At 60.8% G+C, this 57,671-nt stretch carries 39 protein-coding genes, 1 other RNA gene and 5 pseudogenes (1 of these 45 only partly in view); 18 read left to right on the forward strand and 27 right to left on the reverse strand.

Annotation, left to right across the window (positions count from 1 at the left end; translation table 11 throughout):
• Positions 1–173: 173 nt before the first annotated feature.
• From LOY42_RS03620 to LOY42_RS03630, 3 genes are all read right to left on the reverse strand, one after another.
• Entirely contained in the window at positions 174–977 is an 804-nt protein-coding gene (locus LOY42_RS03620; RefSeq protein ID WP_139668392.1) for a helix-turn-helix domain-containing protein, read from the reverse strand.
• Position 978: 1 nt separating this feature from the next.
• A complete protein-coding gene (locus tag LOY42_RS03625) occupies positions 979–1,197 on the reverse strand; it encodes a hypothetical protein (RefSeq protein WP_139668394.1) in 219 nt (72 codons plus the stop codon).
• Between the two features lie 80 nt (positions 1,198–1,277).
• Positions 1,278–2,351: an NAD(P)-dependent alcohol dehydrogenase gene (locus LOY42_RS03630; protein ID WP_139668396.1), complete on the reverse strand. Its 1,074-nt coding sequence runs from the start codon at positions 2,349–2,351 to the stop codon at positions 1,278–1,280.
• 718 nt (positions 2,352–3,069) lie between these two features.
• Between LOY42_RS03630 and LOY42_RS03635 the strand changes: the two are divergent.
• Positions 3,070–3,361, forward strand: a pseudogene (locus tag LOY42_RS03635) (integrase); the annotation flags it as partial.
• Between the two features lie 126 nt (positions 3,362–3,487).
• On the opposite strand, the gene LOY42_RS03640 reads toward LOY42_RS03635, so the two are convergent.
• The 5 genes and pseudogenes from LOY42_RS03640 to LOY42_RS03660 all read right to left on the reverse strand — a co-directional run bounded on the left by LOY42_RS03640 (position 3,488) and on the right by LOY42_RS03660 (position 16,052).
• Positions 3,488–3,718 carry a hypothetical protein gene (locus tag LOY42_RS03640; protein WP_139668398.1) on the reverse strand — a complete coding sequence of 77 codons (231 nt, stop codon included), beginning with the start codon at positions 3,716–3,718 and terminating at the stop codon, positions 3,488–3,490.
• Positions 3,719–4,079: 361 nt separating this feature from the next.
• Positions 4,080–4,340 (reverse strand): annotated as a pseudogene (locus tag LOY42_RS03645) (MerR family DNA-binding protein).
• A 290-nt stretch (positions 4,341–4,630) separates the two neighbouring features.
• On the reverse strand, positions 4,631–6,130 hold the full coding sequence (locus LOY42_RS03650; protein WP_258599801.1) for a sensor domain-containing diguanylate cyclase: 1,500 nt from the start codon (positions 6,128–6,130) through the stop codon (positions 4,631–4,633).
• A gap of 479 nt (positions 6,131–6,609) precedes the next feature.
• Positions 6,610–7,326 (reverse strand): Crp/Fnr family transcriptional regulator, encoded by a 717-nt coding sequence (locus LOY42_RS03655; RefSeq protein WP_139668402.1) that lies wholly within the window; start codon positions 7,324–7,326, stop codon positions 6,610–6,612.
• Between the two features lie 92 nt (positions 7,327–7,418).
• Positions 7,419–16,052, reverse strand: a complete 8,634-nt coding sequence (locus LOY42_RS03660) for a GH36-type glycosyl hydrolase domain-containing protein (protein ID WP_258599803.1) — start codon at positions 16,050–16,052, stop codon at positions 7,419–7,421.
• 196 nt (positions 16,053–16,248) lie between these two features.
• Between LOY42_RS03660 and LOY42_RS03665 the strand changes: the two genes are divergently transcribed.
• Positions 16,249–17,514 (forward strand): PAS domain-containing sensor histidine kinase, encoded by a 1,266-nt coding sequence (locus LOY42_RS03665; RefSeq protein WP_256659230.1) that lies wholly within the window; start codon positions 16,249–16,251, stop codon positions 17,512–17,514.
• A 510-nt stretch (positions 17,515–18,024) separates the two neighbouring features.
• Here LOY42_RS03665 and LOY42_RS03670 read toward each other — a convergent pair.
• The gene (locus tag LOY42_RS03670) at positions 18,025–18,900 is read right to left on the reverse strand and encodes a YafY family protein (RefSeq protein WP_098467398.1); all 876 of its coding nucleotides are present in this window, start codon (positions 18,898–18,900) and stop codon (positions 18,025–18,027) included.
• A 252-nt stretch (positions 18,901–19,152) separates the two neighbouring features.
• On the opposite strand from LOY42_RS03670, the gene LOY42_RS03675 reads away from it, so the two are divergent.
• From LOY42_RS03675 to LOY42_RS03690, 4 genes are read left to right on the forward strand one after another with little or no spacing between them, the layout of a single operon-like run.
• On the forward strand, positions 19,153–19,950 hold the full coding sequence (locus LOY42_RS03675) for a hypothetical protein (RefSeq protein WP_204919585.1): 798 nt from the start codon (positions 19,153–19,155) through the stop codon (positions 19,948–19,950).
• Between the two features lie 16 nt (positions 19,951–19,966).
• A complete protein-coding gene (locus LOY42_RS03680; protein ID WP_258599805.1) occupies positions 19,967–22,924 on the forward strand; it encodes a hypothetical protein in 2,958 nt (985 codons plus the stop codon).
• Between the two features lie 8 nt (positions 22,925–22,932).
• Positions 22,933–24,354 carry a hypothetical protein gene (locus tag LOY42_RS03685; protein WP_258599806.1) on the forward strand — a complete coding sequence of 474 codons (1,422 nt, stop codon included), beginning with the start codon at positions 22,933–22,935 and terminating at the stop codon, positions 24,352–24,354.
• Entirely contained in the window at positions 24,347–24,931 is a 585-nt protein-coding gene (locus tag LOY42_RS03690) for a condensin complex protein MksE (RefSeq protein WP_258599807.1), read from the forward strand. The genes LOY42_RS03685 and LOY42_RS03690 overlap by 8 nt, the downstream gene beginning before the upstream one ends.
• Positions 24,932–25,137: 206 nt before the next feature.
• On the opposite strand, the gene LOY42_RS03695 is transcribed toward LOY42_RS03690, so the two are convergent.
• The 13 genes and pseudogenes from LOY42_RS03695 to LOY42_RS03755 form a co-directional block, all read right to left on the reverse strand.
• The gene (locus LOY42_RS03695; protein WP_258599808.1) at positions 25,138–27,006 is read right to left on the reverse strand and encodes a DUF2075 domain-containing protein; all 1,869 of its coding nucleotides are present in this window, start codon (positions 27,004–27,006) and stop codon (positions 25,138–25,140) included.
• Positions 27,007–27,030: 24 nt separating this feature from the next.
• Positions 27,031–27,207: pseudogene (locus tag LOY42_RS03700) on the reverse strand (MazG-like family protein); the annotation flags it as partial.
• 56 nt (positions 27,208–27,263) lie between these two features.
• Positions 27,264–28,460 (reverse strand): IS256 family transposase, encoded by a 1,197-nt coding sequence (locus tag LOY42_RS03705; protein ID WP_258599809.1) that lies wholly within the window; start codon positions 28,458–28,460, stop codon positions 27,264–27,266.
• Between the two features lie 129 nt (positions 28,461–28,589).
• Positions 28,590–28,796 (reverse strand): annotated as a pseudogene (locus LOY42_RS03710) (integrase); the annotation flags it as partial.
• A 948-nt stretch (positions 28,797–29,744) separates the two neighbouring features.
• Positions 29,745–31,001 (reverse strand): integrase domain-containing protein, encoded by a 1,257-nt coding sequence (locus tag LOY42_RS03715; RefSeq protein ID WP_258599810.1) that lies wholly within the window; start codon positions 30,999–31,001, stop codon positions 29,745–29,747.
• Between the two features lie 187 nt (positions 31,002–31,188).
• Positions 31,189–31,589: a transfer-messenger RNA gene (gene ssrA, locus LOY42_RS03720) on the reverse strand.
• A 105-nt stretch (positions 31,590–31,694) separates the two neighbouring features.
• A complete protein-coding gene (locus LOY42_RS03725; protein WP_139668406.1) occupies positions 31,695–31,988 on the reverse strand; it encodes a hypothetical protein in 294 nt (97 codons plus the stop codon).
• Positions 31,989–32,200: 212 nt separating this feature from the next.
• Positions 32,201–33,556 (reverse strand): acetyl-CoA carboxylase biotin carboxylase subunit, encoded by a 1,356-nt coding sequence (accC, locus tag LOY42_RS03730; RefSeq protein WP_258599811.1) that lies wholly within the window; start codon positions 33,554–33,556, stop codon positions 32,201–32,203.
• Positions 33,557–33,573: 17 nt separating this feature from the next.
• A complete protein-coding gene (accB, locus tag LOY42_RS03735) occupies positions 33,574–34,038 on the reverse strand; it encodes an acetyl-CoA carboxylase biotin carboxyl carrier protein (RefSeq protein WP_139668408.1) in 465 nt (154 codons plus the stop codon).
• A 100-nt stretch (positions 34,039–34,138) separates the two neighbouring features.
• Entirely contained in the window at positions 34,139–34,591 is a 453-nt protein-coding gene (aroQ, locus tag LOY42_RS03740; protein ID WP_011535870.1) for a type II 3-dehydroquinate dehydratase, read from the reverse strand.
• 177 nt (positions 34,592–34,768) lie between these two features.
• On the reverse strand, positions 34,769–36,526 hold the full coding sequence (locus tag LOY42_RS03745; protein WP_139668410.1) for a protein-disulfide reductase DsbD: 1,758 nt from the start codon (positions 36,524–36,526) through the stop codon (positions 34,769–34,771).
• 167 nt (positions 36,527–36,693) lie between these two features.
• Entirely contained in the window at positions 36,694–38,655 is a 1,962-nt protein-coding gene (locus LOY42_RS03750) for a methyl-accepting chemotaxis protein (protein WP_258599813.1), read from the reverse strand.
• A 284-nt stretch (positions 38,656–38,939) separates the two neighbouring features.
• A complete protein-coding gene (locus tag LOY42_RS03755; RefSeq protein WP_102684475.1) occupies positions 38,940–40,556 on the reverse strand; it encodes a diguanylate cyclase in 1,617 nt (538 codons plus the stop codon).
• Between the two features lie 249 nt (positions 40,557–40,805).
• Here LOY42_RS03755 and LOY42_RS03760 point away from each other — a divergent pair, with 249 nt between their 5' ends.
• From LOY42_RS03760 to speA, 4 genes are all read left to right on the forward strand, one after another.
• Entirely contained in the window at positions 40,806–41,873 is a 1,068-nt protein-coding gene (locus LOY42_RS03760; protein WP_102684474.1) for a DUF2333 family protein, read from the forward strand.
• Between the two features lies 1 nt (position 41,874).
• Positions 41,875–42,411 carry an NUDIX hydrolase gene (locus tag LOY42_RS03765; RefSeq protein WP_258599815.1) on the forward strand — a complete coding sequence of 179 codons (537 nt, stop codon included), beginning with the start codon at positions 41,875–41,877 and terminating at the stop codon, positions 42,409–42,411.
• A gap of 342 nt (positions 42,412–42,753) precedes the next feature.
• The gene (locus tag LOY42_RS03770; protein ID WP_023631654.1) at positions 42,754–43,125 is read left to right on the forward strand and encodes a translation initiation factor Sui1; all 372 of its coding nucleotides are present in this window, start codon (positions 42,754–42,756) and stop codon (positions 43,123–43,125) included.
• A gap of 152 nt (positions 43,126–43,277) precedes the next feature.
• Complete coding sequence (speA, locus tag LOY42_RS03775) at positions 43,278–45,191, forward strand: arginine decarboxylase (protein WP_023631655.1); 1,914 nt, start codon at positions 43,278–43,280, stop codon at positions 45,189–45,191.
• Between the two features lie 123 nt (positions 45,192–45,314).
• Here speA and LOY42_RS03780 read toward each other — a convergent pair whose 3' ends face one another.
• On the reverse strand, positions 45,315–46,202 hold the full coding sequence (locus LOY42_RS03780; protein ID WP_102684472.1) for a LysR substrate-binding domain-containing protein: 888 nt from the start codon (positions 46,200–46,202) through the stop codon (positions 45,315–45,317).
• Positions 46,203–46,280: 78 nt separating this feature from the next.
• Between LOY42_RS03780 and LOY42_RS03785 the strand changes: the two genes are divergently transcribed.
• Entirely contained in the window at positions 46,281–47,045 is a 765-nt protein-coding gene (locus LOY42_RS03785; protein ID WP_258599817.1) for a sulfite exporter TauE/SafE family protein, read from the forward strand.
• Here LOY42_RS03785 and LOY42_RS03790 read toward each other — a convergent pair.
• Positions 47,035–47,349, reverse strand: a complete 315-nt coding sequence (locus LOY42_RS03790; protein WP_102684470.1) for a putative quinol monooxygenase — start codon at positions 47,347–47,349, stop codon at positions 47,035–47,037. The genes LOY42_RS03785 and LOY42_RS03790 overlap by 11 nt on opposite strands.
• Positions 47,350–47,507: 158 nt before the next feature.
• Between LOY42_RS03790 and LOY42_RS03795 the strand changes: the two genes are divergently transcribed.
• The 3 genes from LOY42_RS03795 (at position 47,508) to ggt (ending at position 50,980) form a co-directional block, all read left to right on the forward strand.
• Complete coding sequence (locus LOY42_RS03795) at positions 47,508–48,098, forward strand: NAD(P)H-dependent oxidoreductase (RefSeq protein ID WP_046854124.1); 591 nt, start codon at positions 47,508–47,510, stop codon at positions 48,096–48,098.
• Positions 48,099–48,297: 199 nt separating this feature from the next.
• Positions 48,298–49,194 (forward strand): LysR family transcriptional regulator, encoded by an 897-nt coding sequence (locus LOY42_RS03800; protein ID WP_046854125.1) that lies wholly within the window; start codon positions 48,298–48,300, stop codon positions 49,192–49,194.
• 118 nt (positions 49,195–49,312) lie between these two features.
• The gene (ggt, locus tag LOY42_RS03805) at positions 49,313–50,980 is read left to right on the forward strand and encodes a gamma-glutamyltransferase (protein ID WP_258599818.1); all 1,668 of its coding nucleotides are present in this window, start codon (positions 49,313–49,315) and stop codon (positions 50,978–50,980) included.
• Positions 50,981–51,134: 154 nt separating this feature from the next.
• Here ggt and LOY42_RS26535 read toward each other — a convergent pair whose 3' ends face one another.
• From LOY42_RS26535 to LOY42_RS03815, 3 genes and pseudogenes are all read right to left on the reverse strand, one after another.
• Entirely contained in the window at positions 51,135–51,998 is an 864-nt protein-coding gene (locus LOY42_RS26535) for a methyl-accepting chemotaxis protein (protein WP_371041621.1), read from the reverse strand.
• A 39-nt stretch (positions 51,999–52,037) separates the two neighbouring features.
• Positions 52,038–52,919: pseudogene (locus LOY42_RS26540) on the reverse strand (methyl-accepting chemotaxis protein); the annotation flags it as partial.
• A gap of 360 nt (positions 52,920–53,279) precedes the next feature.
• Positions 53,280–54,164 (reverse strand): neutral zinc metallopeptidase, encoded by an 885-nt coding sequence (locus LOY42_RS03815; RefSeq protein WP_111533347.1) that lies wholly within the window; start codon positions 54,162–54,164, stop codon positions 53,280–53,282.
• A 199-nt stretch (positions 54,165–54,363) separates the two neighbouring features.
• Here LOY42_RS03815 and pcaH point away from each other — a divergent pair, with 199 nt between their 5' ends.
• The 4 genes from pcaH to LOY42_RS03835 all read left to right on the forward strand — a co-directional run.
• The gene (gene pcaH, locus LOY42_RS03820) at positions 54,364–55,083 is read left to right on the forward strand and encodes a protocatechuate 3,4-dioxygenase subunit beta (protein ID WP_139668422.1); all 720 of its coding nucleotides are present in this window, start codon (positions 54,364–54,366) and stop codon (positions 55,081–55,083) included.
• Positions 55,084–55,094: 11 nt separating this feature from the next.
• Positions 55,095–55,700 carry a protocatechuate 3,4-dioxygenase subunit alpha gene (pcaG, locus tag LOY42_RS03825; protein ID WP_102684466.1) on the forward strand — a complete coding sequence of 202 codons (606 nt, stop codon included), beginning with the start codon at positions 55,095–55,097 and terminating at the stop codon, positions 55,698–55,700.
• Between the two features lie 242 nt (positions 55,701–55,942).
• On the forward strand, positions 55,943–57,502 hold the full coding sequence (locus LOY42_RS03830; protein ID WP_258599819.1) for a collagen-like triple helix repeat-containing protein: 1,560 nt from the start codon (positions 55,943–55,945) through the stop codon (positions 57,500–57,502).
• Positions 57,503–57,593: 91 nt separating this feature from the next.
• Positions 57,594–57,671 carry the beginning of a ShlB/FhaC/HecB family hemolysin secretion/activation protein gene (locus tag LOY42_RS03835; protein ID WP_111533354.1) on the forward strand. Its footprint extends 1,593 nt past the window's final position, so only the first 78 of its 1,671 coding nucleotides appear in the window; its start codon is at positions 57,594–57,596; its stop codon lies off the right edge, out of view.

A 57,671-nucleotide genomic window follows, 5' to 3' on the forward strand; every position in this document is an offset into this window, starting at 1 on the left:
TCTGGTGAAGGTTAAGTCCGCAAACTCAACGTTAGCCAAGAACCACGATGACCATCCTCTTTCGCCCGCAGGGCGCCTTCGGCTGGTTCAGTTACACCACTTCCCGGGACACGATCTTCAAGATCGACCAGCAAGTGACACTTTGCCGTGAGTCAAGCTCAACAGGTAGAACATCACGCCGGCACTGGCGCGATGGAATGCCTGCCCGGGGAGCCCAGCCCGAGCGCGATTAACGCTGGCATGTCGAGGATCTCCACCACACGGCCTTGCAAGGTGACTATACGCAGGGCGCGTAAGCGAGCGACCGAGCGGCATATCGTTTCCAGGCGTAGTCCCATGTAGGACGCCATGTCCTCACGCGACATGCGTAGCATAAACCCATGAGAGGAGTAGCCACGGCTGACGAAGCGCATGGACAATCCCAGTAGGAAACTGGCCACTCGTTGCTCGGCTGAGAAGTTGCATAGCATCAGGACGCGCTCATGCTCGCGAATGATTTCCCTGCTCATCAGGCAGTTCAAGCTCTGTTGCAGAATGGGAAAGTCGCGGGCCAAGGTCAGCAGTGGGTGGTATGGAATGGGGCAGACTAAACAGTCTTCCAAGGCGATTGCGTCGCAGACATGGTGTTCGGTAGCGATGGCATCCAACCCCAGTACATCACCCGGCATCCAGAAGTTGATGACCACACCTTGGCCCTCGGCATTATTCAGGTTAGTTTTGAAACTTCCGGAATGTACGGCATAGAGGGACGTTAGCGGCACGTTGGCGTTGAACAGTGCTGCGCCTTTCCTGATGCGAATGCGCGGTGAGATTAGCGCACTGAGGCAACTATCGTTGCGTGGCAAACCTGTTGGTAAGCACAAACCGTTCACTCGGCATTCATTGCACAGGGGCCTCAATGGTTTTGAATGAACGGGCGGCAGTTCGCACAGTTGTACAGACTGCATGAGCCGCAGGACGTCGATGAGGCCCGACATCTCAAGCCTCCTTCGCTGGCAGGTGTGCACTGCCTGCCGGTCGACCGTCCTCTGCGCTACAGCCCGTGATGACGTCCAGTGAGTGAGGTGCGTTGAGCCGCATATTCAAACGCTCGACAAACCGATCAGCTTCACCGGAGGTGTAGAAGCTAACCCGCCATTGGTCCATGTGGACCCACCAGCAATTCTGTTCGATGTTGCTCACTACGTAGACGTTCATCGGAATCTCCAGAGCATGAGCAAGGAGTCGCTTTTGAGCTGGCAGCATGATGGCGTCCCTGTCCGAAATTTCGGTGAAGCTCAGGGCGTGATCGCCACTTTCATTACGCCGTCGCGCTGGTTTGCGAACAATTCGTAGGCAGTCTCGATGTCATCAAGGCGGAATCGGTGAGTGACCAGAGTAGCGACGTCAATTCGGTCGCTGGCGACGACTTCCATCAGTCGGCGCATCCGCTCTTTTCCGCCCGGGCAAAGCGTACTCACGATGCGGTAATCGCCCAATCCAGCTGCGAAGGCATCCAGCGGTATGCGCAGTTCGTTGCTGTAGACGCCCAGACTGGACAATGTGCCTCCTGGGCGAAGGACGCGAAGCGCCCATTCAAAGGTGGCCTGGGTGCCAAGCGCTTCGATAGAAACATCTACGCCCCGGCCATTGGTCAGCGCCATGATCTGATTCACTACATTGCCTTCCCGGAAGTCGACTATGTGAGAAGCACCCATTTTGCGTGCCATGCTGATGCGGGCAGGAACTGTGTCCACCCCAATGATGGTGGTGGCGCCGAGCATCCTGGCGCCGGCGACGGCACAAAGTCCGATCGGGCCCAGGGCGAATACGGCGACCGTGTCACCGATCGCCACTCCACCGCGTTCCGCGCCGGAAAAGCCGGTGGACATGATGTCTGGACACATCAGCACCTGCTCGTCGCTGAGCTTAGCCGGGATGGGAGAGAGGTTGGCCATGGCGTCCGGCACTCGAACGTATTCGGCTTGGCAACCATCGATGATGTTGCCGAACTTCCAGCCACCGCTGGCCTTGAAACCATGGACCGTACCTGTGCCGTCCTGCGAACCACAGCCGCATAGACAAGCATTGCTGTGGCCGCTGGGCGTGATGGCGCCGGCAATGACACGCTGCCCTTCCTCAAAACCCATGACTTGCGAGCCCAGCTTTTCGATCACCCCTACGGGCTCGTGACCGATGGTGAGCCCCTTAGCCACGGGATATTCGCCACGCAGGATGTGCACATCGGTGCCACAAATTGTGGTGGTAGTGATCTTCACCAGAGCATCCAGCGGACCTATTTTAGGTATAGGTTTGTCATCGAGCACGATGCGGTTTTTTTCGACGAAGATAGCCGCCTTCATGAGTGACATGGTACGCCTCCGGAGCTTTCAGAATTATTGTTTGCCAGTTACAGAGTGCGCCCAAAAAGCTACTATGTGTTGATCTACGGCAGTTACACCGCCAGCCGGTATACCCGTTGGTCAGTGCGCACGGGCATCTAATAAACATCAAGCTTGGAAGGCGCCGCTGACAAATAATCGGTTTACTTGCAGGCATTGCAGATTTTGCGCTATGTCTAGCTCGTAAATACTTCTAATGGTTGCTTGGCCCATGATGCGCAAGCGCCGGTCCATGACCGGGTCGCTGCGCTACCAGGGCCCAGATATGTCTGTCACATCGTTTTTTTTACTACCTTGAGGGCTTGGCCACTGTCGGCCTAGACAAGGATTAGGTTTGGGCACTGATGCGTGAAATACATGTGCAAAAATATTGTCAGTCGCAGGAAACTCAGGTGCGGCCCATCGATGTCATGTGCAGCATCAAGTCGATGCTTTAAAGCGGCAACTTTAAAGCTGCCTGACAAGGTAATCTGGAAAAATAGAGCGGTGAAAGTCCGCTTTGGGTCGGTTAGCGCCTCTGGGGCGAGCTGACCATCCTTGTTCTCCAACACCTGGAAGACAACGAACACCATTACGACCAGCAGCCATCAGCCTTAGGACAAAGTAATATTGGTCGGGCAGAAAGCTCCGAATCAAATATATCTGCGCCATTCGGGTAAGTCTCCAAATCGCGGGGTGACCCAAGTAATTTAAGATTACAGAGCAAGCGCGGCTGGTCCTGTAGGCTTGGATAGATTAAAGTTAATTTGCATAGCAAAGATTACCTTGCTCGCCGCCGACTACAAGCGGCAATGTATTTATCCATCCGGTAATACGCCCCGTTCGTCAAAGCGTGGGTAAAGCAATTTGCCTTAATCCTGCTATGTATGGCCCCACACGATGAGACGTACGAAGGCATCGCTGATCTATCGCAGGATAAGAGTCTTAGAGCAGTTAAACTCCTACTCGGTCATACGAAGCTAGAGAGCACGGTGCGATAACTATGCATTAAAATCGATGGCACTTTGGAGATGGCAGAGCAGACGGAGGTATGAAAGCGCGCAGCGACGGTCGGCTATGACCGTCGCTATCCGACCCAATGCTGTAACTTGCAGTGTAGCGAATTTTCAGTTTGCACTCTGCACCGTTACCCTCACTCCGGTTGCCGTTATTTCGTAAACAGTTTCCGATATTTTTCTCACATCGCCGCCAAACTGTAATTCATAATGTTTTAAGCCTTCATGCCGAATCATTCCATCTGAAGAGCGCTCGATGCTCTCGTCTTGATAGACATAAATCACATACTCCTTGTTATCTGTTCCAGTACCAGTGATTTCCCCAAAATATTTGTCTGTCATTTTGAATCTCCTAAAATTAAGCTTGAAGTTAGCTTAGATCGACAGATCAGTCCAGAGCCTTATGCAGTCAGGCGTGGAGCTAGCTATGAACTCAAAAAAGTGCCTTTTCAGCACCATCGGCGATGCAGAAGCGGAAATTCAAGCTTCCGGAGAGTGCCGCAGTTTTTCCCAGCCATACGACTCGGCTCACACCAAAATCGGTTAATCCACTCATCTCTGATTGGCACGGGCTTCCATGAGCTTCCCCCGATACGATGGATCATCCTATCAATTTCAATCACAAGCAGCCCTTCGCAGTTCGCGGTTAATTGCTCCGAAGGGCCGCTACCAAGCTTTCCAGCTTTGCCGGAACGCTACAGCGTCAAGCTACGCCCATGGCAAGAGGTTGAGTAACAGTCTGCCCGAGGGCAATGGCGCTGGCTTCAAGCTTCGCACGCTCCCCGTCCAGAAAAACATACGTGGCTTACAGGTTGGAGATCTTCGTTTGGATTTCGGCCATCTTGCTTGCGGCCAAGGCTGCGCCTTGCGCGCAATTGATCGTATTGCCCCGCTTCGTCGCGAGGATATTCCCGATCTCAGTGAGTGGAAAACTCACGTCGCAGGCACTCTGAATGAACTCCAAATCGGCAACGGTCTGATCGCTGTAGGAGCGCTAGTTGTGGGCCTGCCGATGTGGCGTGATAAGCCAGAGCTGTTCTTAATTGCGTCACTGTTGAACACTGCTGGGGCGGTGCGCCTGTAGTCAGTTACAACTGGGGATTAGCCCTGATTTCGAAGTCTTTGGTACCTGAAATCTGACCAAAGTGAGTCAAGACGCCGATTACTGCAGGCTGCTGAGGGGCTTGCTCGGAGTGCAGTCAGGGTTCCGCAATTCACCCATAAGTACCGCGGACACGCCTTCGCTCACCGGCTTCAGATGATATGCAGGCGGTTACGGCCTGCGTTTTTCGCGATGTACAGTGCCCGGTCGGCGCGCTCAACCAGTGCCTGCGCGCTCTCCAAGTCGCTGCCGCTGGCAGAGGCGATGCCGATGCTCACGGACACCTGTGTGAAAGGGCTGTCACGGTGGTCGATAGGGTCATGGTCTAGGTATTCAAGTATCGTCCGAGCAACGCTGGCAGCTCCAGCACAATCAGTGTCGGGAAGAATCGCCGCAAACTCTTCGCCGCCGTAACGTGCCAGAAGGTCGGGCGGTCGGCGCATGCAGGCCGAAAGTCGGCTTGCCACTTGTTGCAGGCAGGCATCACCGGCCAAGTGGCCATAGCTGTCATTGTAGCGCTTGAAGTGATCTATATCGATCATCAGCAGCGATAGAGCATTGCCGCTGTGCCGAGCCCTGCAGGTCTCTTGGGTGAGGGTGTCATCAAAATTGCGACGATTGGCTAGCCCTGTCAGTGCATCGTGCATGGCTAGGCGCTCAAGCTGCTCGTTGCTGGCGAGCAATTGTTGCTGAGCCACTCGCAGTTCATCTTCGACCAGGCTCCGTCGACACATGGCACGGATTAGGAGCCAACCGATGCCGCCGGTGAGCAACAGTAGTCCACAGACCAACAGCACCGACAATTTCGCCTCAAGCTGCCAAGCCGCCAGCGCCTCACGTTTGCCCAGCGCGACGGTCGTCACCAGCGGAAGTTTATCGCTCTTGCGAAACGCATAAAGCCGTTCCACACCATCTAAACTGGAGGTGAAGGATGCGGTCCCTACCGATCGGTCGACCAGGTACTTGGCGTAGATCGGCGAGTTGGAGAAGTTACGCGCCATGTCCTGCTCACGGAAGGGGTAGCGAACCAGTATCGAGCCGTCGGTATAGGACAGTCCGATAGCTCCATCGTTGCCGACATCGATCTGGCCGAACAAGAGCAGGAAGTTCTCCACACCCAGTGTTACTGCTACAACCCCCGCGAATTGACCAGCGGCATCATCAAATCGACGGCTGATTGTGATTACCCATTCTTGATTGGCGCGACTACGTATGGGCAGGTCAATGAACGGCTCTCGGGAAGGATTGTCACGATGATGGATGAAATATGCCCGGTCACTGCTGTTGGCACCAGTTGGGATGGGGCGGTTGGAGGACATCAGCCAGAGCCCGTCCTTGTTGTAGACGGTAATGCCGCTCAACTGAGGCATCAGCGGTTGTTGTCGGCTTACCAACTGGCCAAGCCGTTCAATCTGCCTCGGCCCGCTACCTTCGGTTTCCAGGCGTTCTACGAGCCCGAGCAACAGCAGTGAGCTATGCCGCATGACTCCTTCGGAGTAGGTAGAAAGGGCCTGGGTTAGGTTCAGGCCGTGCGTGTTGATTTCTTCCAGGGCGTGCTCACGAGAAGTGATCACCTTCCACAACGTCAGCGAAGCAAGAGAGAAAAATATGATCGAAAGCAGGAGGACAACAAGGTGAATGTCACGCTTCACGTTAATACCTGATGGAAATCCGGATTCCGACGCTGGCGATCAGTCGCTGAAGGCCAAAGCTTGTCGCCACTCCTGGCGTGCGGCAAGGATACAGCGAGTCGTCATGAAATGCAGTGGTTGTAAACTCGCCCTTGCGGGAAAACGACGGACTACGCTTTCGCGCTGAAATCAGCTTATCAGTACTCTTCTATGAGGCAGAGAATGCTTTGTATTCGGCTGCCTCTTGAGGGCAATCGATGAATGCCCATTGTTTTTAACCGTATCGTATGTAATGTGGAGATAGGTACACTTTCTTACAAGTATCCCGCATGATTATTTTTCATTGCTCTCTGGTTTCCGGCGACCAACCCCGGTGAGCAGTATTTAGGGGGCTAACAGTGTGCTTTGCGGCGGGTTGGGGAAATAATGGCTTTCTATAAGATTGAGTAGTATTGATGTAGGTCTTTCAAGAACAACGCTACTGGTAGCGTGCTGTCTTGTTACACCGGAACGAATGGTAGCAACCGTTCTGTCTCTTTCTTTACCACGGCGTAGCATTCGCAGCACAGTAGCTCCAATTGTGTCCTGTCGAGTACTCTGATCCGCCCGCGGCTATAGTCGATCACCCCCAGACGCTGCAGCTTGCCTGCAGCTTCGGTCACTCCCTCGCGGCGAACCCCCAGCATGTTTGCGATCAACTCCTGGGTCATGCAGAGGCAGTCGCCCGGCAGGCGGTCGAGTGATAACAGCAACCAGCGGCATAATTGCTGGTCGATGGAGTGATGCCGGTTGCACACCGCCGTTTGCGCCATCTGAGTGATAAGTGCCTGCGTGTAGCGCAGCATCAACATCATCATCTCGCCATGGCGGTTGAATTCGTCCTTGAGGCTTTGCACGGGTAAGCGGTAGGCATGCCCTGCACTTTGCACGATGGCCCGGCTGGGTGTGCTTTCACCCCCCATGAACACGGCGATGCCAACCAGCCCCTCGTTACCTACCACTGAGATCTCGGCCGAGGCGCCGTTTTCCATCACATACAGCAGTGAAACAATAGCATCGGCCGGAAAATGGACGTGGCGCAGGGTGTCGCCGGACTCGTACAGGGCCTTGCCCAAGGGGAGGTTCACGTGTTCCAGGTCCGGCTTCAGCCTGCTGAACGCCTCTGCAGACAGTGCAGCCAACAAGTGGTTCTGCTGGGGTTTTGATGTGGGTGGCATGCGCGGGACCATCGACTGGAGGGGCTGTCGTATCAAGATTAGCCTAGCGGAGCCGAAGCTTCCGTCAGCGCAGCCATGGCTCGCCTAGCGGTTCAACTGGTGGGTAAGGAGCAGCCCTTGTACTGGGCTACGATGTGGTGCAGGCGCCCGTCATCCTTCAGCTGCAACTTGGCTTCGGCAAGCTCTTCGCCGTCCAGGCTCAGGGCCAGTTCGCCGCAGCTACCGTTACGCACCTCGATGTGGTAACAAGTGCTGCCAAAACGGTAATCTAGGACAAACCCCGGCCAGCCTGTCGGTAATAGCGGCTGCAGGTGCAGGGTGTCGCCATTGCGTTGCAGGCCCAACAGACTTTCGATGATCAACCGGTACATCCAGCCGGCGGAACCGGTGTACCAACTCCAGCCACCCCGCCCGGCGTGGGGCGCAATAGCGTAGACGTCGGCGGCCATGACATAGGGTTCGACCTTGTATGTATCAATCAACGCGCTACAGCCCTGGCGCACTGGGTTGATCAGGCGCAGCAGTTCCCAGGCCTTGTCTGCGTCTCCCAAGTGCGCATAGGCCATGCTCGCCCAGATGGCCGCATGAGTGTATTGCCCGCCATTTTCACGCACACCTGGCAGGTAACCCTTAATGTAGCCGGGGTCCAGGTCACCCAGGTCGAAGGGCGGGTCTAGCAGTTTGACGATGCCGATGTCACGGCGCACCAGATAGTTGTCCAACGCGGCCATGGCCAGGCGGGCACGTTCAGGCGAGGCTACCGCAGACAGTACTGCCCAGCTTTGTGCCAGAGAGTCGATGCGACACTCCTGGTTGCTCGCAGAACCCAGCACCTGGCCATCGTCGAACCAAGCGCGGCGGTACCAGGCGCCGTCCCAAGCGTGCGCCTCCAGTTGTTCGGCGAGTGCGGCAGCCTGGGTGGTGCAGCGCATTGCAAAGCCACTGTCACCTCGGCGTAGGGCGACGTTGCTAAACGCCCGAAGCACCTCGTGGCCAAAAAAGCCCAGCCACACGCTTTCGCCTTTCCCTTGTTCGCCGACCCGGTTCATGCCGTCGTTCCAGTCGCCGCTGCCCATCAACGGCAGGCCGTGGGCCCCGCACTGAAGGGCATGGTCGAGGGCGCGCTGACAATGTTGATACAGGCTCTCAACTAAGGCCGAGTGGGCGGGCAGGTCGTAATAGGACTCTTCACCGGCATTGAGTGCGCGCCCCTGCAAGTAGCCGACCGGCTCGTCCAGAACAGCGTAGTCCCCAGTGGCCTCAACGTAGCGGCTAGCAGCCAGCGGCAGCCACAGTAAGTCGTCCGAGCAGCGGCTACGTACCCCTCGCTGCAGCGGTGGATGCCACCAGTGCTGTACGTCGCCTTCGGCATATTGGTGCTCGGCGCAGACCAACAGGTGTTGGCGCGCCTCCGCCGGGGCAGCATGGACCATGGCCATGCTGTCCTGTAACTGGTCGCGAAAACCAATGGCACCACCTGACTGGTAGAAGCCGCTGCGCGCACAGAACCGGCAGGCGATCACCTGGTACATCAACCATCCGTTGGCCAGCACATCCAGTGTGGGATCTGGTGTCTTGATCTGCACAGTATCCAGCGTCCGTCGCCAGTAGGCGCGGACTTTGTCGAGCTCGTCCTTGGCGGTGTGCAGGCCCCGATAATGCTGGACGCAGCGAGTGGCTGCGCGGGCGTCTTGGGCAGCGCCTAGGCGAAATACCACTTCACGGCTTTCGCCAGGTTCCAACTGCAGCGCCACCTGCAGCACCGCGCACGGGTCCAGACCACCGCCGGTGCGCCCTGACAGCCGCGTCTGGCGCATGCCCAGCGGAGCCTGGTAGTCACCGTTACGCCCGAGGAATTCGCCGCGATCACAGGTCAGGCCCTGCAAGGGCATGTCGCAATCGAGAAACGCCACCTGAGCGGAGAATTCCAATGCGAAACTGTTACGGGCAAACAGTGCACCACTGAGCGGGTCAGTCTCGCTGACGACATGCATGGCGGTTTTGCTGCGCAGGTCGCCCAGCACCCACTCGGCGAAGCAAGTGGCTGACAATCGCCGTGTCCGCGCAGAGGTGTTGTGCAGTTTGAGCCGGCTGAACTTGACCGGGGCATCCAGTGCCACATGCACCCAGAGCTCACTGCGCAGGCCGTCCTCGGCATATTCGAACACGCTGTAGCCAAAGCCATGGCGGGTACGGTAACGGCCAGGGCCAGGACATGGCTGCGGAGTCGGCGACCAGTACTCACCACTGTCCTCGTCGCGTAGGTAGAAGGCTTCGCCGCTGGGGTCGGTGACTGGATCGTTGTGCCAGGGGGTCAATCGGTACTCGTGGGCATTCTCGTACCAGGAGTAAGCGCTGCCGACCTCGGAGACCACGCTGCCGAACTGCGGGTTTGCCAGGATATTGACCCAAGGTGCCGGTGGTGGTGTGCCAGGAAGCAGTGGGATAACGTACTCCCGCCCGTCGGCGCTGAATCCGCCATAAGGGTTGCCGAGCATCAGCGCCGACTGGCCCAACGGCAAACGGCTGTAGGGTAAGGGCCTGGGCGGGTTGGCCTGGAGGGCCGTGGGGACCGGCGATTGGCGGCGCAGTTGTAGTTGCTCGGCCAGCGTGCCGAGGCTGTCGTTGAGCACCAGCCGTGCTACCGAGAGTGTCAGCAGCCGATCCTCGGCAGGCAACTGTTGTGCAGGGCGTACGAAAATGCCGCCGGGTCGGTCGAGCTGTGCCGCCTCGCTACCGGAGGCGACTATCCCCATGATTAGTTCCTGCAGTTGCTGGCGGTAACCAGCCTGGTCTTCGTTCCAGATGACCAAGTCGAGTACCAGCCCTTTCTGGCGCCAGTAAGCATGGGCCAGCACCATCTGTTTGACCAGGTGGATGTTGGCTGGATCACCGATCTGCACCAGTACGATCGGCAGGTCGCCCGACAAGCCCTGACCCCAAAGGCCGGATTGGTTACGCCGGTTGCTGGCCAGGAGCGTCCCGCTGGCTCGCAGGCTGGCATTAGGGTAGAGAACCGAGGCGGCCATCTGCTCAAACAGCCGGGCGTCGGCCAGCGAACCATTGAGCTGGTGTAGCAGCACCTGGCTGTGTGGCCATGCGAGATCGAATACCCTGTCGGCTAGATGCCGGTCGCGGTACTTGGCTACCTGCTGCAGGCAGGCGTCACGGCTGTCGGCGACGCCTGTGACCAGGTCGACTGTGGCGGCATGGCCGGGCATCAGCGTGATGCGGCAGCGGATAGCCACGATCGGGTCCAGGACGGCCCCCGCGCTGCCGGACAATGCCTCACAGTCACGGTCCATGGCCGCTGGCATTGCCAAAGTACGCCCACGGCCAATGAAACGCGCCCGGTCGGTTTCGTAAGACACCGCATCTATGTCGGCGCCATGTACCGCTAGCACGTGGCACATCCACGGCACGTAGTCCTGATGCGAGCGCGGCCGACGCGTGCACAGGATGGCTTGGAGCGGTCGTATCAGTTCAGTCTGGATGAACAGCTTGCTGAAGGCCGGGTGCAGGGCATCGCTCAAGGCTGGTGCCAGCACTACTTCAGCGTAGCTAGTCAGCTCCAGGATTCGGGGCTGGTTGCCATGGTTAGCCAGGTGCAGGCGGCGCAGTTCGATGTCGTCTTCGGGTGAAACGGCAATTTCGGTATGGCAGTCAAAGTCAAGTTCACGCACGCGAAACTCAGCACGCCCGTCGCTGAAGATAGCCTCCTGGACTTTCGTGCGGTGCCGCGTCGGCTGGTAGGTGGTGGACCAGTAAGTGCCACTGGCGACATCGCGCAGGTAGCAGAAGCTGCCCAGGTCGTCGCGGCTGGCGTCCTCGCGCCAGCGGGTCACAGCCAGGGTGTTGCACTGGCTATAGCCGCTACCCACGTGGTTTACCATGACGTGATAACGGCCGTTGGAGAGCAGTTGCACGGCCGGGTGGCGTCGGTTTGGCTCGCTGAATACCCGCAGCCGTACCTCGGGATCGCTCTCGGAGACCTCCATTAGCGGGGCCTGGAGGGTATGCAGGTACGGCGCGGCAGTTTTCGGTACACGTTCCTGCAGCAGCAGCATACTGGCCTGGAACTGCGGATCGGAGGCGAAGCGTCGTTGCATGGGTTTGTTTAGCAGTAAGGCGGTCAAGGCTAGGAAGCTCATGCCCTGGTGGTGGGCCATAAAGGAGCGGATCACCACGGCGTCTTGCCCGGGCGGTAGGCGTGCCTCACTGTAGTCCACTGCCTCGTAGAGGCCGAAGCGGCCTGCCAGGCCAAGCGTGGCTAGTCGCTGCAGGTTGCGGTTGGCGGCAGCGGGGGCCACCATCAAAGCCAGTGCGCTGGCGTACGGGGCCACCACGCGCTCTTCACCGAGGCCGCGCTTGAGACCAAGACCCGGTACACCGAACGCCCGGTACTGATAATTGAAATGCGCGTCCAGCGCGTTGTAGGCCGACTCCGAGACGCCCCAAGGCAGGCCCGACAGCTTGCCATGTTCGATCTGCCGGTTGACAGCGGCCTGGCAAGTCTGGTCAAGAAGCGTACCTTCATAGTTAGGCATCACCAGCAGCGGCATCAGGTACTCAAACATCGATCCGGACCAGGACAGCAGCACCGGCACGCCGGCATTTGTGGTGAGCAGCCGGCCAAGCGCGAACCAGCTTTCCTGAGGCACTTGACCCTGGGCGATAACGACGAAGTTGGTCAGGCGCATCTCCGACGCCAGGAGGTCGTAGAACGCGGCGTCCAGGCGCTGTTCGTCGGCGTTATAGCCGATGGAGAACAGGTCACGTTGGCTGTCGTAGAGGAAGGTAAAGTCAGTGCTGGTCAAGGTTTGAATACGTCTGGCTAGGGCATGCGCCTGGGCTATGCGCTGGCGGGCAAGCGCCCGGACGTTGGCTACTGCCAGGCGCTCGGGGAGCGCCCATTGGTCGGCGTCCAGTTGTGCCAGTTGGTGCCAGCTCAGCGGGCCTTGGGGGGGCTGATTGTTGCCTGGAGGCAGTTGTAGCAGCTGCAATTCGCAACTCAGGTCCAGGCATTGCGCATGCAGGGCCTCTAGCCAAAAAGCACAATCGTCGGCAGCTTCGCCCCCAGACGCAGCCGAATTCGTGATCAGCGCCTGCAGTTTTTCCACTATTTCCGGCAGCAGGGTGGCGGGTGCGTTGCCTCCTTGCTGATGGCTGTGCCACAACAATTCGTGCAGGGCCTTGATAGGCTGGGTGTCACGATTCGTGTGTGTACAGGCATCCAGCAGCGTGTCGAAGGTGTCGAGCATACCTTGGGTCAGGCGCCGGTCGAGCAGAGGTACGCCTGCCATTTCCAGCAGGCCGAGCCTGAGCGTCAGCAACAGGGCGACTAGGTTGCCGCTGTCCACACTGGAGATGTAGAGCGGTGATAGCGGCTTGAGGGTCTGGGTGTCGTACCAGTTGTAGAAGTGCCCTTTGAAGCGCTCCAGTTGGCCCATGCTATCGAGCATTCGTTCAAGGCGCTCGAACAGGCGACCGGCGCTGAGGTAACCGAAGTCATGGGCCGCAAGGTGCGAGAGCAGGGCCATGCCCATATTCGTCGGCGAGGTGCGGTGAGCGATGCTGGCGAAGGGAGGCTCCTGAATGTTGTCGGGCGGCAGCCAGTTGTCGACAGGGCCGACGTGGCTGTCGAAGAAGGCCCAATTGGCGCGGGCCAGTCGATGCAGGAAGGCTAGGTCTTCAGCCTCGGGCTTGAACTCGGCCCGGCTGTTCGGGCGACTGAGCCACCAGGCCAGAGCCGGGCCGAACAGCCACAGGGCAAGGATCGGCGAGGCAATCAGCAGCATCACCGGCTGCATCGCTAACGCACCGCCTAGTAGCAGCGCCATGACCGGTTGCCCCCATTGCTCGCGATACACCGCCTGCAGGGTGTCTGCACTGCTGCGTTCGTCTTCTCGCGAGGGGTTCCACTGGAGCAGGCTTCGTTTGCTGACCACTAGCCTCCACAGGGTGCGAAGGATCGCATCGAGGCTGAAGTAGGCCTCAAAGGGTAACCAGGCCAGTGACAGGCCGGCGCGAAGGAAGTAGGTGCCCGATGTGTGCAAGGCTGCCAGCAGGTGTTCTGAAAGGGGCACATCGGTGGTCTTGCCCAGCACCTCGAGCACGGAGTCCAGGAGTGGGCGCGTCAGCAGCAACGCCAGCAGCGCGAGCGTCCAGGCAAGTGGCGTGGCACTCGCCAACCAGCCCCACAGCAGCAGGGTCAGCAGCGCCGCCGGCTCCAGGCTGCGGCGCAGGTTGTCGAAGATCTTCCAGCGCGACAGGGCGCTGAGCGAGCTTTGCGCCAGCCCCTGAGTGCCAGTGCGCAGCCACGGCAGCAGCCACGGTAGTAGTTGCCAGTCGCCGCGTATCCAGCGGTGTCGGCGCTTGCTGTCGGCGCTGTAACGAGCCGGGTAGGCTTCGAACAATTGCACATCACTCAGCAGACCCGAATGCGCGTAACAGCCCTCTATCAGGTCGTGGCTAAGCACGCGGTTATCGGCAAAACGACCCTCCAATGCCTGTTCGAAGGCATCCACCGAATAGATGCCTTTGCCGATGAAGGAGCCGCTGAGAAACAGGTCCTGGTAAACGTCCGAAACCGACTGTGTGTAAGGGTCGACACCGGCGTCACTGCCAAATAGGCGCGCATAGCGCGAGCGCGACACGCTTGGCAGGCTGATGCCTACCCGCGGTTGCAGGATCGCGTAGCCTGCCTGGATGCTACCGCTGTGCACGTCGAAGCGTGGACGGTTCAGCGGGTGCTGCATTGCGCCGATAAATTGCTGGGCAGCACCGCGAGGCAACTGGGTGTCGGTATCCAGGGTGATGACGTAGCGCACATGGCCAAGCGTTTGCACGTCGCCGACGATATGCATGAAGCACTCACGGCCGTGCCCCCGCAACACCGCGTTCAGCTCGGCAAGCTTGCCGCGCTTACGCTCGCGGCCCATCCAGCAGCGCTCGGCAGCGTTCCAGATGCGTGGTCGGTGAAACAGAAAAAAACGAGCGCCGCCGTGGCTTGGGTACTTCTGGTTTAGGCCCCGGATACCTTTGCTGGCCAGGTCGAGCAGTCCCTCGTCTTCGGGCCGAGTCTGTTCACGGGCATCCATGAAATCGCTCAGGAGGGCGAAGTGCAGGTGCTCGTCACGGTTGGCCAGGAAGCGTACTTCCAGCCCTTCGACCAGCTCTTCGACATCGCTGGAACTAGCCAGCATGGTGGGCACCACCACCAGAGTGCGTGCCTCCTCGGGAATACCCGCCGAGTAGTCAAACCGTGGCAGGAAGGAGGGCTTGATGGTCAAGGTCACCAACCAGTTTACTAAGCCGATGGCCAGGCGGCTGGTGCTCAGCAGTATCGGCACGGCCATGGTGGCCCACACTGCGACGGGCCACCCCTCAAGATCTATGGCGCGTATAAAACCCCACGCCAATAGACAGGACAGCAGTGCCACAGGCACTAGGTAGAACGTTAGCGGTGCCCGGTGCAACAGGCGCTGCCAGCGCTCGGCCAGCGGCAACCGCACGGCGAGGCGCTGTTCCAGCAACGGCAGCCCGGCTCCTGCCAGGTAAAAGCCCACATGCTCGGTCTGCTCGCCTGGCACGGTGCCGGCGGCTTTGGCCAGTTCGATGGCCGTGTGTGCCACTGTGGCTTCGCTGAAGGCGCTATGGCGCGCGAGGCGCTCGACGACATGCCGGTAGTGGTCACGGCTGGTAAAGTCCATGGCAGGGTAGACGGCGGCCGGGTCGCGGCACAGTGTCTGTTCGACATGGCTAAGATGCTCGACGAACAGCCGCCAGTCGATGGTCGACAGCAGGCGCAGGCTGCCGATGCTGTTGCTTATGGACACCTGGTCTATAGCCTGCTGCTGGGCATCGAGCTGCACATGGCGCTCTATGCTGTAGGCCGACTCGCTTAGCATCTGCTCCACCCAAAGTAGCGGTTGGGTCAGCGAAGCGCTATGGCCCTGCAGCCGCCTAGCCAGCTCAGCAACAAACGCGGCAGTCATCGGCGGTTGCGAGCGAGCCATATCGGCGACCACCAGCACTACACTCTTAGCATCGCGCTCGGCGGTTTCGCCAAGCCGGTCGGCCCAGACATTGGCTAGGTCGCGGTCAGCCCAATTGGCCATGACCCGCGCCGCGACCCTGCGTAGGTTTTCGATCAGGGCCAGGCGTAGCATGATCGGGATCGCCCAGAGCTCGCCTAGAGTCAGGATAGAGGCCTGCTGGTAGGCCTCGACGAAACGACTGAGGCTTTCGGCATCGATCCGCCCGTCACCGTGAGAAATAGTCTCCAGGGCGATATCGTAGACACGCGGCAGGCCGCTTGATGGGCCGTTGTCTAGCCGCGGTAACTGCAGGTTGTAGTCGGCTGGTAGGTGGCGCTTGGCAATGCGGATCTGGGTTTCGACAAGGTAGAAGTTGTCGAGCAACCATTGCGCAGCGGGCAACGCCGGACGAGAACTGGGTAAGGCGCCGGCGAGGGCGGTGCAACTAGTGGAAAGCATCCGCTCGTTGTCGGCCAAGCGGTCGAGCAGCGCGTCGCTGGCGGGCAATCGGCTCAAGCGATGATGATGGGCCAGCCAGAGCCCGTGCTCGGCCATCTGGTCGGAGTTATACAGCTCCGAGCGCAGTAGGCTTTCATAGGTAAAGGCATTAAGGGGCGAACCCCGTCGCCCGGCATAGGCGTACAGGCGACGAAGGTAGGTGAGTGTGCGAAGCCAAGGATTGTCCATGGTGTGCTGGTTTGCCGATTTGGCCTTTCGGCATTCAGTTTGCGGCGGTTGTCGAGCAGCGTCTGTGCGGTAACGAACAGACTCGCAACGGGCCGGCGCCCATGCTGAATTTATGCACCGTCTTGTCATATCGGCGATGCTTCTACCCCTGGCTACCCGGTAGGAGCGGCAGCATCCGCTCGCTGGAGGCTCTACCTTGAACGCGCTTTTAAAACATACCGCTACATCGGCGTGCGCCTGCACGAACGTTGCGTCGCATATACGTCAGGACACTTCCGATTACGGGTTGCTGTTGACATCCAAGAACGGGCAGATAGCGAGCGCGAATGCGGCATTCTGCCGCATGCTGGGCTACACGCACGAAACCTTGGTTCGCATGTGTCTTCAGCAACTTCTCACAACAGAAGCCAAGGCCCTTCACCAACTGTATTGGCAGCCATTGATGGGGAAATTGGGGGCGGTGGCGAACGTCAAGTTTGATTTCGTGCACTGTCAGGGCTTCACCCTGCCGCTGATATCCAATGCTATTACCTGCGCACGTTCGAATGGCATCGTTCACGAGCTGACCATGTTTAACCCTAACGGGCAGAGTTACGAGCGTGACCTGCTGAGCGCGCGCCTATTGGCTGAACGCTGTTTGGCGAACAATCTCAAGACGCAGCGTGCATTGCTGTCTCGCAGCCATGCCTGCGTAATGCAGTCACCTGAGCGCACACAGTCCCTGCTGGCTGAACAAATGCTGGGTGTCGTCAGTCATGACCTGCGTACGCCACTTCTGGCAATCAGAATGGCGGCCGATTTGTTGACACGACGCTCGCCTACGGCCGAAAGCCAAAAGTTGCTCACAGCGATCAACCACTCCGTATCACGCGCGCAGCGGCTTGTGGGAGACTTGCTGGATTTCACCCTCATCCAGGCCGGGCGCGGTATCACCATACAGCCCAGGGTTGCTGACCTGCCGCGCACCGTGGAGGGGTGTCTGGAAGAGTTGCGGCTAACATTCCCAGGCCGTCAACTGACTTATCAGCATACCGGCGAGCGCAGTGTAATGGTCGATACCGACCGCCTGTACCAGGTGATCAGTAATCTAGTAGCCAACGCAGTTGCCTATGGCGATCCGAGCACGCCGGTTTATGTGACATCCTGCATCGAGGAAGCGACAGCCACCCTGACAGTGCACAACAGCGGTGCACCGATTTCACTTGAACTGCTAAAGCATATGTTTGAGCCGTTAGTTCGTGGAGAGCAGCGAGTTGCGGGTGCTACCAGCATAGGGCTGGGGCTCTTTATCGTGACCCAGATAGCAAAGGCCCATGCGGGATGCGTGTCGGTTGTGTCCACACAGCAGGCAGGCACCACCTTCATGATGAGATTTTCGCAAAAGAATGCTGGCACAGGCTCGACGATGACTTCTCTGCCACTGCCAGGTTCATCTTGGGGAGACTACCAATTGCGGCACTGACAACGTTGCAAGACTTTCATTGAGCGGGCCGTGGGACAGTCCAAGGAGGGGTCGGTAGTGCCACGTTTTTCGCTCAAATGGGTGCCCAGTTGGGGCGGTGCGATGCAGGGCTGTCGGATTGATCTATTTGTGAACAATGCAACTGGACTGCCAGTATGCCCTCCAGCGAGCTGTCATTAAGCTGGCATTTCACAACCAAAACAGGCCTTCCGGACACAAAAAAGGCACTTGCGAGGAACGCTAAGTGCCTGATTTGTAATGAGTATTTGGTGGAGCCGGGGTGATCTGAAACAAGTCGGTATCTAGTTGTTTTTGCTGGTAAAAAAATTTTGGTTAACATGCTTGGAATACCAGTTGGAACGCTGCGTGGACTGGATTCCGATGGACGGTGCCTTTTCAGCTCCGCCCCCTAAAACGAATCGGAGCCGAATCTATCAAGCAGATGGTCGCGCTGTTGATTGTTGCCCTTGGGCTAGAGAATCGGCGGCGTGACCACATATTTATCTCTGCTCAGTGGTACAGCCAAGGCTGCAGTTCATCCAGGTTGGCGACGACAATCTGCTGCGCTGTCGCCTTGGCATGCACTTTAGTTGGGTCGATCTGATAGCGCTGCAGCACGTATTGTACTAGTGAGCCACGGGTTTCGATTGGCAGTCGGCCATCCCGCATGCCGTAGTCGGCCTCGATGATGGCGCGTTGTTCCGGTTTCAGACGCGAGTCGGGTTCGATGATCACCTGCAGCAAGGTGGTCCAGCCCGGATCACTCTCGCGGCCGTGGTCTGTAGGATCATCCATCAGATCCGGTATGCCGCGGAATCGGCTCAGAACGAAGTCGCGATAATCCCGATTTTTCTCGCAATAGGCCCGCACGTGCCAGCGCATTCCGGTGTAAACCAAGGTGTGCGGGGCGATCAGGCGAGTTTCGCCACCGGGGCTGGTGAAGGACACATACTCGCACTCCAGGCGCAGACCATCCCGGCAGGCTTTTAGCAGCGGACGCAGCACTTCCGGCCGTACCGAGCGATCCGGCACTGCCAATACCTCTGTATGTGCATAAGCAAGTGCCAGACCCTCGATGTGTGGGGCGCGCTCATGGTTCTGGTTGAGAAGGTGCAGATAGGCACTGGCGCTGTCGTCGATGAACAGCGGTTGGAAGCGGCGGCTTGGGACGTACCCCTTCAAATGCTTGTCATATTCAAGGTTCTTCGGCGCGTGTTCGTTGATGTAGGTGTTGATGTCCTTCGACGCTTGTTGACGGCTGATGCCGAAGCTCTGCATCAGGTGATTGGTGGTCAGGCGGCCCTCCCACCAGACCACTGTCTCGATCAGACGATAGCGCAGTGCTAGATCCCAACGTATAGACTCGATCGACTGCTTGCGTTTCATGGTCCCTCCATCTGTTCGAAAACTTTACCTGTACAGGTAAACACTCTAGATGAGTCGCTAAAGACTACATATCGTGATTGCCGAACTCAATCAAAGGCTTGCATAGTGCGGAGTGGCCGCTTGATCGCAGCAGCACGGGCGCTTGATCAGAATGGAACGGGAGGCCTAGCGGATGCATCCTCACGAAGGAGGGCGCTTTTCATTGAGCCCGGCCGTAGTTTCTTGAATGTTTACAGCTCTACAAGGAAGTCCATGTCATCTGTCATTTATCGCTACCTTGACAAGATTCAATCTAGGCAGCCCATCAATTTTGATGCACTGATTGCCAAGCTTTTGGCTGCTGGCGTGGCACGTGCAGATATCAGTCGAATATTCCTTTCCAAGAAGCTTAAAAAAAATAGTTATCACGTCGAAGTGCTTATTTCGGCTGCATTCGATGAGCTCCTGATGAGGTTCAGGCCTTCTGATGTTGGGGGGCGAGTCGGTGCTGCTATAGACGGAAACAGTCATCGAATTGGTGTCTCCGAGTCGCTACTGATGTTTCGCTCTTTTCAATACCGGCACCCGGCTGTGGCGGTGACTGAGGCTGGGTCTTGGGTGCTGCCGCGCGTGTTGGGTAAGGTGGGGGTCATTGTCGAGAATCTGGAGAACTTCCTTCGAGTCGATGAAACGCTGCCATTCATTGCTGAAATTTTGGCTGTTACTGCTAGTGATATTGAGTTGATTTCCGGTTCGGGCAACCAGGTGACTAATAGACTGAATGCAAAAATGTTAGGTCAGTTCGATAGGCTGTATTGCTTGTTTGATGTGGACATTGGGGGGCTACGGATGTTCGCTTCCTTGACAATCTTGCTGCACGACAAGCCCCCCGTATTCCTTGTGCCGCCTGACGTGAGAGAGCGCCTGGCTCAGTCAAAGTACGCGTTGACTGATCAGCAGCGCCAAGAGGTAATTAAGTATCAGGGTTTATCACCGGAAACAGATCAATTGATCCAGTTTATGCGTGAGACTAGCAAAGTGCTTGAGCAAGAAACCTATTTGGGTCAGTAGTATTTGGGGAGCAGTCATGAGCATTGAATCTATGTTTCACGAAACCTTTAAAATGAAGCAGATCGTTTTGATAAATAGCGGGGCATACTGCTATACAAAGGTTCGTATCGACCAACACACGGCCTTGCTCGGCGATAATAATAAGGGTAAGACTTCAATGCTCAATGCTTTGAAGTTCTTTCTTTTGCCCGAAGAAAATCTTCACGATTGCGAGAGAAAATTTGGATTCAAAAGCACAAAAGGCTATTACGGTCGAGATGCGACTTTTGGATTTTATTTTCCCGAGCGAAACTCCTTCATGGTCCTTGAAGCGGAAAACCCGCACGGTCCGTTTTGTATCATCCTTAACGTGGGAACCAAGCAATACAGCTATGAGCGTACTGCTGTGCCAGTGCAATATTCGGAAATCGAGCACCTGTTCTGGAATCATGAATCTAGCCTCAATGGAGGGATGGGTGCACCAATTGAAGAGTTGTCGAGATCACAGATTGAACTGCCCCTGAAAAGGCTAGGCGCTGTTGTGATCAAGGATGTAGCTAATATCAAGGAGCGAATTTACAAGCACCAGCCGACACGCCCTGATGCCGGGCGCTTTTGCCTGCTGCCGCTCAAGAGTGGAGGTGGGCAGGCTCGCGAGATTGATGCCTGGAAGCGCCTGATCCATCTGGCCTTTGACATTGCAGCCAAAGACAAACGTACTCTGCCGGACACCATCGCCACGATTATTGAAGGCAGAAAGGATCGTACTGAGGCTGAGCTGAACGTTAACCTCATCGAAATTCTGTCGCGTTATGAAACCCTGAGCTCGGTAAAAAATCGGCTCCAGATGATTCGTAACGGACAGCCGTACTGGGACCGTTTCAATCAAGGCTTCGCAGATTTTTATGCTCAAAGTTCGGATCTGATGAACTTATTGTGTGACGTTGAGCAGAGCATCAACGAGCAGGGCTCTGCTTACCTCGACGTTCGCATGCAGTGCTCTGCGGACTACAGTGCGGTCAAAGAAGGTGCTGACCACCAGCGTGAGCAGGCGATTAGCAAAAATACCCAGCTCAAGGAGCTGAAAGGCGCAATCGGCGAGATTGGGAAGAACTACGACCGGATCAAGAAGGACTCCATCGACCTCTCAACGGCAATGCATGGCTACGCGTCTATGACCCCGGAAGAGATTGCTGCCGCACTGGCGGCGCAGGTCGAGGAGGATCGAGCCGACATCAAGGCTCTAAAGGACGATGGCGAATTTCGCCGTGAGTTCGAGCAGTTAACGCGCGAGATCAACAAAGGCAGCCAGAAGGTCAAAGACCTTGAAATCCTTATTGAAGGTGCGAGGCCATCACTCCTGGATCTGGATCAGATCCCCAGCCGCACAGCGGACATCCTCTACTCGCTGAACCAGGAGGTCTTCACCGGCGAGTGTCCGCCATTGCTCGAGGGCAATATTGAGACAATCAGCGATTTCACCGCACTGTTTAATGAGCTGGATGGCTCGCTCATGTTTCTCAGCAGTCCGACTCCAGTCCCGGTCAAACACTACGATGCTGGCAAGCTGCTACAGAGCCGTAAGGACGAATTGGCATCTGTTGGAAAGCGCCTTACACAGCAAAAGCGCCGCGCCAATGATCTTGCCAATAAGACGAAAATGTCAGTCGAGCAGATCGAAGCCACTATTGCTGCTAAGCAGGCTCAGATCGAGAAGGATGAACGCAACATTGCTCTTCTGAAACGCCATGAGTTCATTGAGCAGGAGTTCGTGCGGCTTGGGCAGGAGCACGGCGAGGCCACCGAGCAGTACGCAATTCTTGAGGCTCGTTGTCTTGAGCTCAACCAGCAGCTCGACGAGGCCAACCGTCTGGTTGAGCAGGCCAGGACGGCATTAGAGGCCGCCAAGGAGCGTGAACAATCCATGCTCCGCTGGGGTAGGACAGTCAACGACATCCTGCATTCCCGTCTGGAGTACTTGAATACTGGTTACCAGCGTGCAGAGCGGCAGGAGATCGTGGTAACTCAGAATTTGATGGATACCATCGAAAGTCGCAGCCAAGCCACCACCCGTAGTTTTAACCAGATCAGGTTGCTGGTATCCGATCTTTTGGATGTGGTGGCTCTTGACGATGATGTCGAGCATGCCCATCGCAGCACCATCAGCCTGGAAACGCTAACCAATTTGCATGAGAAGTACCGGGTTCTTTACGGTCGTCTCGATATGGAGGAGAGCAACCATTTCAACCAAGTGGTCCAGCATAACGACGACACGATGATCCAGATTCAGTCGATCAGGCACGCGCGCACGCTGATCAGCACCTTTATCAAGGAGATCGAGAATCACCTGTCGTCAATCAAGGTATCCAACCTCACGGCTGTGGCTATCGACTGCAAGCTCCATCCCCAGTTCGATGAGTTACTGAAGACCGTAGATTCGGTGAATCTGACCGGTGGTGAGCTACCACCACAAGTCCTCTACGACCGTCTGGGGAGTTTCTGCACTCAGTTCGTCGAGTCCGATCAGCGTCGCGATGCCACCCTGAACATGGCTCGCCTGATTGTCAGCGTCGATTACCGCGTCAAGCTTCACGGCAGTGACGAGTACACTGTAGAAGCGCAATCAACCGGCACTTCAGTGATGATTAACTGCCGCCTGCTGGCTTTCCTGCTCAAAGAGTTGCTGCAAGCCGACACCAAGGTCAGCTTGCCGCTGTTCATCGATGAGCTATCCAATCTTGATGATAAGAATCTGCGCTCTGCCCGCGACATTGCCGACGCGGATGGCTTCTGTGTGTTCGGGGCCACTCCTGGCCTGACCTCCGGTATCAGCAAAGTGCTGGGCAACTACATGAATCTCGACTACTTCAACGCAACTGACCAGTCCTACAGCCCGAACCGGACGATTCTTTATACCGGAGTAAGTGAGTCATTGATCGCCCTGGAGTGTCTTGAGGCTGTCGAGCCGGATCTTGCTGCCGAAATGGAAGAGTAGAGGATCTGATGGTCGTCAAAACAGACGTTGCACTGATCAACATGATCCAGAACAAGGGGGTTTTCCTTGATCTGATTGACCACATGGATAAAGTTGGTGAAGGCGAGGAAGTACGCATTGTCATGTACCAGCAGAAGTTACGCGCCCTGCTGGACTCCTTAGCACCGTTACCTAATACGCGGGTTTTGCGTGAGGTGCCGGCCGAGCGGCGCAAACTAGAAAGTGCTCTTTGTGTTGAAAACCTTGAGCGTGTTGGGCTTGTCATTCAGGTAGACAGCGCTCGTGGCGTGATGGTTTTTGCCCCCTTCGTGATCGAGATGTTCCGTCACTTCGACGGAGCGCGTCTGCGTCATTTAAACAGTGCTGATTATGAGTTGATCCGAGCCTCGTTCAATCGACTATACGAAGTGTTTGTCACTCTGCCCTCCCTGAGCAGTGAAGATATCGGTTTTCAGGAGCAGGTGAGCGTGCTGCGCAAGGAGATACGCGCTGCAACCGCCAAGATGAAGGAGTGTGTGGATGCGCTACAGGGCCGGCTCCAACGACTCGGTGAGATCGTCGATCGGATGCGCTATGACGTAATAGATGAGGTGGCTAAGGCTCAGGAAGCCTTGGGGGAGATCAACAACATCTATCTACGCAACATCCTGCCTGCTTTGCAGTTTCTGGGGGAGCACACTGACCTGAAGGGGACTAAGCCTGCTCTTACAGCACTGACCTGCATCGGCGATCAACTGGCTCACTATGGTCACGACAAGCTGGCCAGCTCGGTTTATTACTCCGTCGAGTCGATTCGCTCATACCGGCATGACATTTCGATCATCAGCGGTTCGTTGATGCGCTATGTCCAGCAGAGTGAGGCGCACCGTCGTGCCTATGACAAGATCGAACAGGCTTGGAATCGTCTCTATGGCAGCGTGCGTGAGCTGCATGATGGGAGTTTGAAGGACAATATTTTGCCCAGCACGAACCCTGTCTTCGCCCATCTGAACACTTACTCCGGGCTGAAAATGCGAGTGTTCGAAGCAAAAGTTGAGTGGCCAGACGCTAATCAACGCTTGGCGCTGGCAGAGCATCTGCGCGCAATGCTGCCCAACGTCAAGATCAGCACCGGGAAGATTCACCAGCTCAGCGGGCAGGCCAACGAGTCGGGCGAGCTCAAGCGTCGGCGCGATGCTCGCTTGTTGGCCATCGGTAATCTGGTCGAGGAGTGGGAGCCACGGCTTACCGATGACGCCCATGTCGCCATGCATGAACACCTGAAAGGCCGACTTAAAGGGTACGAGTTGACTGATCTTTTAATGTCGGTGGGCTGGCTGCGCAAGCGAGAAGGAATTCGCCTCATCCCGCACTACCATATCGGCAAACTCGCAACTGACAGCGAGAGCCTGAGGTACTACAAGCTACAAGTGGAGACTGAACATGTTTGACCACGAACCTTCGCTGCCGATTGCACAGGCCAAAGTGATTAATCGAAAGCTGTCTGTAGAGCTGTATGGTCAGCTCATGTACGGAAAGATGATCAACCGCACCGTCTTTATTGATGGTGGCTTGAAATCAAACCCGCACTTCGAGGAGGTACTGAATAATTTCGATCACTACCGCAGTCTCTACGATCTGATTGGTTACGAGCTGGTCATGCGTGATGGCTTTGCCTACATCCGCACCAGTGATGGCACTGATGTCAGAGATGATCTAGCACGCAACATCCAAGGTCTGCTACTGGTGCTGTTTCGGGGAGTATTGGAGTTGGGGTTTACAATGGATGTGTTGCTGAAAAACTCGGCGGGCCTGTCAAACATCCATATCGAGGAAATCGGCAAGGCGGAGGATAAGGTTGAGGTTCTGATAGCGTGTGGGATGAAAAGCGGTGTGTTGATGGAGCACATTAAGAAGCTCGAAACACGCGCCGTTGCATACCGTAACGGGAAGGGGAATTTAGTCTTATCTGAATCAGGCGCTGCTTTTTTTGATGATCTCCTCGGTGAAGGCGATCTCGACGTTTAGGGGGAGCTGACCCTAGAGAGGTACGTATGACAGGGAAATTGAGGGTAACTCAATCCTTGGGAATATGGCCATGCCTACATTGCTGACGCATCAGTGGGTGCCGACCTGACTTACTTAAGGCGAGTTGGGTGGACGCTTACGATTGTCGCCCCTGTACGTACGATGTCCCCACTCGCATGAACAGGGGCTTCTAGCAAACGCTAGCGTCAACGATTGCTTTGTTGGCTAAGCCGGCTCTCGAAGTATTGCGCAGTCTCTTTGTCGGTACAATACAGGTAGCAACCCTTCATCCCGCGTGTCATCAGGGTTCGGTATGTATTTTTGATGATCAGGTCTGTTTCATTTTTCGTGAGGGCAGGTTGCTCTTTCATCATTTTTTTCCAGCCGCGAATCGATTTATCTTGCTTGTCGCGCTCATCCGGGGATGTCACTACCTGACCGTCACGTACGACCAGATCTGGTCCGATAATCACCCCGATGTAGTCGACTTCCAAACCTTGGCAGGTATGAATGCAGCCAACCTGCTCGATGGAGTTTTCAGCGATGATCCATAGGCTGCCATCCTGATCCAGGTTCCATTGGCGTTTGTAGTCACCAATCACGATATCAGCAGCGGTGGGGTCTTTCTTGCTCAACCAAGGCCAGCAATAGCCCGCGACCACACGAGCTTTGTTTCCGTGGTTTTTCTCGTTGATTGCGTCATGCATCGCCTGAGGTGAGTCGAACACCTTAAACTCGTACTCTTGGGTCTCAAGCGTCGGATTTGCCGTCGAGCGAATGCCTAGCGTGTCATCCAGCCATGCCAGGTAACCGTCAGAACCACTGCAGCGAAACTGCGAAGACAGCACGTGTTCTTCAACCACAGCACCCTTGGCGTTCGCAAAGGCGCGAATCGCCTGCTTGCTGCCGATATCGCTCAAGGTTACACGCTGGTCCTCATCAATAAAGAAAATGGAGCATTTCGCTGAGTCAATCAGCTCCTTGATTTGGTTCTCTCCAAGGTTTCCATAAAGCCCGCTTTTCTCATTCAACCGGTGAGCTTCGTCCACGATAAGCGCATCGAATGTGTTGGGCTCAGTGTCGATGAATGCCCCAGAGCCTGAAAAGAAATTCGAGAAATGGCTGCGCTTGATGGTCCCAACCAGTTTGCTTTCGTAGACCTTGCGAGGGGCGGCATTCTTGGAGACGTATTTGCTCATCAGCTTCAATTCGGTGAGCTTCACCAGCAGATTGATAGCCAGAACAGTTTTTCCGGTGCCCGGTCCACCTTCGATGATCATCACCTTGGGTGCTTGGTTCGAGGCCTCGCTTGCCGCCGCCAGCGCCGACTCAAAAATTGCTTTCTGATCGTCAATTAATACGAACTCGGGTTTGCCTTTCATCAACCCTCCAAGGGCTTCGGCTAGCGCCTTGGACGGGCGAATTTTTCCTTCGGACAGCTCGTAAAGAACCTCTTTGTTGTCGCCATGATTTATGTGCTTTTTCAGAAAGGTTCTGAGTTTACTGAGCTCTTCCGGGCCTTTCAGAAACAGCGGAGCCTTGCTGATGTGGGGCTCATAGTGGGCTGAATCTATGACCCCGTCGCTGACGTAGTTATGGAGGTAGGCACAGGGACGGATTTCGATGCTTTTGTCATACACCGCCTCGTTGAAGCCTTCCAACAGTGCTGCATATGACCACACCTGATAGGACGGGTGGATGGTCTCAATGAGGCCGCCACCCAATGCCGTTTTGACGATGGCATCCTTGGTTGTGGCGTTGGCCTTACTCCATTGTTTCAGCTCGATCAGTACGGCCTTTTTTGCCTGGTTTTCGTCGCGACCGGTGAGTAGGAAGTCGATTCGCTTTGACGACTGCGGAATGTGCAATTCAATGGCCAGGCCTGCGTCGCTCGGCAGGCCCTCGTCTCTAAGGACCTTGGCCATGTACGTTAGGGATCCTTGCCAAGACCTGATTTCCGATGTGCCAACGTTCTTGCCGGTAGCTTCCTTGTAATGCCTGAGGATCACCTCCTCAATGTCATCGTTATCGTTGTCTTTAAGAAATTGCTGTTTGGTCGCAGCGTAAACGATCACGGGTTGTCCTTAGATGCGTGTTGGTCAGAGTCGGTCGTACTTTTTGCTGTTGCTTCTGGCTTTATCCACGGGGTACTTCTGGCCATTGGAGGCGAGTTTCCGTGTCACCGCTTCGTTGAGGTCAATGCCGAGTACACTGCTCAGGCGAACCAAGTACATCAGTACGTCCGCCAGTTCATCCTTGACGGCTTGGCCGATTTGATTGTGTCCCAGGAAGTGGTGTAACTCATCATGGCTCTGGCCACTGAGTTTGCCGTTTAGTTGATCACGGCCGACAGCTTGGCCTGTGGATTATCGCTGACCGCTTCGAAGGCCTCCAACTGCATGTAGCGTCTTTGCAGGCACCACTCGTCGTTCTGCTCCAGCAGCATCGCGCCTACCAGCCGTGTGATGGCCGGATCGTTGGGAAAAATCCCCACGACATCGGTGCGGCGTTTGATTTCAGCGTTAAGCCGTTCAAGCGGGTTGGTGCTGTGTAACTGCTGTCGGTGCGCTTTTGGAAACGCCATGTGAGCCAGCACTTCATCCTCGCAGCCGTCCATGAGTGTCGCGATCTTGGGGTATTTTTCGCGCAGTTGATCAGCGACCAAACGCCATTGCTGATGGCATTCGGCACGGCTGTCCTGGGCGAAGACCGTGCGCAGCAGCGCCGCTACCATGGTGCGCTGGCCCTTGCCGACATGGGCCATGGCGTTGCGCATGAAGTGCACGCGACAGCGCTGCCAGGTCGCATTGAAGACCTTGGACACAGCTGCTTTCAGGCCTTCGTGGGCGTCGGAGATGACCAGCTTCACGCCCCGTAAGCCACGTCGCATGAGGCTGCGCAGGAAGTCTGTCCAGAACGGCTCGGCCTCCGATGGCCCAACCCACATGCCCAGGACTTCGCGGCCACCGTCAGTGTTCACGGCCACGGCGATTATTACGGCGACCGAGACGATGCGCCCGGCCTCCCGCACCTTGACGTAGGTGGCATCGATCCAGAGGTAGGGCCAGTCACCTTCAAGTGGCCGATCAAGAAACGCATGAACGCGTTCATCAATCTCGCCTGCCAGCCGTGACACCTGGCTTTTGGAAATGCCGGTCATGCCCATGGCCTTCACCAGCTCATCTACTGAACGCGTTGAAACGCCTTGAATGTAGGCCTCCTGAATGACCGCCGCCATGGCCTTCTCGGCGGTGCGTCGAGGTTCGAGGAAGCCCGGAAAGTAGCTGCCTTGGCGCAACTTGGGGATCTTCAGGTCGACGTCGCCGGCACGGGTTTGCCACAGGCGGTCACGGTAGCCATTGCGGCTGTTTGTCCGGTCTGGGCTTTTGACATCGAAGCCGGCACCGCACAGGCCTTCGACATCGAACTCCATCATGCGCTGGGCAACGAACTGGATCATTTGCTTGAGCAGATCAGCATCTGCCCCTTTCTCAACCAACTCGGTCAATGCGATAGTGGGCTTGGTCATCGTGGTTTCTCTGGTGAAGGTTAAGTCCGCAAACTCAACGTTAGCCAAGAACCACGATGACCATCCTCTTTCGCCCGCAGGGCGCCTTCGGCTGGTTCAGTTACACCACTTCCCGGGACACGATCACACTTTCCGATCAATTTGCCGAGCATCATTGATGCCGGGCCCCTGTTCAGAGCGGCACCATTTCACGAATGCCTGCCACCGATCACAGTGCGCCTTGACCGTGCCGTAGTGGCCGCCACCGAACATGTCCTTAAGCGCCTGCGGCCCTGCGTAGCTCAATTGCCTGCCATAACCGAAATTGCGACCATCGCGTCTGCCTACCAATGCCATGTCGGTCACCTCATCTGCCGTTCTCCGATCCTCGCCCCACGTCATCCCGCCAAGAATGCTGAGTGTTATCAGGGATCAAGGCCCCTGCGACCTGTGGGGATGTCCTCTAACGCGGGACTGGCGGCTCCTTACGTCCGGGAGCAAGGGCATCTCATGATCTGGCCTCCTGAACACCGTTACCAGTGGGCGGGTGGAGGCTGCATTGGCTGACGAGACCAGTGCCGCGAGATCCTGAGCCGGGAGAACGCAGCGGTGCGATGACCGGGGCATGCCTGACTGTCAGTCAGGTGCAGTCCATTCCTTGGTCTGCGGCACCATCATCTACATCGCTGTTGCTGGTGACATCGGCGTTTGTCACGCCAATTGTCACGAGTGGAGTTGCCGCAAAGCCAAGTGCGATGAGGGCTGCAGCAGTGTCAGAAGCGCCCGTCTCTTTCCAGGAGAAAGAGACGGGCGCAGGTTGGCGCAAGATTCGGCCAAGCGGATAGGTTGCTGCAGAGCTGCGAAGTAGAAAGTGCTGTCTGGCGCACGAGGGCCATCATCTGAAGTAGGCATCCATCACCGTGGAGGTGACCGGGCGAGCTGCCGGATGCGAATCGCCCTTGGGGAGAACCACCGGGGGAGCGGCGTGACCTTCAAGGTTCGGGTCACCTGGGGTGCTGTCATCGACAGCCTTTGCACGGCCAGTTCTACGCCTGTGGAAAAACCCGGTCAAGGGCCGAAATTCAGCGCTCTTGGGGGCGTGAAAAGCGGTTATCCACCGTTGGAATTCCATGGTAAATCCTGGACAACGTCGTGGCTTTTAGCTTTTCAAAATAAGGTCCATCCAAACAGGGCGGCTTTGCAGCCCTGTTTGGATGGACCCGCGCTGAGAAGCGGATAAGCGAGGCTGCTTGCCCCGAGTCACGAACGTTCAGCTGTTACCGCAATTCTTGCGCCTGCACAGTGCTAACGAATCGGCACCACATTTTTGTCTCTGACTTGGCCGTATGCAGAGGCGAGCAGGCTGCCGGTGGCGGCTTTCTGGATGTACTCACTCCACCAAGCCATCATCGGCCGCCGTCGCTCAATGTAGTCGGCTCGGTTGTAGGCGCTCCGAACCTCATCCTTGTCGACATGCGCCAGTGCGACCTCAATGAGTTCCGGGTCCCACCCATGTTCATTCAAGATGGTGCTGGCCATCGAACGCATGCCGTGGCTGACCAATCGATCTTGGAAGCCCATACGTTTCAACGCCATGTTGGCAGTCTGGCTATTCGCGTGGGTGCGTGGATTTCTGTCTGCCGGGAAGACGTATTCGCGATGGCCGCTGTGGGTCTTCAGAGACTCCAACAGTGCTACAGCGTGATCGCTCAACGGAATGCTGTGTGGGCGGCGCTTTTTCATCCGCTCTGGTGGGATAGTCCACACACGTCTTTCAAAGTCGATGTCTGCCCAGCGAGTGGTCGCTGCTTCTGCCGGGCGCGTCATGGTGTGCAACTGCCATTCGATCAGGCAGCGCGTGGTCCGTTTGATGCTGGCGTTCGCGATCTCCAGCATGAGCTCGGGGAGCTCTTCGGGTGGAAGCGCAGCCATGTTCTCTTTTTTGGGCTTCTTGAAGACTGCCCTGATGCCGCTGAGCGGGTTGGCGAAGATCAGGCCGGAGTTTACGCCGTAGGTCATGATCTCGTTTAGTCGCTGGCTGAGACGCTTGACCGTCTCCAGGCTGCCTTTCGCTTCGATTGGGCGAAGCAATGCGATCACCATCGGAGCGGTGATCTTCGTCAGTGGCGTCGTCTTCAAATCGGGGAACACATGGAGCGTGAGCGATCGCCAAATGTCCTCGGCGTAGGCCGGGGTGACCGAGTCTTTCTTGAGTTCAAACCAGGCGGTGGCCACGTTCTCGAAGGTGTGTTCGGTTTCCGCGCGTTTGGCTTCATTCAACGTATTGCGCTGCACCTTCGGATCGATGCCCTGTGCGAGCAGCTCGCGTGCATCGACTGCCATCTTTCGTGCGTTGGCCAGTGACAGCTCGGGGTAGGTCCCGAAGCCGATGTTGATGCGCTTCTTGGTCACGGGTTCGCGGTAGTTGAAATTCCACAGCAACGAGCCGTTGCTGCGTACTCGGAGCTGCAAACCGTCACCGTCCGTGAGGACGTAATCCTTGGACGCGGGTTTGACTCCCTTGAGCTGTCGATCTGAGAGGCGGAGAGTTTGAGCAGGCATGAGATTGTCCTCAGGCACTGATTCGGTATTCCAAAGATTAGCACCGGGTGAGCTGGAATACCGTCTGGAATACCAGAACGGCTGGAACTCAAAAAATCTCAAAAGACCGCAGAAGCGCTGGAGGCCGCGTATTTACTGGATCGCAGGCACAAAAAAAGACGTCCGTGGACGTCTTTTTTTGATCATTTGGTGGAGCCGGGGGGATTTGAACCCCCGTCCGCCAGTACTCCGCTGTCGGTACTACATGCTTAGCCGTGTCTACTGATTTAATCCGCAGCCGCCCGACGGGCAGGGTGCTTTGGATGAGTTGGGTAAGTTTTAGTCGCTTCGCCCCCAACGTGCTGCACGACGATCCTGTTCTGTATGACAATCATTTCGGGTTTACAGGCATCCCCTGATGATTGCTGGAGCCGAAGCTACCAGAAGCAATGGGTCAGATTAAGCCGCGAGAGCGACTTCACCGTTCTCCACGCCGAAGGTATTGTCATTGGCAACTATAGAAAGTTGCAACAGTGGATTTACGAGTTCTGTTACCAACTCGGCATGCACCTAGAGTTTCGCTACCGGCGTCGAATCCTAATCGGCCCCACACTCAGCTCTAGCTGAACGTGCCTTTCAGCACGCAAGGCCGAGTATACGCGCTTACGCGGGCGACGTCGACAGAAGGTTCGGTCGCCCGCGTGAGCGCAGGGCCTAGGTGCCGCTGCCACCGGCCGAGCCGCTGCCTTTCTCGGTCTTTTCCAGGCGCTCGAGCACCTTGCTGGTGATGGCGATGCATTCCTTGGTATCGCCTTTCGCCTGGGCGGCCTTGGCCTGGTCCACGTGCTCGGTGATGGCCTTGTCCAGGCCTTCGGAGGTGGCGCCGGCGGTGGCCATGCTGTCGTCGATCTTCTGCAGATTCATGGTGCACAGGTCGTCGGCGGCGAATACAGGCGAGGCCAGCAGGGTGGCGGCCGCGAACAGGGCGGATAGCGCAGTACCTTTCATGGGAGTCTCCTCGTGAGGCCTCGGGAAGGTGGGCCTGATCGGTGGACTGCGTGGCTTTGGGCGGGGTTCCATTGGGTTTGCCGCCCTGGTATCGAGGGGCAAGCCCGCTCCCACGTGTACGGATCACCCACGCCTTGCGCTCCCGGGGTTTTGGCATGCGCAAATAAAAAACCCCGGCACGGGGCCGGGGCTCTTTCATCACGCTAACGCGATCACTCCTGGTTGGCCAGTTTGTGCTCGAGGTAGTGGATGTTGACGCCGCCTTTGCAGAAACCTTCATCACGCACCAGGTCGCGGTGCAGCGGGATGTTGGTCTTGATGCCGTCGACGACGATCTCGTCCAGGGCGTTGCGCATGCGCGCCATGGCTTCGTCGCGGTCCTTGCCGTAGGTGATCAGCTTGCCGATCAACGAATCGTAGTTCGGCGGAACCGAGTAGCCGCTGTACAGGTGCGAATCGACGCGCACGCCGTTGCCGCCCGGGGCGTGGAAGTGCTTCACCTTGCCTGGGCTCGGGATGAACTTCTTCGGGTCTTCGGCGTTGATCCGGCACTCCAGCGAGTGGCCGCGAATCACCACGTCTTCCTGGCGGAACGACAGCTTGTTGCCAGCGGCGATGCTGAGCATCTCCTTGACGATGTCGATACCGGTGACCATTTCCGAAACCGGGTGCTCCACCTGAACACGGGTGTTCATCTCGATGAAGTAGAAACGGCCGTTCTCGTACAGGAACTCGAAGGTACCGGCACCGCGGTAGCCGATCTCGATGCACGCGTCGACGCAACGCTTGAAGACTTCCTGGCGGGCCTTCTCGTCGATGCACGGGGCTGGCGCTTCTTCCAGCACCTTCTGGTGACGGCGCTGCAGCGAGCAGTCACGGTCGCCCAGGTGCACGGCGTTGCCCTGGCCGTCGGACAGGACCTGCACTTCCACGTGGCGTGGGTTGGTCAGGAACTTCTCCAGGTAGACCATCGGGTTGCCGAACGCGGCACCGGCTTCGGTGCGGGTCAGCTTGGCCGATTCGATCAGGTCTTCTTCCTTGTGCACAACGCGCATGCCGCGACCACCACCGCCACCGGCGGCCTTGATGATCACCGGGTAACCCACCTCGCGGGCGATCGCCAGCGCGGTTTCCGGGTCTTCCGGCAGCGGGCCGTCGGAGCCCGGCACGGTCGGCACGCCCGACTTGATCATTGCGTCCTTGGCCGACACCTTGTCGCCCATCAGGCGGATGGTGTCGGCTTTCGGGCCGATGAAGATGTAGCCGGAGTTTTCCACCTGCTCGGCGAAATCGGCGTTTTCCGCGAGGAAGCCGTAGCCCGGGTGGATGGCGGTGGCACCTGTCACTTCGGCGGCGGCGATGATCGCCGGGATGTGCAGGTAGGATTCCTTGGACGATGCAGGGCCGATGCAGACCGATTCGTCTGCCAGGCCCAGGTGCATCAGTTCACGGTCAGCCGTGGAGTGCACGGCGACGGTCTTGATGCCCAGCTCTTTGCAGGCACGCAGGATCCGCAGGGCAATTTCCCCGCGGTTGGCGATCAGAACTTTTTCGAGCTTCCCAGACATCGTTGGCTCTCCGCGAATCAAACGATGGTGAACAGCGGCTGGTCGAACTCAACCGGCTGGCCGTCTTCTACCAGGATGGCGTCGATCACACCGCCGATATCGGATTCGATGTGGTTCATCATCTTCATGGCTTCGACGATGCACAGGGTGTCGCCCTTCTTCACGGCCTGGCCGACTTCTGCGTAGTTCGGCGAAGTTGGCGAAGGCTTGCGGTAGAAGGTGCCGACCATCGGCGAACGCACCACGGTGCCTTTCAGGGCAGGTGCGGCGACAGCGGCTTCAGCGGCCGGGGCGGCAGCGGCGGCAACCGGGGCGGCGGCAGGTGCGGCGGCCATTGGCGCGGGTGCGTAGAACTGCTGGGCGGCCGGGGTCTTGCTGTGACGGCTGATGCGAACGGACTCTTCGCCTTCCTTGATCTCCAGTTCGTCGATGCCGGACTCTTCCAGCAGTTCGATCAGCTTTTTGACTTTACGGATATCCATTAATCAGCAACTCCCAAGGTTCGGTCGGGGACGTATTTTAAAACGTGTCGAAAACGTTTCTTCATGAGCCTCGGCCCGAAAGGGCCAAGGCCTTGTGTCATCAGGGCTGTGCGTTGGCAGCCAGGTGTTCCAGCGCGGACTCCAGGGCCAACCGGTAACCGGTGGCTCCGAGGCCGCAGATCACCCCTACGGCAACATCCGAAAAGTAGGAGTGGTGACGGAACGGCTCGCGTTTGTGCACGTTGGAAAGGTGCACTTCGATGAATGGGATGCTCACCGCGAGCAATGCGTCACGTAATGCGACGCTGGTGTGGGTGAAAGCGGCCGGATTGATCAGGATGAAGTCCACGCCTTCGTTGCGCGCGGCATGGATGCGGTCGATCAATTCGTACTCGGCATTGCTCTGCAGGTATTGCAGATGGTGGCCGGCGGCGCGGGCGCGCTGCTCCAGGTCCTGATTGATCTGGGCCAGGGTGGCGGCGCCGTAGTGCCCCGGTTCGCGGGTCCCGAGCAGGTTCAGGTTGGGGCCGTGCAGCACCAGTAGGGTTGCCATCTGCGATTCCTTGGTTTTGTAGGGCAATTCGACATAGCGCGGCGACTATGCCGCAACAGGCGCTGAGTGTCCAGTTCCCGGCAATAGCCAGCACGATGTCCGAGATTCACGCAAAGTATGTGACCGGATGATTAACTTTGGTCACTCGCCTGCGGATTTTTCAGAGGCTGCGGGAAGTTATAGACCGAGTTGGCCGCGCACGCGCGCCACAACCTGGGCAAAATCGCCGGCGTTTATCTCGCCAATCACCCGATCGCTGGTCATTTCGCTGCCGTTCGCTGCAAAGAACATTAACGCGGGCGGGCCGAACAGGCGGTAGCGGTCGAGCAGGGCGCGCTGTTCGGCATTGCTTTCGGTGATGTCGAAGCGCAGCAGGCGGAAGGCGCCGAGTTGCGCCTCGACCTGCGGCGCGTTGAGCACCTCGTGCTCGATCACCTTGCAGCTGATGCACCAGTCGGCGTACCAGTCGAGCAACACTGGCTGGCCGGCGGCCTTGGCTTCGGCCAGGGCGGCGTCGAGGGCGGCGGGGCGGGTGATGGTCTGCCAGGCGTCGGCCTTGGTCGCTGCGGGGCTGCCGGCCACGGTGGGTGGCGGCAGCGGGCGCAGTGGGTCGCCCTGGCCGCTAAGGGCGCCATACCAGCAGGCCAGCGCATAGACCAACAGCGCCAGGCCAAGCAGTTGCGCCAGGCGCTGGCGTGGGGTCTTGACCACGAATTCCAGGGTGCCGAGGAACAACGCCACCCCGGCGGCCAACAGGCCGATCAGCAGCAGGGTGACGGGCCCCGGCAGCACGCGGCTGAGAAGGCCGATGGCCAGGCCCAGCAGCAGCACGCCGATGGCGTTCTTCACCGTGTTCATCCACGGCCCGCTCTTGGGCAGCCAAGCGGCGCCACCGGTGGCGACCAGCAACAGCGGCGCGCCCATGCCCAGGCCCAGGGCAAACAGTTTCAGGGCGCCGCCCAGCGCGTCGCCGCTGGCGCTGATGTACAGCAGCGCGCCGGCCAGCGGCGCCGACACGCACGGTGAGACCAGCAGGCTGGACAGCACGCCGAGCACCGCGGCGCCCAGCAGCGAGCCACCCTTGGTGCGGTGGGCGAGGCTGTCCAGGCGGCTGCTCAGCGCCTGCGGCAGCTTGAGGTCGAAAAGGCCGAACATGGCCAGGGCGAACAGCACGAAGAATGCGGCGAACGGCACCAGCACCCAGGCCGACTGCAGGCGCGCCTGCAGGTTCAGGCCGGCGCCGAACAGGCCCATCAGGGCGCCGAGCACGGCGAAGCTCGCCGCCATCGGCAGCACGTAGGCCAGCGACAGCGACAGCCCGCGCAGGCCGCCGACCTGGCCGCGCAGCACCACTCCGGAGAGGATCGGCAGCATCGGCAGCACGCACGGGGTGAAGGTCAGGCCGACACCGGCAAGGAAGAACAGCAGCAGCGACTTCCAGGTCCAGCCCTGCTCGCCGCTTGCCGGCGGCGGCGCGCCTTGGCCATCGATGCTCAACCGCTCGGTTTCCGGCGGATAGCACAGGCCCTTGTCGGCGCAGCCCTGGTAACCCACCAGCAGGGTGAAGGCGCGCGCGTCGTTGCGCGGCAGTTCGATGTCGAGCACGCCGTGGTACACCTCGACGTCGCCGAAGAACTCGTCGTGCTTGGCCTCGCCCTGGGGGATGTTCGGCGCGCCGAGCTTGATGTCCGCAGGCTCGGTGCGGAACTGGAAGCGGTGGCGGTAGAGGTAGTAGCCGTCGGTGGCGACGAAGCGCAGCTTGACGGTCTGGGCGTCGGTCTCGATCAGGCTGAGCTTGAAGGCTTCGTGCACCGGCAGGAAGTCGGCGCTGTTGGACGCGGCGCCGAGGGTGGCGCTGGGGCGGTTGTCGAGCAGGCCGCTGGCGAACGCAGGGCTGGCCAGCAGCAGGAACAACAGGAAAAACAGGCGGCGCATGGCGGACTCGCGAGGTGGAACGTGGCGGCATGATAGCGGACTTGGCAGGGCTATGGGCCATCGTGGGGCAAGCCCGCTCCCACGCCAACCGGTCAGCGGGCGCAGAGTGGCAAGCATCACCAGCGTGGGAGCAGTAGTGCGGCGACCCGACTTGCCCCGCGATGGCTTCAGAGCCGGAACGCCCGCACCGCCGTGTTCAACTCACCGCCCAGCTTGAGCAACTGTTCGCCCTGCTCACGCCCTTCGCCAATACGCTGCAGGTTGTCCTCGCCTAGCTCGTGGATCCTCTCGCTGTGATCACGAATCTCGCTCACCGCCCCGGTCTGCTGCGCGGTCACATCGGCGATGCGTACCGCGGTGTCGGCAATGGTGCGAATGGCGCTGACGATCGCGTCCAGCGCGCCATCGGCTGACTGTGCCTGGTTGGCCGTGGCCTCGGCGTGCTCCAGCTGGGTGCGCATGCCGTCCACCGAATCGCGGGCGGCTTGCTGCAGGCGGTCGATCAGCGCCTGGATCTCGCCGGTGGCGCCAGTGGTGCGCTGCGCCAGCGAGCGCACTTCGTCGGCCACCACGGCGAAGCCACGGCCCATCTCGCCGGCCCGGGCCGCTTCGATGGCGGCGTTAAGCGCCAGCAGGTTGGTCTGCTCGGCAATCGCGCGGATCACCGTGAGCACGCCACCGATGGTCGCCGACTCTTCCGCCAGTTGCTCGATCATCCGGGCGTTGCCTTGCACCTCGTCGACTAGGGTGCGCAGGCCGGACAGGCTCTGGCCGATCACTGTCTGGCCCTGCTCCACGGCCCGGCCGGCGTCGCGGCTGGCCTCGGCGGCTGAGCTGGCATCGCCGGCCACCTGCTGGATGGTCGCCTCCAGCTCGCCCAGGGCGTCGCGGATCTGCGCCGTGTCGCCGGCCTGGCGTTCGGCGCCGTCGTGCAGGGCGCTGCTCATGCCGGCCAGGGCATGGCTGCTGCCGGCCACCTGTTCGGCGTTGTGACGGATAGTGCCGACCAGCTCCACCAGGTACTGGCGCAGGCGGTTCAGCGATTCCTGGATATCGTGCAGCTCGCGGTTGGTGCGGCCCAGGGTGATGGGCTGGGCGAAGTCGCCCTCGGCCCAGCGCGACAGCGCCGGCGCCAGGCTGGTGAGGGTGCGTGCCAGGCGACGCTGCAGGGTGTCGATGAGCAGGGCGATCAGCAGGATCAGGCCGATCATCAGGCCCTGGATCAGCCGTACCTCGCCAGCGATGGTGGCGTGCAGGCCGCGTACCTCGGGCTCGAGGCCGGCGATGGCCTGTTGCACCGCCTCCAGGCGCTCACCGGTGCTGGCGGCCAAGGTGGCGCGGCGCTCGATCTGCTCGCGGGTACGTTGCAGTTCGGCAGGGTAGCGGCTGAGCAGGCTGTGCAGCTCGCGTTTCAGGCCCACGGCGACGTCTTCCTGCTCGGCGCTGGCTTGCGACTCCAGGCCCATCATCGCGGCGAAGTCATCGGCATTGGATTCGGCGGCGCGGGTCACCCCCAGCAGCGGCAGGCCGTCGATGGCCTGGGCCTGGGCGGCGATCTGTTGCAGTTCGCGGTCCACTTCGTCGGCCAGCTCGGCGCGGCCGCTGCTGACCAGCTTGTCGCGGGCCAGGGACAGGCGGCCCAGGTGCAGCGAGGCTTCCAGCAGCGGTGTCAGGTAGCGGCCAGCATCGGCGCTGCCGCTGTCGCGGGCATAGCCGGCCAGTTGCTCGAGGTTCGCCCCCAGCTCCCGTTCGGCTTGCAGCAGCAAGGCCTGGGGATCGCCAGCCAGCTTGCCGGCGGCGAGCAGTTCGTTGGCGGTGAAGCCCTGCAGGCTGTCCAGGCTCGGGCGCAACTTGGCCGACAGGGGCTCTGGCCAGTCGGCCAGGGCGGCCTGCAGCTGTTTGTTGGCCTCCATGGCCGCCGCGTGGCGCAGGGCGTCGCCGCTGCCCAGGTAGGCCTGGATATTGCGCGCGGCATCGTTCTGGAACTGCTGGGACAGGCCCAGGTAGCGCTCCATCAATTGATAGGGACGTTCCAGGGCGCGTTGCGACCACCACAGGGTCGCGCCCAGGGCGATACACACGGTCACCAGCAACAGGGTGTTGAAATTGGTCAGCCACTTCAGGCGCATAGCCGCGAACTTCCTGCGGAGGGGGAGTGGAGAAGTCGGGCCTGAAGTTATTGCGATTTTGTGACGAGGTGATGACGACGGCGGGTTGGCGCCATAAAAAAGTGGCACAGTGCCGGTATTGGTGCCGGGTATGGGCAACTGCGTAGTTTTCCTGCGCCGACCTCTCGCCGGCAAGCCGGCTCCCACCCCGAGCGCGCCGCCCTCAGTCCAAGCGCCATCCCTGTGGGAGCTGGCTTGCCAGCGATGAGGCCATTACAAGCAACACAACGCGGATGGGGTGGGTGCTAAGGCTCGACCCGCACCACGCAGTTGCGCCCGGCGTGCTTGGCGCGGTACAGCGCCTCGTCCGCGGCGCTGGCCATGGTCAGCGCGTCGAGTTGCTCGTCCAGCTGCACCACCCCGGCGCTGAAGGTGCACTGCAGGTCGTGGGGCTGGGCCGGGTAATGGATCTCGGCAAAGCGTCGGCGGATTTCGTCGAGCACCTTGTGCGCCGCTTCCAGTCCGGTATTGGGCATGACGATGGCGAATTCCTCGCCACCGTAGCGGCCGATGAAGTCGGTCTTGCGCAACCGCTGCTTGAGGAACAGCGCCAGGCTCTTGATCACCCGGTCGCCCATGGGGTGGCCGTGGCGGTCGTTGATCTTCTTGAAGTGGTCGATGTCGAGCATGGCGAAGCTCAGGGGCTGCACTTCGCGGCGGGCGCGGAAGCTGCAGTCCTCGAGCAATTGCAGGATGTGGGTGTGGTTGTACAGCCCGGTGAGGCTGTCGCGCACCATCCGCGCCTTGAGGTGGCGGGCGCGGGCGGCGCGGTTGCGCACGGTGGTCACCAGGTGCCGCGAGCGGATCGGCTTGGTGAGGAAGTCGTCGCCGCCCTCGCTCATGGCGTCGAGCTGCTTGTCCAGGTCGTCCTCGGCCGACAGGTAGATGATCGGTACGCTGACGTAGCGGTCGTTGTGGCGGATCACCTTGGCCAGTTCCGGGCCGGTGCACGCGGGCATGTACATGTCGAGGATGATCAGGTCGGGCTGGAAGTCCGCCAGCTCGCTCATGGTGCGGATCGGCTCGGTGAGGGTGCGGGTGATGATCCCGGCGCTGTTGAGCAGGCGCTCGGTGTGCAGGGCCTGGGCGCGGGAGTCGTCGATCACCAGCACGCGGAACGGGTCGTACTGGGTGGCGCTGGTCAGCAGTTCGAGTTTTTCCAGCAGGCTGGAAGCATCCAGGGTGCCGGTGAGGAACTCCTGGCCGCCGGCGCGTACCGCGGCCAGGCGGGTCGGGGTGTCGGTTTCATGCAAGCAGAAGAACAGCAGCGGCACCGGCTGCTCCAGGCCTTGCTGGGCCTGGGCCGCCAGTTGCAGGCCGATGCCGGTGCCGGTGAAGTCGACGTCCATGACGATCGCCGATGGCAGGCGCTCGCTCATCGACGCCTGGAACGCCTCGGCGCTGCACAGCGCCTGCACGGTGAGGCCGAAGAACTCCAGTTGCTGGGCCAGGCGTTCGGCGCGGTCGTGGTCCTGCAGCACGATGTACACCGGTTTGCGCAGCGGCGGCAGGGGCACATTGTCGAGCTGGTCGCCCTTGCGCAGGCCGGTGCGCGACAGGCGCTGCATCAGGCGGTTGAGTTCGCTGATCAGTTCCGAGTTCAGGCGCGCGCTGTTGGCTTCGATGGCGCGCAGGGTCTGGCCGATGGCCGTTGACAGGCTGCCATGCTCGGGCTGCTCGAAGCGTTCGGCATAGCGCTGCAGGCGCAGGTTGGCCTCGCACAGCTCGCCCAGGTCGCCGCTGGACCACTCGCCACGCTGCAGGCGCTGCCAGATCTCGAGGATCTGCCGGGCCTGGTGGATCACCCGCTGGGCAAAATGCTGCTTGAGGCGTTCGTGGCTCGGCTCGGCTGGCTGGGTCATGTCCTGACTACTTATGAGTGGGAGGGTGCAGGTTCAATGATGGCTCTATGCTAGCACTGCTTTTCCGACAAGCGAGTGCCTCGGGTCAACAAAGTGTTAAGGGACGGTAATTCAGTTGCTGACCTGTTGGTCGCTTATACGAATGGCGGCGTCTGCTTTATAGTGCTGTCACCTGGGTTTGTCGTGGCACCCTGGCCGAGGCCTGTGGTCCAAACCCTGAACCGTTCGTGACTGATTAAGGACAATGCCATGCTGGATTGGAAAAACCGCGAGGCCAAGGCCGAGCCCCGCGAGCGGGTCGAAACCCGCGGCGCCGCTACCCGTAGCTACGTTGGCGGCCTCTGGAGCCGTGCCCTGGGCACCCTGATCGGCCTCTACCTGCTGGTGTGCATCGGCCTGGGCTGGTACTGGAGCCAGGAGCCCGAGCTGTTCCCGGTGCAGCAGAATGCCCAGGCCGCCGCCGAGCGCAACGGCCAGCAGATGGTGGTTGGCTATACCACCATCGAAACCCTCAAGACCGTCGCCGGCACCCTGCTCGACAAGCCGGGTGGTTACATCTCCAACGACCGCTTCCCGCCAGGGCTGTGGATGGACAACATGCCGAGCTGGGAATACGGCGTGCTGGTCCAGGTGCGTGACCTGTCCCGCGCCCTGCGCAAGGACTTCGCCCGTTCGCAGTCGCAATCGACCGAGGACGCCGACCTGGCCAAGGCCGAACCGCGCTTCAACTTCGACAACAAGAGCTGGATCCTGCCGTCGAGCGAGTCGGAGTTCGAAGAGGGCATCAAGTCGCTGAACCGCTACCAGGTGCGCCTGGCCAAGGGCGACCAGGGCGCGATCTTCTACACCCGCGCCGACAACCTGAACAACTGGCTGGGCGACGTCGCCACCCGCCTGGGCTCGCTGTCGCAGCGCCTGTCGGCCAGTGTCGGCCGGGTCAAGCTCAACAACACCCTGAAGACCGAGTCCGTGGCCCCGGGGCAGGCGCCGCAGGTCGACGAGGAAGTGGTCGAGACTCCATGGCTGCAGATCGACAACGTGTTCTACGAAGCCCGTGGCCAGGCCTGGGCGCTGTCGCACCTGCTGCGCGCCATCGAGGTCGATTTCGCCGACGTGCTGGCGAAGAAGAACGCCACGGTCAGCGTGCGGCAGATCATCCGCGAGCTGGAAGCCTCGCAGGAAGCGCTGTGGAGCCCGATGGTGCTTAACGGCAGCGGTTTCGGCATGTGGGCCAACCACTCGCTGGTGATGGCCAACTACATCTCCCGGGCCAACGCCGCGGTCATCGACCTGCGCCAACTGCTGTCCCAGGGCTGAGATGCCGGTCAATCCTGCCGAGGTCGCGCACCGCGCGGCCTCCGACGCCGAGCTGGTGGCCTGGGTCGATGAGCATGACCAATTGCTCGGCGCCCTGCCACGGGCCGAATTGCGTGAGCGTGGCCTGATCGGGCGCTGTACCTTCATCCTGCTGTTCAACAGCGCGGGCGACCTGTGCGTGCACCGGCGGACCCTGAGCAAAGCGCTGTATCCCGGTTACTGGGATGTGGCGGCGGGGGGAATGGTCGGGGTGCAGGAGTCCTATGCCGAATCGGCGGCCCGGGAGCTGGCGGAGGAACTGGGGGTGAGCGGCGTCGAGCTGCGCTTCCACGAGACGTTCTACTTCGAGCAGCCGGGCAACCGCCTGTGGGGCGCGGTGTTTTCCGCGGTATGGGACGGGGCGTTGCGCCTGCAGCCCGAGGAGGTCAGCGAGGCGCGGTTCACCAGTGTAGAGCAGGCCCTGGCGGAAAGTGCAACACTGCCGTATTGCCCGGACTCGCTGGTGGCGCTGCAGCGTTACCAAGCCGCTTCAGCGTGACGGCATAAGGCCTCATCGCCGGCAAGCCGGCTCCCACCTTGACCGCGGTGGCCTGGAGCCAAGCGCCGGCCCTGTGGGAGCTGGCTTGCCAGCGATGAGGCCGCCACAGGCAATAGCAGTCACTTGCTCCCACAGGTTTCGGAGCCAACCCGCAATGAAGTCGCAAAACTTTCGTAAAATGGCGCAATCCTGTACTTAGCAACAGGCAGATTTATCGTTACACTGCGCGCCCTTTTCGGGCTGCCGCACAACCTTGCGGCAGTAGCGCCGCCCCTGCCAGAGTGGGGCATCGCGGTCGGCTCCCGCCGACCAGTTTTTTGTCCTCGGCACAGAGGAACAAAAGTGGCCAAGAAAGCTTCTTCCTTTTCCGCCCTGGGCGGTCTCGTCTTTTCCACCGATGCCGGTCGGCACTGTCCCGACTGCAGCAAACCGGTGGACGACTGTATCTGCAAGCAGCAGGTCATCCCCGAGGGGGATGGCATTGCCCGCGTGCGCCGTGAAAGCAAAGGCCGTGGCGGCAAGACGGTGACCACCATCACGGGCGTCCCCCTGGCCCTGGAACCGCTCAAGGAGCTCGCCAGCACGCTCAAGCGTCGCTGCGGCACCGGTGGCGCGCTCAAGGATGGGGTCATTGAAATCCAGGGCGATCACGTCGAGCTGTTGCTCGCCGAGCTGATCAAGCAGGGTTTCAAGGCGAAGAAATCCGGCGGCTGAGTGCAGCCGCGCGATTTTTTGCCCAGCGCTTTCTAAACTCGTTCCCGTGGGCAGGGTCTATGCCTGACACGGAAGAATCGTCATTTTCAGTATTTACACTGCCAGCGCCCCGAGGTGGGGCAGTGTTTCGACTTTTCATACAGGGGACTTGAATGTCCGTACGACGCACACGCAAAGACGATGGTAGCCAGTGGACCGTGGCCGACAGCCGCAGTGTTTATGGCATCCGCCATTGGGGCGCAGGTTATTTCGCCATCAATGACGCCGGGCGCGTCGAAGTGCGCCCCAACGGCCCGGACAGCGCGCCGATCGACCTCTTCGAACAGGTCCAGGAACTGCGCCAGAGCGGCCTGTCGCTGCCGCTGCTGGTGCGTTTCCCCGACATCCTGCAGGACCGCGTGCGCCAGCTGACCGGCGCCTTCGATGCCAACATCGCGCGTCTGGAGTACCAGAGCCAGTACACCGCGCTGTACCCGATCAAGGTCAACCAGCAAGAAGCGGTGGTCGAGAACATCATCGCCACCCAGAACGTCTCCATCGGCCTGGAAGCCGGCTCCAAGCCCGAGCTGCTGGCGGTGCTGGCGCTGGCGCCGAAGGGCGGCACCATCGTCTGCAACGGCTACAAGGACCGCGAGTTCATCCGTCTGGCGCTGATGGGCCAGAAGCTCGGCCACAACGTGTTCATCGTGATCGAGAAGGAGTCCGAGGTCGCCCTGGTGATCGAGGAGGCCGCGGAGCTCAAGGTCAAGCCACAGGTCGGCCTGCGCGTGCGCCTGTCGTCGCTGGCGTCGAGCAAGTGGGCCGACACCGGCGGCGAGAAATCCAAGTTCGGCCTGTCCGCCGCCCAGCTGATCTCGGTGGTGCAGCGTTTCCGTGACGCCGGGCTCGACCAGGGCATCCGCCTGCTGCACTTCCACATGGGCTCGCAGATCGCCAACCTGGCCGACTACCAGCACGGCTTCAAGGAAGCTATCCGCTACTACGGCGAATTGCGCGCCCTGGGCCTGCCGGTCGATCACATCGATGTCGGTGGCGGCCTGGGCGTCGACTACGACGGCACCCACTCGCGCAACGCCAGCTCGATCAACTACGACATGGACGACTACGCCGGCGTGGTGGTCGGGATGCTCAAGGAGTTCTGCGACGCGCAGGGCCTGCCGCACCCGCACATCTTCTCCGAGAGCGGCCGCTCGCTCACCGCGCACCACGCCATGCTGGTGATCCAGGTGACCGACGTCGAGAGCCACAACGACGAAGTGCCGACCATCGAAAACAAGGAAAGCCTGCCCGAGACCGTGCAGTGGCTGGCCGACCTGCTCGGCCCGACCGATATCGAGATGGTCACCGAGACCTACTGGCGCGCCACCCACTACATGGGCGACGTGGCCGCGCAGTACGCCGACGGCAAGCTGACCCTGGCCGAGAAGGCCCTGGCCGAGCAGTGCTACTTCGCCGTGTGCCGTCGCCTGCACAACTCGCTCAAGGCCCGCCAGCGCTCGCACCGCCAGGTGCTGGACGAACTCAACGACAAGCTGGCCGACAAGTACATCTGCAACTTCTCGGTGTTCCAGAGCCTGCCGGACACCTGGGCCATCGGCCAGGTACTGCCGATCATCCCGCTGCACCGCCTGGACGAAGAGCCGCTGCGCCGCGCCGTGCTGCAGGACCTGACCTGCGACTCCGACGGCAAGATCAACCAGTACGTCGACGAGCAGAGCATCGAGACCAGCATGCCGGTGCACGCGGTCAAGGAAGGCGAGGACTACCTGCTCGGCGTGTTCCTGGTCGGCGCCTACCAGGAGATCCTCGGCGACATGCACAACCTGTTCGGTGACACCGACTCGGTGAACATCTACCAGAACGCCGATGGCAGCGTGTACCACGCCGGTATCGAGACCCATGACACCATCGAGGACATGCTGCGCTACGTGCACCTGTCGCCGGAGGAGTTGATGACCCACTACCGCGACAAGGTCGCCAGCGCCAGGATCACCGCCCGCGAGCGTACCCAGTACCTCGACGCGCTGCGCCTGGGGCTGACCCGCTCCTCGTACCTGTCGTCCTGATCGTACTGGGCCGCCGCGCGGCCCTTTGGCATGGTGCCGCCGCGCGGCCCTTTGGCATAGTGCCGCCGCGCGGCCCTCTGGCACACGGCTGCCGCCACGGTTGATCACCTGTGGCGGCAGCCTTCAGGCTTTGTTGCCCAAGTGTTCGACAAGCAAGGCGGCGTAGCCAGGCAACGCGCTGAAGTCCCGCGAGCACAGCAGCAAGCTGCGCTTCGCCCAGGCCTCCTGCAAGGCGACCCAGCGCAGCGGCAAGCTGTGCTCCCAGCGTCGCACCGAGGTCAGCGGGACCACGGCCACCCCCGCGCCACCTCCGACCATCCTGATCACCCCATCGAATCCTTCGGCGCGAACGCGCACCTGCATCCGTCTTCCCAGGCGCAGGGCCTGCTCTTCGAGATGCAGCGCCAGGGCGCTGTCGGCACCCAGCCCCACATACCCATGGCCAAGGCTGGCGTTGAAGTCTGCCCGGTCGCTGGCGGCCAGCGGGTGCTCGCGCGGCATCACCAGCACTAGCGGATCGTCGCGAAACGGTCGTGTCTGCAGGGTTGCGCAGGGCGCGGCATTCGAGACGATGCCCAGGTCCGCCATGCCCTGGCTGATCGCCTGGACGATATGCAGGCTGGGCAGTTCCTGGATATCCACGCTTACCCCCGGGTGCTCGGCCAGGTAGCCGGCCAGCAGCTCCGGCAGGTACTCGGTCAGCGCCGCCGTGTTGCACAGCAGGCGCACCTGGCCGTGCAGGCCCTGGGCATAGTGCCCGAGGTCGAATTGCAGGCGCTCGACCTGCTGCGCGATCAGCCGCGCATGCTGCAGCAGGGCTTGGCCGGCGGGCGTGGGCAGCACGCCGCGGCGGTTGCGTTCGAGCAAGGGTATGCCCAGCGAGGCTTCCATGGCGCGAATGCGCGCACTGGCGGCCGGCAGCGAGAGGTGGCTGCGCCGGGCGCCAGCGGTGATGTTGCCGCTTTCGAGGGTGTGCTGGAACAGCTTGAGGTCGATCAGGTCGAAATGCATCTGCCTCTGTCCTGGCAAGAGTCTGCCTGAGTATATGGCAGATTTTCAGCGTGCTGGCCGCACGGCAGGATGGCGGTCATGAGTACCTTCCTGGCGTTTTATCAGAACATCGGTCCGGCGCTGTCATTGCTGGTGATCCTGACCTTCTTCCTGGCCGGCGCGGTCAAGGGCGTCATCGGCCTCGGGTTGCCGACCGTCGCCATGGGCTTGCTTGGCCTGGCTATGCCCCCGGCACAGGCAGCGGCGCTGCTGATCGTGCCATCGACCTTGACCAACCTCTGGCAGCTGGCGGCCGGCGGCCATCTGTTCGCGCTGCTGCGCCGCCTGGGCGGGATGCTGGCGATGATCTTTATCGGCACCTTGCTGGGCAGCGCCTGGCTGGGGATCGACAGCGGTCCGTGGGCGGCCCATGGCCTGGGCGCCGCGTTGCTGGTCTATGCCCTCTATGGGCTGGTCGGCCCAGGGCTGCGCGTGGCCCCGGCCAGGGAGCCCTGGCTGGGGCCGCTCTGCGGGTTACTCACCGGTGTGGTGACGGCCGCCACCGGCGTGTTCGTCATGCCCGCGGTGCCCTACCTGCAGGGCCTGGGCCTGAGCCGTGACGAGCTGGTCCAGGCGCTGGGCCTGTCGTTCACCGTCTCGACCCTGGCCCTGGCGGTCGGCCTGGCCGGGCAGGATGCCCTGGGTGGCCAGGCGCTGGGGGCTTCACTGCTGGTGTTGGCGCCGGCGTTGCTGGGCATGTTCGCCGGCCAGTGGCTGCGCGGACGGATCAGCGCAGCGCTGTTCAAGCGCTGCTTCCTCATCGGCCTTGCGCTGCTGGGCGGGCACCTGCTGGTCAACGGCTAGCGGACGAAGCGCTGAGCATGTCGATCATCTGGATGTCGAAATCGCGCTCCAGGTAATCCATGCGTTTATCGAAGAATGCACGCATATGCGGCAGTGCCGAATGCACGTCCAGCGCGTCCTTGTTTGCCCAGACCTCGAAAAACACGAACAGGGTCGGGTCTGCCTTGTCGCGCAGCATGTGGTACTCGATGCAACCCGGCTCCTGGCGGCTCGGCTCCACGTAAGGACGGAACAGCTGTTCGAAGGCCTCGGCCTGCTCCGGGCGGGTCTTGGCTTTGAGGATGAAGGCGTATTGCTCGGTCATGGGGAAGCGCTCTGTAAGGGGAGTGAGCAAATTCTAAATCAACAATATGTTTACCATTCGTGATTTGCAGGCAAAAGAATTTTGCCCAGCCCTGGCTGTTTCCCGGGTGCCCGGTTGCCTAACCTGCCGGCAACTTCACTTACAGGGCTGACCCTCCCATGAAAAAGATTCTCCTGCTCAATGGCGGCAAACGCTTCGCCCACTCCGATGGCCGTCTCAACCAGACCCTGCACGATGCCGCACTGGCCCATCTGGACCGCGCCGGTTTCGATGTGCGGGAAACCTTCATCGACGGCGGTTACGACGTCCAGGCCGAGGTGGAGAAATTCCTCTGGGCGGACGTGGTGATCTACCAGATGCCGGGTTGGTGGATGGGCGCGCCATGGACCGTGAAGAAGTATATCGACGATGTGTTCACCGCCGGCCACGGCAGCCTGTACGCCAATGATGGCCGTACCCGCTCCGACGCCTCGCAGAAGTACGGCAGCGGTGGCCTGGTGCAGGGCAAGCAATACATGCTGTCGCTCACCTGGAACGCGCCGCAGCAGGCGTTCGATGACCCCAGCGATTTCTTCGAGGGCAAGGGCGTGGACGCGGTGTACTTCCCGTTCCACAAGGCCAACCAGTTCCTCGGCATGACGGGCCTGCCGACCTACCTGGCCGTCGATGTGATGAAGCGGCCGGATGTGCCGGCGGCGCTGGCGGCTTATGAGCAGCATCTGGACCAGGTGTTTGGCAAGGCTCAATGACAGCGCGGCTCCAACTGTCTTGTTGTTCCTGCACGGGCCTCTCGCCGGCAAGCCGGCTCCCACAAGATGGCGCATGGCTCAAGGCTGAAGCGCACGGTGTGGGAGCCGGCTTGCCGGCGAAAGGGGCGCGTAGCGGCCCCTTGCGCGGTTGCTGCCCAACCGCTATGAATCACGGCATCCACCTGCCAAGGCCATCCGCGTGAAAACCCGATCCGAAGAACTCCAGGTATTCGTCGCCGTCATCGACAGCGGCTCGATCTCCGCCGCTGCGGAGCAGATCGGCCAGACGCCCTCCGCAGTCAGCCGCACCCTGTCGCGCCTGGAGGGCAAACTCGGCACCACGCTGGTCAACCGCACCACGCGGCGCATGGACCTGACCGAGGAAGGGCGTTTCTTCCTGGAGCGCGCCCGGGCGATTCTCGAGCAGATGGACGACATGGAAGAGCGCCTGTCGCTGAACCGCCAGACCCCGACCGGGCGCCTGCGCATCAACGCCGCCGCGCCGTTCATGCTGCACGCGATCCTGCCGTGGATCGGCGAGTTCCGCCAGCAGTACCCCGGCATCGAGCTGGAGTTGAACACCGACGACCTGATCATCGACCTGCTGGAGCAAAGCACCGACGTGGCCATCCGCATCGGCGAACTGGCCGACTCCAGTCTGCACGCCCGTTCGCTCGGCTGCAGCCCGGTGCAGGTGCTTGCCAGCCCCGACTACCTGGCCCGGCACGGCACGCCGCAGCGGGTCGAAGATCTCGAGGCCCATTGCCTGCTCGGCTTCAGCTCCCTCGAGTCGCTCAACCAGTGGCCACTGCGCCATGCCCAGGGCGACCGCTGGGCAATCCGCCCGCAGCTGGTCGCCTCGAGCGGCGAAACCCTGCGCCAGCTGGCCATTGCCGGCGAGGGCATCGTCAGCCTGTCGCACTTCATGACCCACGAGGACATCCGCGCCGGCCGCCTGAACGTGATCCTGGCCGAGCACAACAATGGCTATCGCCAGCCGATCCATGCGGTCTACTACCGCAACACCCAGCTGGCCCTGCGCATCCAGTGCTTCCTCGATTTCATCCAGAAAAAGCTGGCCGTCTACGCCTGCTGAGTTGCCTGAACGCGACAGGGTCTGCCCGACGGCGGCGCGAAACGACCGGGGTGTTTGCTTAGTTACAGGGCTTCGGCCTTAATGACTGATCAACAAAAACAACACCAAGGAAGTGCGCATGCGTATTGTCATGTTCCAGCCCCTGGCCCTCGGGGCCGCGATCCTGAGCTGCTCCTCTGCCTTCGCCGTGACGCTGGAAGGCGGCGCGGTGGCCGCGCCTGATCAATATGGCGCACAGGTGGCCACCGACATCCTCAAGAAGGGCGGCAACGCGGTGGACGCCGCCGTCGCCACCGCCTTCACCCTGGCCGTGACCTACCCCGAGGCCGGCAACATCGGCGGCGGTGGCTTCATGACCCTGTTCGTCGACGGCAAGCCTTACTTCCTCGACTACCGCGAAGTGGCGCCCAAGGCCGCGACCAAGACCATGTACCTGGACGACAAGGGCGAGGTGATCGAGAACCTCAGCCTGGTCGGCGTGCGCGCCGCCGGTGTGCCGGGCACGGTGATGGGGTTGTGGGAGGCGCACCAGAAGTTCGGCAAGCTCGAGTGGAGCGAGCTGCTGACCCCGGCCATCGGCTATGCGAAGAACGGTTTCAAGATTGCCCAGAAGCAATACCAGTACCGTGACGACGCCCAGGGCCTGTTCAAGACCGCGACCAATTTCAACGACTACTTCGGCAGCATGAAGGTCGGCGAGCTGTTCAAGCAGCCAGAGCTGGCGCAGACCCTCGAGCGCATTGCCGACAAGGGCGTCAGCGAGTTCTACCAGGGCAAGACCGCCGACTTGCTGGTGGCGCAGATGCAGGCCGACAAGGGCTTGATCAGCAAGGACGACCTCAAGGACTACAAGGCCGTGTGGCGTGACCCGATCGCCATCAGCTGGCGCGGCAACGTGGTCTACACCGCGCCGCCGCCAAGCTCCGGCGGCGTCGCCCTGGCCCAGCTGCTGGGCATCAAGGAAGACCGCGCGGCGGACTTCAAGGGCGTCGAGCACAACTCGGCCAAGTACATCCACCTGCTGGCCGAGATCGAGAAGCGCGTGTTCGCCGACCGCGCCGACTATCTCGGCGATCCGGCCTTCACCAAGGTCCCGGTCGACCAGCTGGTGGCCAAGGGTTACCTGGCCAAGCGTGCCGCCCAGGTCAACCCGAACGCGATTTCCGCAACCGACCAGGTCAAGCCGGGGCTGGAGCCGCACCAGACCACGCACTTCTCCATCGTCGACAAACAAGGCAACGCGGTGAGCAACACCTACACCCTCAACCTCGACTACGGCAGCGGCGTGGTGGTCAAGGGCGCAGGCTTCCTGCTCAACGACGAGATGGACGACTTCAGCGCCAAGCCGGGCGCGGCCAACGCCTTTGGCGTGGTCGGCGGCGACGCCAATGCCATCGCGCCGGGCAAGCGCATGCTCTCGTCGATGAGCCCGAGCCTGGTGGCGCGTGACGGCAAGGTGGTGCTGGTGCTGGGCACCCCGGGCGGTTCGCGGATCTTCACCTCGATCTTCCAGGTGATGAACAACCTGTACGACTTCGGCATGCCGCTGGAGAAGGCCGTGGCGGCGCAGCGCGTGCATCACCAGTTGCTGCCCAAGGACACCATCTACTTCGACAGCTATGCGCCGCTCAAGGGGCAGGTGGCTGATGACCTGAAGAAGATGGGCTACGTGCTGGAGGACCAGGGCTGGGAGATGGGCGACATCCAGGCGATCCGGGTGACCGGCGAGAAGCTGGAGACGGCGTCTGATCCGCGTGGGCGTGGGGTGGGGATGATCGTCAAGTAACAGCAGTCGGGGCTGCTGTGCAGCCCATCGCCGGCAAGCCGGCTTCCACAGGGATAGCGCTTGACTTGAAGGCAGCGCGGTCGGTGTGGGAGCCGGCTTGTCGTGGCGACGAACCGCGGCGATGGGCCGCGCAGCGGCCCCGTTGTTACCTATGTCAGACGCGGAACTGGCTGACCAGGGTCTGCAGGTGGCCACCCAGGCGCGCCAGCTCGACGCTGGAGGCGGCGGTCTCGTCGCTGGCCGCGGCGGTCTGTTCCGACACGTCGCGCACGTTGAGGATGCTGCGGCTGATCTCTTCGGCCACGGCGCTCTGCTGCTCGGCGGCGGCGGCGATCTGCTGGTTCATCGACTGGATGTTCGACACCGTACGGGTGATGCTCTCCAGCGAACCACCGGCCTTGCGTGCCAGCTCGACACTGCTGTCGGTCAGGTTGCGGCTGCCGTTCATCACCTCGGCGACCTGCTGGGTGCCGTGCTGCAGGCTGGCGATCAGGCCTTCGATTTCCTCGGTGGACTGCTGGGTGCGCTGGGCCAGGCCACGCACTTCGTCGGCGACCACGGCGAAACCACGCCCGGCCTCGCCGGCACGGGCCGCCTCGATGGCGGCGTTGAGCGCCAGCAGGTTGGTCTGCTCGGCGACCGACTTGATCACGTCCATGACGCTGCCGATCTTCTGGCTTTCCTGCTGCAGCAGGGTCATGGCCTCGGTGGAACGGTGCACTTCGTGGGCCAGGCGCTCGATCTGGCTGATCGCTTCACCCACTACCTTGTCGCCAACACGGGCTTCGTCGTCGGCGTTGGTCGCGGCATGGGAGGCTTGTTCGGCGTTGCGCGCGACTTCCTGCACGGTGGCGGCCATTTCGTGCATGGCGGTGGCCACCTGGTCGGTCTCGACCTTCTGGCTGTTGGCGCCGGCGCTGGTCTGCTCGGTCACCGCCGACAGCTCCTCGGCGGCGCTGGCGATCTGGGTCACGCCGTCGCGGATGCCGGTGATCAGGTCACGCAGGGTGGTGCCCATGCGTGCGATGCCTTGCTGCAGGGCACCCAGTTCGTCGCGGCGGGTGACGCGCAGTTGCTGGGTGAGGTCGCCGCTGGCGATGCGGTTGACCACGTCCATGGTCTCGCGCAGCGGGCGGGTGATCTGGCGGGTGATGATGAACGCGGCGAGCACGCCGACCAGCAGCGCCAGCAGGGTGGCGGAAGTCTGCAGGCTGCGGGCCTGGACGCTTTCGGCGTCACGGCGCTCGATCTGGATCTTGTACAGCTCGTCGCTGCGCTTGACGATGTCGGCGCCCTGCACGGTCATTTCAGCACGGGCCACGCCAATGGCGGCAGTGGCGTCGCGGAACTGACGCACGGCGTCGCGGTAGGCGAGCACGGCGCTTTCGAATTGCTGGATGCGTGAGGCTTCGGCCGGCAGCTGGCGCTTGAGGCTGTCGATTTCGTTGAGGGCGTTTTCCAGCTGGCGCAGGGCGGCCTGCTCGGCTTCGCTGGTCAGGTCGGCGATGTAGCTGCGCACGTCCAGGCGCACTTGCACCAGCTGCTGCTTGGCCTTGCTGATCAGCAGGTACTGGGCCAGGCGGCTGGCGTCGCTTTCGCTGCTGGACAGCACGGTGCTGCCGATTGCCTCGATGGCGTCATTGGCGCGGGCCGCGGCCTGGTTCATCGACTCACGGGCGGCGAGGGTGGTCTTGTAGCCCTGGCGCATCTTTTCCAGCGAAACCCGGTATTCGCTGATGCTCTGGCCCTGCTCGCGCAGCAGCTTGAGGTTTTCGGGGCTCTTGAAGGTGTTGACCAGGTGCTGCTGCTGGCTGCCGAAGGCGTCGAGCTTGGCCTGGACGTTGGCCGCCGAGGCGTCGTCGCCGTTGGTCAGCATCCACTGCAGACGGGCCACGCGCAGGTTGGTCAGGTCACTGTTGAGCTGGGTGATGTCGCTCATCCAGTTGCTGCGGTCGATAAGGCTGCCCAGGCTGTTCCAGCCGGTCAGGGCCAGCAGGCCGGTCAGGACCAGGACCAGGCCGAAGCCCAGGCCGAGTTTGAGGTTGACGCTGATATTGGCGAACCAACTGTTCATGCACGCTCTCCCAGAGAATGATTTCGCTCACTTGATCTCAAAAGCTGGGCGTTGTTGTTGTCAGATAGCCCACAGATTTGTGTAGGACTTATCGGCAAAGAGGGGAGAAGCTGAAACGCTTTTTCAGCAAATTTGTAACTTGTTGAATACGTTTATGTTTTTGACGTTGTCATTCGCGGGTGAGCCGGCTCCACGGCAGGAGCCGGCTCGCCGCCGATGGCGATTTCAGAGGCTACGCGCGCTGAACGTGTCGCACTGGTTCAGGTCGCCGCTGGAAAACCCGGCCTTGAACCAGCGCACGCGCTGCTGCGAGGTGCCATGGGTGAACGAGTCGGGCACCACGCGGCCCTGGCCCTGCTGTTGCAGCCGATCGTCACCGATGGCGTTGGCGGCATTCAATGCCTCCTCGACGTCTCCCGGCTCCAGCCAGTTCAGGCGTTTCTGCGCCTGGTAGGCCCAGACCCCGGCCAGGCAGTCGGCCTGCAGCTCCTGGCGCACCAGCAGGCCATTGTCGCCTTCCATGCGCTGGCCATTGCGCCGTGCGGCGTCGACCTTGGCCGAGACGCCGAGCAGGGTTTGCACGTGGTGGCCGATCTCGTGGGCGATGACATAGGCCTGGGCGAAGTCGCCGGCGGCTTTGAAGCGGGTTTCCATTTCGCGGAAGAAGGTCATGTCCAGGTACACGCGCTGGTCGCCGGGGCAATAGAACGGCCCGACCGCCGAGGAGGCGAAGCCGCAGGCGGAGTTGACCTGGCCGCTGAACAGCACCAGCTTGGGGTCGCGGTACTGTTTGCCGGCCTGGGCGAACAGCGCCTTCCAGGTGTCCTCGGTGTCGCCGAGGACCGAGGCGACGAACTCGGCCTGCTCGTCGTTGGCCGGCGGTGCCTTGCCGTCGACGTTGGCCGGGGCGGTCTGTTGCTGTTCCATCTGCCCGGCCAGCTGGCCGAGGATCTGCAGCGGGTCTTGCCCGGTGAGCCAGCCAATGCCCACGATCAGCAGGATGGCGCCGAGCCCAAGGCCCTTGCCGCCGCCGAAACGCATGCCGCCGCCACCCCCTGCGCCGCGGGCATCGACCACGTTGTCGCTGCGTCGGCCTTTTCGCCATTCCATGTAGAGCTCTCCGGTTGCTGAAACATGAAGTCCAAGATTAGTTCAGCGCTGACCGAGGTGTATCCCCCGTCGCTGATGCATAACCAAATGGTTATGCCATGGACCGCTGAATTCAATATTCATCCCTTCGCACCTGCCGGAAACTGCAAGTCCGCCTGCCACGCCCAGGCGTTCGATAATTCCAAGAGAGGAAACCGGCATGCCCGCCCAGGACACCAGCCGCTTCGTGATCCGTGATCGCAACTGGCACCCCAAGGCCTTAACCCCCGACTACAAGACCTCGGTGGCGCGCTCCCCGCGCCAGGCGCTGGTCAGCATCCCGCAGTCGATCAGCGAAAGCACCGGCCCGGACTTTTCCCACCTGCGCTTCGGCGAGCACGACCATGACCTGCTGCTCAACTTCAACCAGGGTGGCCTGCCCATCGGCGAGCGCATCATCGTTGCCGGGCGGGTGGTCGACCAGTACGGCAAGCCGGTGCCCAACACCCTGGTGGAAATGTGGCAGGCCAATGCCGGTGGCCGTTACCGGCACAAGAACGACCGCTACCTGGCACCGCTGGACCCGAACTTCGGCGGTGTCGGCCGCTGCCTGACCGACCGCGACGGCTACTACAGTTTCCGCACCATCAAGCCCGGCCCGTACCCCTGGCGCAACGGCCCCAACGACTGGCGCCCGGCGCATATCCATTTCTCCATCAGCGGCCCGTCGATCGCCACCAAGCTGATCACCCAGTTGTACTTCGAGGGCGACCCGCTGATCCCGCTGTGCCCGATCGTCAAGTCGATCGCCAACCCGGACGCCGTCGAACGGCTGATCGCCAGGCTCGACATGAGCCATGCCAACCCTATGGATTGCCTGGCCTACCGCTTTGACATCGTCCTGCGCGGCCAGCGCCAGACCCACTTCGAAAACCGCTGAGGAGGCCCGTCATGCCTATCGAACTGCTGCCGGAAACCCCTTCGCAGACTGCCGGCCCCTATGTGCACATCGGCCTTGCCCTGGAGGCGGCCGGCAACCCGACCCGTGACCAGGAAATCTGGAACTGCCTGGCCCGGCCCGATGCCCCGGGCGAGCATATCCTGCTGATCGGCCAGGTGTACGACGGCAATGGCCACCTGGTGCGCGACTCGTTCCTGGAGGTGTGGCAGGCCGACGCCGAGGGGCGCTACCAGGACGAGTACCACCTCGAGAACGCCTTCAACAGCTTCGGGCGCACCGCCACCACCTTCGATGCCGGCGAATGGACCCTGCACACGGTCAAGCCGGGGGTGGTGAACAACGCCGCAGGCGTGCCGATGGCCCCGCACATCAACATCAGCCTGTTTGCCCGGGGCATCAATATCCACCTGCATACCCGGCTGTACTTTGATGACGAAGCCGAGGCGAACGCCAGCTGTCCGGTGCTGAACCTGATCGAGCAGCCGCAGCGGCGCGAGACCTTGATCGCCCGGCGCTGTGAAGTGGACGGCAAGACGGCGTACCGCTTCGACATCCGTATCCAGGGCGAGGGGGAGACGGTGTTCTTCGACTTCTGATGCCCCCGGTCGGCAAGCCCGGCAACACTGGCCGGGCTTGCCGCTTGTACTAATGAGTTACGACTAGTCCTTTCGTGTCGTATCGCTGCGCGCGTCGTCAAACCACTGAAATTCTGGTTGTTTTCCCGCCCTCATTGCCCCTGCCACAGGTACTAACACCAAGTTGTGAGCTACCCGATTCGGCGCCGTGCGCTTTCACTGCTGTTGTGAGCAAAACAATCAGCAGCAGCGGGAGTCCTTCCATGAACACTCAAGCGTGGATCAAGGCGGCAACGGCGCTGACGATGGCCGTGAGTCTGGGCCTTGCCGGTTGCAGCAGCGGCGGCGGCGGGCATCACAGCGAGGTCGATGGTTCGTCGTCCGATGGCGGCGCAGGGGCCGGAGCCGGTGGTGGCGGGGGCGATGGTACGGGCGGCAGTGGCAGTGGCAGTGGTGGTGGCGGTAGCGGTGGCACCACGTCCCCGGGTGATGGCAGCGCCGGTACCGGTGGCGGCGGCGGTGGCGGCACTGGCGGCGGCAGCACGCCTGGTGGCGGTGACGGCGGCACGGGCGGTGGCACCACACCCACTGCGCTGGTCACCGGCCAGGTGGTCGACCAGTTGGGCAATACCGTGTCCGGGGTCGGTGACGGCGTGAGCAATCTCGGCCAGGTGATCGGTGCGCTGCCCATTGCCGGCAATACTTCTTTGAGCGGTGGTGTGGGCACGCTGGTGTCCTCCGCCGGCAACGCTGTGAACAGCGTCGGAGGCGGCTTGAGCGAGGGCCTGGGGCAACTGGGTACCGGCAACAATGCCGTGGGCACCACGGTGGGCGTGGTCGGTGCGGCCACCGCCGACCTAGGCGGCGGTGTCTCCGGCCTCGGCCAGGGCGTGGCCGGGCTGGCCAGCAGCGGGCCGGTCGAGCAGGTGCCGGTGGTCAACCAACTGGTTGCCGGGGCCGGCCAAGGCGTCGACCGGGTCGGCCAGGCTGTGACCATGCTCGGTGACACCCTGTCGCCGGTCGGCACCAGCGGCCCGCTCGCCGGGGCGACCCAAGGCGTGAGCGATGCCTTGGTGCCGGTGGTCTCGCTGGTGGAAAACACGGCGGCCAATGCCACGCGGCAGACCGGGCTCGCCGGCCCGCTGAACCAGGCGCTGAACCAGACTGGTGGTGCCCTGAACCAGGCCGGCCAGCAACTGGCGGGTAACGGCAACCCGTTGAGCAGCACGCTCGGGCAGGCGGTGGCCAATACCGGCACCGCGGTCAGCACGGCGAGCGGGCTGGCCCCTGTTACCGGCGGCCCACGCAGCGGCCTGCTGGAAACCGTCGGCGGCGTGGTGGCCGGTGCCGGCAGTGGGCTGACGGCAAGCACCGCCAGCCCGACCGTGAGCGGTATCGGCGGCACTTCGGTGCAGGCGGGCAATACCGTCGCCAGCCTGGGCACGGTGCTCGGTGGCAACGGCGTGGCCAACAGTGCTGCCGGGGCGCCGGTCGCGGCGCTGACCCAACAGGTGGGCAGCGGCCTCAACCCGGTGGTCGCCGGTGTATCCAGCGTGACTCAGCAAGTCGGCGCCAGTACCGGCGTCGGCGCACCCGTGGCGGGGTTGCTGAACCAGGTCGGCGGCGCGGTGGGCTCTGCCGGTACGCAACTGGCCGGTGCCACAGGCAGCCCCGTCGTCAGCCAGGTCGGTGCGACAGTGACCGCAGTCGGGGCCACGCTCGGTCAGGCGGGCACCTTGGTCAATGGCGGCGGCACACCGGTCAGTGGTCTTGGTGGCGCGCTGAGTGGTGTGTCAGGGGCTCTGGCAGGCGGGCAGCGCTGACGCCACGGGCTACGCTCAAGGTGAGTGAGACCGACCGGCGCGCCGTTCGCCGGTCGGTCATCCAGCCATCCGTGGATCATGGAGTGTCCGAATGCGCCGATTGCTGCTGACGATGCTGGGGCTGTCCGCAGCCTGCCTGGCCCGGGGCGAACCCCTGCCGAGTTTCCTC

It is taken from the genome of Pseudomonas sp. B21-023 (genome assembly GCF_024749165.1).
Classification (GTDB): domain Bacteria; phylum Pseudomonadota; class Gammaproteobacteria; order Pseudomonadales; family Pseudomonadaceae; genus Aquipseudomonas.

Coding starts and splice junctions, on each gene's coding strand:
- LOY42_RS03705 (WP_258599809.1), bottom strand. CDS start 28,460: ATGACCAAGCCCACTATCGCATTGACCGAGTTGGTTGAGAAAGGGGCA.
- LOY42_RS03690 (WP_258599807.1), top strand. CDS start 24,347: ATGTTTGACCACGAACCTTCGCTGCCGATTGCACAGGCCAAAGTGATT.
- LOY42_RS03680 (WP_258599805.1), top strand. CDS start 19,967: ATGAGCATTGAATCTATGTTTCACGAAACCTTTAAAATGAAGCAGATC.
- LOY42_RS03830 (WP_258599819.1), top strand. CDS start 55,943: ATGAACACTCAAGCGTGGATCAAGGCGGCAACGGCGCTGACGATGGCC.
- speA (WP_023631655.1), top strand. CDS start 43,278: ATGTCCGTACGACGCACACGCAAAGACGATGGTAGCCAGTGGACCGTG.
- LOY42_RS03760 (WP_102684474.1), top strand. CDS start 40,806: ATGCTGGATTGGAAAAACCGCGAGGCCAAGGCCGAGCCCCGCGAGCGG.
- pcaG (WP_102684466.1), top strand. CDS start 55,095: ATGCCTATCGAACTGCTGCCGGAAACCCCTTCGCAGACTGCCGGCCCC.
- LOY42_RS03725 (WP_139668406.1), bottom strand. CDS start 31,988: ATGAAAGGTACTGCGCTATCCGCCCTGTTCGCGGCCGCCACCCTGCTG.
- LOY42_RS03780 (WP_102684472.1), bottom strand. CDS start 46,202: ATGCATTTCGACCTGATCGACCTCAAGCTGTTCCAGCACACCCTCGAA.
- LOY42_RS03640 (WP_139668398.1), bottom strand. CDS start 3,718: ATGACAGACAAATATTTTGGGGAAATCACTGGTACTGGAACAGATAAC.
- aroQ (WP_011535870.1), bottom strand. CDS start 34,591: ATGGCAACCCTACTGGTGCTGCACGGCCCCAACCTGAACCTGCTCGGG.
- LOY42_RS03785 (WP_258599817.1), top strand. CDS start 46,281: ATGAGTACCTTCCTGGCGTTTTATCAGAACATCGGTCCGGCGCTGTCA.
- LOY42_RS03620 (WP_139668392.1), bottom strand. CDS start 977: ATGTCGGGCCTCATCGACGTCCTGCGGCTCATGCAGTCTGTACAACTG.
- LOY42_RS03795 (WP_046854124.1), top strand. CDS start 47,508: ATGAAAAAGATTCTCCTGCTCAATGGCGGCAAACGCTTCGCCCACTCC.
- LOY42_RS03815 (WP_111533347.1), bottom strand. CDS start 54,164: ATGGAATGGCGAAAAGGCCGACGCAGCGACAACGTGGTCGATGCCCGC.
- LOY42_RS03660 (WP_258599803.1), bottom strand. CDS start 16,052: ATGGACAATCCTTGGCTTCGCACACTCACCTACCTTCGTCGCCTGTAC.
- LOY42_RS03630 (WP_139668396.1), bottom strand. CDS start 2,351: ATGTCACTCATGAAGGCGGCTATCTTCGTCGAAAAAAACCGCATCGTG.
- LOY42_RS03750 (WP_258599813.1), bottom strand. CDS start 38,655: ATGCGCCTGAAGTGGCTGACCAATTTCAACACCCTGTTGCTGGTGACC.
- LOY42_RS03625 (WP_139668394.1), bottom strand. CDS start 1,197: ATGAACGTCTACGTAGTGAGCAACATCGAACAGAATTGCTGGTGGGTC.
- LOY42_RS03745 (WP_139668410.1), bottom strand. CDS start 36,526: ATGCGCCGCCTGTTTTTCCTGTTGTTCCTGCTGCTGGCCAGCCCTGCG.
- accC (WP_258599811.1), bottom strand. CDS start 33,556: ATGTCTGGGAAGCTCGAAAAAGTTCTGATCGCCAACCGCGGGGAAATT.
- LOY42_RS03655 (WP_139668402.1), bottom strand. CDS start 7,326: ATGCCACCCACATCAAAACCCCAGCAGAACCACTTGTTGGCTGCACTG.
- LOY42_RS03790 (WP_102684470.1), bottom strand. CDS start 47,349: ATGACCGAGCAATACGCCTTCATCCTCAAAGCCAAGACCCGCCCGGAG.
- LOY42_RS03685 (WP_258599806.1), top strand. CDS start 22,933: ATGGTCGTCAAAACAGACGTTGCACTGATCAACATGATCCAGAACAAG.
- LOY42_RS03765 (WP_258599815.1), top strand. CDS start 41,875: ATGCCGGTCAATCCTGCCGAGGTCGCGCACCGCGCGGCCTCCGACGCC.
- LOY42_RS03755 (WP_102684475.1), bottom strand. CDS start 40,556: ATGACCCAGCCAGCCGAGCCGAGCCACGAACGCCTCAAGCAGCATTTT.
- LOY42_RS03715 (WP_258599810.1), bottom strand. CDS start 31,001: ATGCCTGCTCAAACTCTCCGCCTCTCAGATCGACAGCTCAAGGGAGTC.
- ggt (WP_258599818.1), top strand. CDS start 49,313: ATGCGTATTGTCATGTTCCAGCCCCTGGCCCTCGGGGCCGCGATCCTG.
- accB (WP_139668408.1), bottom strand. CDS start 34,038: ATGGATATCCGTAAAGTCAAAAAGCTGATCGAACTGCTGGAAGAGTCC.
- pcaH (WP_139668422.1), top strand. CDS start 54,364: ATGCCCGCCCAGGACACCAGCCGCTTCGTGATCCGTGATCGCAACTGG.
- LOY42_RS03670 (WP_098467398.1), bottom strand. CDS start 18,900: ATGAAACGCAAGCAGTCGATCGAGTCTATACGTTGGGATCTAGCACTG.
- LOY42_RS26535 (WP_371041621.1), bottom strand. CDS start 51,998: ATGGGCACCACCCTGCGTGACCTGATCACCGGCATCCGCGACGGCGTG.
- LOY42_RS03675 (WP_204919585.1), top strand. CDS start 19,153: ATGTCATCTGTCATTTATCGCTACCTTGACAAGATTCAATCTAGGCAG.